This window comes from Paraburkholderia podalyriae (assembly GCF_014397785.1).
Lineage (GTDB): Bacteria > Pseudomonadota > Gammaproteobacteria > Burkholderiales > Burkholderiaceae > Paraburkholderia > Paraburkholderia podalyriae.
On the sequence record NZ_VZQQ01000004.1, the window covers coordinates 171,098 to 228,404 of the forward strand.

General features: G+C 63.5%; 50 protein-coding genes and 5 pseudogenes (1 of these 55 only partly in view). 17 read left to right on the plus strand and 38 right to left on the minus strand.

Features of this window, described 5'->3' with window-relative positions:
- Positions 1–423: 423 nt before the first annotated feature.
- Complete coding sequence (locus F6X42_RS06240; protein WP_187633363.1) at positions 424–1,527, minus strand: YVTN family beta-propeller repeat protein; 1,104 nt, start codon at positions 1,525–1,527, stop codon at positions 424–426.
- A gap of 180 nt (positions 1,528–1,707) precedes the next feature.
- On the opposite strand from F6X42_RS06240, the gene F6X42_RS06245 reads away from it, so the two are divergent.
- The 5 genes from F6X42_RS06245 (at position 1,708) to gph (ending at position 5,368) form a co-directional block, all read left to right on the plus strand.
- The gene (locus F6X42_RS06245) at positions 1,708–2,472 is read left to right on the plus strand and encodes a TonB family protein (RefSeq protein ID WP_246529979.1); all 765 of its coding nucleotides are present in this window, start codon (positions 1,708–1,710) and stop codon (positions 2,470–2,472) included.
- A gap of 45 nt (positions 2,473–2,517) precedes the next feature.
- Positions 2,518–3,297: a MotA/TolQ/ExbB proton channel family protein gene (locus tag F6X42_RS06250; protein ID WP_187633365.1), complete on the plus strand. Its 780-nt coding sequence runs from the start codon at positions 2,518–2,520 to the stop codon at positions 3,295–3,297.
- Positions 3,288–3,710 carry an ExbD/TolR family protein gene (locus tag F6X42_RS06255; protein ID WP_187633366.1) on the plus strand — a complete coding sequence of 141 codons (423 nt, stop codon included), beginning with the start codon at positions 3,288–3,290 and terminating at the stop codon, positions 3,708–3,710. Before F6X42_RS06250 ends, F6X42_RS06255 begins: the two co-directional genes overlap by 10 nt.
- A 147-nt stretch (positions 3,711–3,857) precedes the next feature.
- Positions 3,858–4,679, plus strand: coding sequence for an HAD family hydrolase (locus F6X42_RS06260; RefSeq protein ID WP_187633367.1), 822 nt, complete (start codon positions 3,858–3,860; stop codon positions 4,677–4,679).
- Positions 4,676–5,368: a phosphoglycolate phosphatase gene (gph, locus tag F6X42_RS06265; protein WP_187633368.1), complete on the plus strand. Its 693-nt coding sequence runs from the start codon at positions 4,676–4,678 to the stop codon at positions 5,366–5,368. The genes F6X42_RS06260 and gph overlap by 4 nt, the downstream gene beginning before the upstream one ends.
- 9 nt (positions 5,369–5,377) lie before the next feature.
- Here gph and F6X42_RS06270 read toward each other — a convergent pair whose 3' ends face one another.
- The 12 genes and pseudogenes from F6X42_RS06270 to F6X42_RS06325 all read right to left on the minus strand — a co-directional run bounded on the left by F6X42_RS06270 (position 5,378) and on the right by F6X42_RS06325 (position 16,848).
- Complete coding sequence (locus F6X42_RS06270; protein ID WP_187633369.1) at positions 5,378–6,052, minus strand: ankyrin repeat domain-containing protein; 675 nt, start codon at positions 6,050–6,052, stop codon at positions 5,378–5,380.
- Positions 6,053–6,068: 16 nt separating this feature from the next.
- Positions 6,069–6,689 (minus strand): c-type cytochrome, encoded by a 621-nt coding sequence (locus F6X42_RS06275; RefSeq protein WP_187633370.1) that lies wholly within the window; start codon positions 6,687–6,689, stop codon positions 6,069–6,071.
- Positions 6,686–8,419, minus strand: a complete 1,734-nt coding sequence (locus F6X42_RS06280; protein WP_187633371.1) for a pyrroloquinoline quinone-dependent dehydrogenase — start codon at positions 8,417–8,419, stop codon at positions 6,686–6,688. The genes F6X42_RS06275 and F6X42_RS06280 overlap by 4 nt, the downstream gene beginning before the upstream one ends.
- 302 nt (positions 8,420–8,721) lie before the next feature.
- Complete coding sequence (locus F6X42_RS06285; RefSeq protein WP_187633372.1) at positions 8,722–9,594, minus strand: glyoxalase/bleomycin resistance/dioxygenase family protein; 873 nt, start codon at positions 9,592–9,594, stop codon at positions 8,722–8,724.
- Complete coding sequence (locus F6X42_RS45555) at positions 9,555–10,025, minus strand: hypothetical protein (protein WP_312892504.1); 471 nt, start codon at positions 10,023–10,025, stop codon at positions 9,555–9,557. The genes F6X42_RS06285 and F6X42_RS45555 overlap by 40 nt, the downstream gene beginning before the upstream one ends.
- Before the next feature lie 123 nt (positions 10,026–10,148).
- On the minus strand, positions 10,149–10,439 hold the full coding sequence (locus tag F6X42_RS06295; protein ID WP_187633373.1) for a contact-dependent growth inhibition system immunity protein: 291 nt from the start codon (positions 10,437–10,439) through the stop codon (positions 10,149–10,151).
- Between the two features lie 78 nt (positions 10,440–10,517).
- A pseudogene (locus F6X42_RS06300) lies at positions 10,518–10,670 on the minus strand (RNase A-like domain-containing protein); the annotation flags it as partial.
- A 123-nt stretch (positions 10,671–10,793) separates the two neighbouring features.
- Positions 10,794–11,952, minus strand: a pseudogene (gene gad / locus F6X42_RS06305) (glutamate decarboxylase); the annotation flags it as partial.
- 210 nt (positions 11,953–12,162) lie between these two features.
- Positions 12,163–12,558, minus strand: a complete 396-nt coding sequence (locus tag F6X42_RS06310; RefSeq protein ID WP_187633374.1) for an RT0821/Lpp0805 family surface protein — start codon at positions 12,556–12,558, stop codon at positions 12,163–12,165.
- Between the two features lie 25 nt (positions 12,559–12,583).
- Entirely contained in the window at positions 12,584–14,335 is a 1,752-nt protein-coding gene (locus F6X42_RS06315; RefSeq protein WP_187633375.1) for a SulP family inorganic anion transporter, read from the minus strand.
- 83 nt (positions 14,336–14,418) lie between these two features.
- A complete protein-coding gene (locus F6X42_RS06320) occupies positions 14,419–15,378 on the minus strand; it encodes a DUF2950 domain-containing protein (RefSeq protein WP_187633376.1) in 960 nt (319 codons plus the stop codon).
- Positions 15,379–15,387: 9 nt separating this feature from the next.
- Complete coding sequence (locus F6X42_RS06325; protein WP_246529980.1) at positions 15,388–16,848, minus strand: DUF3300 domain-containing protein; 1,461 nt, start codon at positions 16,846–16,848, stop codon at positions 15,388–15,390.
- 349 nt (positions 16,849–17,197) lie between these two features.
- Here F6X42_RS06325 and F6X42_RS06330 point away from each other — a divergent pair, with 349 nt between their 5' ends.
- The 3 genes from F6X42_RS06330 to ydiK all read left to right on the plus strand — a co-directional run bounded on the left by F6X42_RS06330 (position 17,198) and on the right by ydiK (position 19,588).
- Positions 17,198–17,671 (plus strand): glycine zipper family protein, encoded by a 474-nt coding sequence (locus F6X42_RS06330; protein WP_187633377.1) that lies wholly within the window; start codon positions 17,198–17,200, stop codon positions 17,669–17,671.
- Positions 17,672–17,714: 43 nt separating this feature from the next.
- A complete protein-coding gene (locus F6X42_RS06335; RefSeq protein ID WP_187633378.1) occupies positions 17,715–18,302 on the plus strand; it encodes a hypothetical protein in 588 nt (195 codons plus the stop codon).
- 74 nt (positions 18,303–18,376) lie between these two features.
- Positions 18,377–19,588 carry an AI-2E family transporter YdiK gene (ydiK, locus tag F6X42_RS06340; RefSeq protein WP_187633379.1) on the plus strand — a complete coding sequence of 404 codons (1,212 nt, stop codon included), beginning with the start codon at positions 18,377–18,379 and terminating at the stop codon, positions 19,586–19,588.
- Positions 19,589–19,610: 22 nt separating this feature from the next.
- Here the strand turns inward: ydiK and F6X42_RS06345 are convergent, their stop codons facing one another.
- The 18 genes and pseudogenes from F6X42_RS06345 to F6X42_RS06430 all read right to left on the minus strand — a co-directional run bounded on the left by F6X42_RS06345 (position 19,611) and on the right by F6X42_RS06430 (position 41,691).
- Complete coding sequence (locus F6X42_RS06345; protein ID WP_187633380.1) at positions 19,611–20,630, minus strand: hypothetical protein; 1,020 nt, start codon at positions 20,628–20,630, stop codon at positions 19,611–19,613.
- A 19-nt stretch (positions 20,631–20,649) separates the two neighbouring features.
- Positions 20,650–20,907 carry an RNA-binding protein gene (locus tag F6X42_RS06350; protein WP_187633381.1) on the minus strand — a complete coding sequence of 86 codons (258 nt, stop codon included), beginning with the start codon at positions 20,905–20,907 and terminating at the stop codon, positions 20,650–20,652.
- Between the two features lie 32 nt (positions 20,908–20,939).
- Positions 20,940–21,722, minus strand: a complete 783-nt coding sequence (gene fabI / locus F6X42_RS06355; protein WP_187633382.1) for an enoyl-ACP reductase FabI — start codon at positions 21,720–21,722, stop codon at positions 20,940–20,942.
- Between the two features lie 12 nt (positions 21,723–21,734).
- Positions 21,735–22,910, minus strand: coding sequence for an acetate/propionate family kinase (locus F6X42_RS06360; protein WP_187633383.1), 1,176 nt, complete (start codon positions 22,908–22,910; stop codon positions 21,735–21,737).
- A 4-nt stretch (positions 22,911–22,914) separates the two neighbouring features.
- Positions 22,915–23,919, minus strand: a pseudogene (locus F6X42_RS06365) (phosphate acetyltransferase); the annotation flags it as partial.
- A 34-nt stretch (positions 23,920–23,953) separates the two neighbouring features.
- The gene (locus F6X42_RS06370; RefSeq protein WP_187633385.1) at positions 23,954–26,290 is read right to left on the minus strand and encodes a DUF3141 domain-containing protein; all 2,337 of its coding nucleotides are present in this window, start codon (positions 26,288–26,290) and stop codon (positions 23,954–23,956) included.
- A 131-nt stretch (positions 26,291–26,421) separates the two neighbouring features.
- Positions 26,422–27,021 (minus strand): PqiC family protein, encoded by a 600-nt coding sequence (locus tag F6X42_RS06375; RefSeq protein ID WP_246529981.1) that lies wholly within the window; start codon positions 27,019–27,021, stop codon positions 26,422–26,424.
- Positions 27,022–27,029: 8 nt separating this feature from the next.
- On the minus strand, positions 27,030–28,643 hold the full coding sequence (locus tag F6X42_RS06380; protein ID WP_187633386.1) for a PqiB family protein: 1,614 nt from the start codon (positions 28,641–28,643) through the stop codon (positions 27,030–27,032).
- Complete coding sequence (locus F6X42_RS06385) at positions 28,627–29,907, minus strand: paraquat-inducible protein A (RefSeq protein ID WP_187633387.1); 1,281 nt, start codon at positions 29,905–29,907, stop codon at positions 28,627–28,629. Before F6X42_RS06385 ends, F6X42_RS06380 begins: the two co-directional genes overlap by 17 nt.
- Complete coding sequence (locus tag F6X42_RS06390) at positions 29,904–31,418, minus strand: efflux transporter outer membrane subunit (protein WP_187633388.1); 1,515 nt, start codon at positions 31,416–31,418, stop codon at positions 29,904–29,906. The genes F6X42_RS06385 and F6X42_RS06390 overlap by 4 nt, the downstream gene beginning before the upstream one ends.
- Position 31,419: 1 nt before the next feature.
- The gene (locus tag F6X42_RS06395; protein ID WP_187633389.1) at positions 31,420–34,653 is read right to left on the minus strand and encodes an efflux RND transporter permease subunit; all 3,234 of its coding nucleotides are present in this window, start codon (positions 34,651–34,653) and stop codon (positions 31,420–31,422) included.
- Positions 34,654–34,666: 13 nt separating this feature from the next.
- The gene (locus tag F6X42_RS06400) at positions 34,667–35,914 is read right to left on the minus strand and encodes an efflux RND transporter periplasmic adaptor subunit (protein WP_187633390.1); all 1,248 of its coding nucleotides are present in this window, start codon (positions 35,912–35,914) and stop codon (positions 34,667–34,669) included.
- A gap of 16 nt (positions 35,915–35,930) precedes the next feature.
- The gene (locus tag F6X42_RS06405; protein ID WP_187633391.1) at positions 35,931–36,323 is read right to left on the minus strand and encodes a hypothetical protein; all 393 of its coding nucleotides are present in this window, start codon (positions 36,321–36,323) and stop codon (positions 35,931–35,933) included.
- 184 nt (positions 36,324–36,507) lie between these two features.
- Positions 36,508–36,894 (minus strand): response regulator transcription factor, encoded by a 387-nt coding sequence (locus F6X42_RS06410; RefSeq protein WP_187633392.1) that lies wholly within the window; start codon positions 36,892–36,894, stop codon positions 36,508–36,510.
- Positions 36,895–37,055: 161 nt separating this feature from the next.
- The gene (locus F6X42_RS06415) at positions 37,056–37,679 is read right to left on the minus strand and encodes a response regulator transcription factor (RefSeq protein ID WP_187633393.1); all 624 of its coding nucleotides are present in this window, start codon (positions 37,677–37,679) and stop codon (positions 37,056–37,058) included.
- A gap of 5 nt (positions 37,680–37,684) precedes the next feature.
- On the minus strand, positions 37,685–38,923 hold the full coding sequence (locus F6X42_RS06420; protein WP_246529982.1) for a PAS domain-containing sensor histidine kinase: 1,239 nt from the start codon (positions 38,921–38,923) through the stop codon (positions 37,685–37,687).
- 1,183 nt (positions 38,924–40,106) lie between these two features.
- Positions 40,107–40,694: a BPSL1445 family SYLF domain-containing lipoprotein gene (locus tag F6X42_RS06425; RefSeq protein WP_376776328.1), complete on the minus strand. Its 588-nt coding sequence runs from the start codon at positions 40,692–40,694 to the stop codon at positions 40,107–40,109.
- Between the two features lie 316 nt (positions 40,695–41,010).
- Positions 41,011–41,691, minus strand: a complete 681-nt coding sequence (locus F6X42_RS06430) for a hypothetical protein (protein ID WP_187633395.1) — start codon at positions 41,689–41,691, stop codon at positions 41,011–41,013.
- Between the two features lie 233 nt (positions 41,692–41,924).
- Here F6X42_RS06430 and ppk2 point away from each other — a divergent pair, with 233 nt between their 5' ends.
- Positions 41,925–42,740 carry a polyphosphate kinase 2 gene (ppk2, locus tag F6X42_RS06435; RefSeq protein WP_187633396.1) on the plus strand — a complete coding sequence of 272 codons (816 nt, stop codon included), beginning with the start codon at positions 41,925–41,927 and terminating at the stop codon, positions 42,738–42,740.
- Positions 42,741–42,870: 130 nt separating this feature from the next.
- On the opposite strand, the gene F6X42_RS06440 is transcribed toward ppk2, so the two are convergent.
- Positions 42,871–43,032, minus strand: coding sequence for a hypothetical protein (locus F6X42_RS06440; RefSeq protein ID WP_187633397.1), 162 nt, complete (start codon positions 43,030–43,032; stop codon positions 42,871–42,873).
- Positions 43,033–43,508: 476 nt separating this feature from the next.
- On the opposite strand from F6X42_RS06440, the pseudogene F6X42_RS06445 reads away from it, so the two are divergent.
- The 3 genes and pseudogenes from F6X42_RS06445 to F6X42_RS06455 all read left to right on the plus strand — a co-directional run.
- Positions 43,509–43,682: pseudogene (locus F6X42_RS06445) on the plus strand (3-(3-hydroxy-phenyl)propionate transporter MhpT); the annotation flags it as partial.
- 54 nt (positions 43,683–43,736) lie between these two features.
- Entirely contained in the window at positions 43,737–44,879 is a 1,143-nt protein-coding gene (locus F6X42_RS06450; protein WP_187633398.1) for a porin, read from the plus strand.
- An 11-nt stretch (positions 44,880–44,890) separates the two neighbouring features.
- A pseudogene (locus tag F6X42_RS06455) lies at positions 44,891–46,619 on the plus strand (tannase/feruloyl esterase family alpha/beta hydrolase).
- A gap of 222 nt (positions 46,620–46,841) precedes the next feature.
- On the opposite strand, the gene F6X42_RS06460 reads toward F6X42_RS06455, so the two are convergent.
- The 3 genes from F6X42_RS06460 to F6X42_RS06470 form a co-directional block, all read right to left on the minus strand.
- Positions 46,842–48,725, minus strand: coding sequence for a feruloyl-CoA synthase (locus F6X42_RS06460; protein WP_246529983.1), 1,884 nt, complete (start codon positions 48,723–48,725; stop codon positions 46,842–46,844).
- 107 nt (positions 48,726–48,832) lie between these two features.
- On the minus strand, positions 48,833–50,284 hold the full coding sequence (locus F6X42_RS06465) for an aldehyde dehydrogenase (RefSeq protein ID WP_187633400.1): 1,452 nt from the start codon (positions 50,282–50,284) through the stop codon (positions 48,833–48,835).
- A gap of 38 nt (positions 50,285–50,322) precedes the next feature.
- Positions 50,323–51,150, minus strand: coding sequence for a p-hydroxycinnamoyl CoA hydratase/lyase (locus F6X42_RS06470; protein WP_187633401.1), 828 nt, complete (start codon positions 51,148–51,150; stop codon positions 50,323–50,325).
- A gap of 169 nt (positions 51,151–51,319) precedes the next feature.
- Between F6X42_RS06470 and F6X42_RS06475 the strand changes: the two genes are divergently transcribed.
- The gene (locus tag F6X42_RS06475; RefSeq protein ID WP_187633402.1) at positions 51,320–52,201 is read left to right on the plus strand and encodes an amidohydrolase family protein; all 882 of its coding nucleotides are present in this window, start codon (positions 51,320–51,322) and stop codon (positions 52,199–52,201) included.
- 70 nt (positions 52,202–52,271) lie between these two features.
- On the opposite strand, the gene mhpT is transcribed toward F6X42_RS06475, so the two are convergent.
- Positions 52,272–53,501 (minus strand): 3-(3-hydroxy-phenyl)propionate transporter MhpT, encoded by a 1,230-nt coding sequence (gene mhpT, locus F6X42_RS06480; protein ID WP_187633403.1) that lies wholly within the window; start codon positions 53,499–53,501, stop codon positions 52,272–52,274.
- 228 nt (positions 53,502–53,729) lie between these two features.
- Here mhpT and F6X42_RS06485 point away from each other — a divergent pair, with 228 nt between their 5' ends.
- The 4 genes from F6X42_RS06485 to F6X42_RS06495 all read left to right on the plus strand — a co-directional run bounded on the left by F6X42_RS06485 (position 53,730) and on the right by F6X42_RS06495 (position 55,494).
- Positions 53,730–54,215, plus strand: coding sequence for a MarR family winged helix-turn-helix transcriptional regulator (locus F6X42_RS06485; protein WP_187633404.1), 486 nt, complete (start codon positions 53,730–53,732; stop codon positions 54,213–54,215).
- Positions 54,216–54,421: 206 nt separating this feature from the next.
- Positions 54,422–55,000: a DJ-1/PfpI family protein gene (locus tag F6X42_RS06490; RefSeq protein ID WP_187633405.1), complete on the plus strand. Its 579-nt coding sequence runs from the start codon at positions 54,422–54,424 to the stop codon at positions 54,998–55,000.
- Positions 55,001–55,010: 10 nt separating this feature from the next.
- Complete coding sequence (locus F6X42_RS45255) at positions 55,011–55,142, plus strand: hypothetical protein (protein ID WP_281393947.1); 132 nt, start codon at positions 55,011–55,013, stop codon at positions 55,140–55,142.
- A gap of 13 nt (positions 55,143–55,155) precedes the next feature.
- The gene (locus F6X42_RS06495; RefSeq protein WP_187633406.1) at positions 55,156–55,494 is read left to right on the plus strand and encodes a ribbon-helix-helix domain-containing protein; all 339 of its coding nucleotides are present in this window, start codon (positions 55,156–55,158) and stop codon (positions 55,492–55,494) included.
- Between the two features lie 14 nt (positions 55,495–55,508).
- On the opposite strand, the gene F6X42_RS06500 is transcribed toward F6X42_RS06495, so the two are convergent.
- Together F6X42_RS06500 and F6X42_RS06505 are read right to left on the minus strand one after the other, a co-directional pair.
- A complete protein-coding gene (locus F6X42_RS06500; protein WP_187633407.1) occupies positions 55,509–56,747 on the minus strand; it encodes an MFS transporter in 1,239 nt (412 codons plus the stop codon).
- Between the two features lie 192 nt (positions 56,748–56,939).
- On the minus strand, positions 56,940–57,307 hold the end of the coding sequence (locus F6X42_RS06505; RefSeq protein ID WP_187633408.1) for a class I SAM-dependent methyltransferase. Its footprint extends 517 nt past the window's final position; the window shows 368 of its 885 coding nt (coding positions 518–885); its start codon lies off the right edge, out of view — the gene reads right to left on this strand; the stop codon is at positions 56,940–56,942.

A 57,307-nucleotide genomic window follows, 5' to 3' on the forward strand; every position in this document is an offset into this window, starting at 1 on the left:
CTTTATGACGGGCTACCCAAGTGGACGCGCTACGGGTTCTTCCTGGCGAAAACAACTGTGCATGGCCGGCAGGCGCCCCCGCCACCGATAGACCACCAGGGCGGCCATTCTACTTGAAAGCCACCGCCGAGTTCGATTGTGGCGAAGGGCAGATCCGGATCGACTGCCGTCCGGAGACAGAATGGTCTCGCGAGTGTCGGTTTGTTCGGTCGCGTCCGAGGCAAGGAGAACGTGATGCAATCAGCCATAGACGCCAATGCTCAGCGCATGCGGCGGCGGCGCGCTGAGCATCATTCCCGAGGTCATCGACGCCTGGATGCAGACGCGCAATGACCCTCACCCGCGAACAACTCGCGGCGGCGGTGCCACGGGCGAACATACTGGTATGGCAGGACCCGATAACAGCTCATTCGCCCGCCCAGCTCAATGCGATTCGATCGAGCCGTCGCTGCGCGGATACGTGACGATGCCCCAAGCGAGCGGCAGCTCGCCGATCTGCTTGATCGGCTGATAACTGTTCGCGTCGAGCACATAGACCGCGTCGGAGCGCCCGCACGCGACCATCAGCTTCGAGCCGTCCGGCGTGAAGCTGAAATGCCAGCAGCGCTGGCCGACCGGCACATCGGCGACATGTTCGTACGTGTGACCGTCGAACACCTGCACCACCTTGTCGCGCGCGGCGGCCACGAAGAGCCGCTGACCGTTCGGACCGAACGCGACGCCATAGGGCCCGAGTTTGGTGTCGACGGTCTTGATGACGTCGAACGTGTGCGCGTCGATCACGACCAGCTTGCTGAGCGACTCCAGCGTGACCACATAGTGCTTGCCGTCGGGCGACAGCCGGATGCCGCGCGGCCGGCCGCCCGCCGCGAGCTTCACGGTTCGGATCGGCGCGCCGGTTCGTGCGTGATAGATCGACACCGTATCGTCGCCTTCGTTGGTGACGAGCATCGTCTGGCCGTCGCGCGAGAACTCAATGCCTTCGGTTTCGTGGCCGCTCGTGACCGAGCGGATCACACGCCAGTTTTTCATATCGATGATCGCGATTTCGGCGGGCGGCTTGTTCGCGTCGTCGTCGTCGGCGCCTGGCTTGCCGCCCGCGTTCGCGTCGGGTTTGCCTGCCGGTTTGGCTCCCGGTGGGCCGCTCTCCTCGCCGGGCTCGTAGGTCACGTACGCGTAACCGTTGCGCACGCGCACATATTCAGGGTTTTTGCCGATCTTCACGCGCTGCACGACCTTGCCCGTGGCGGTGTCGATCACCGCGAGATCGTTCGTGTTCTTGTTGGCGACCAGCAGGCGCGTGCCGTCGGCGTTCAGGCTCAGGCCGCGCGGGCCGTCCGCGCCGACCGGAAAGGTCTGCGCCAGCGTCATCTGGTCGATATCGATCACGCCGACGCCGGCCTTCTCGCTCGTCACGTAGGCGAGCGGCGCGGCCGCGGCATGCGCGGCGCTCGCGGCCAGCACGAACGCGCAGGTCAGCGCGACGGAACGGCGCGGCGGTCGGGGGAAAATCCGTGTCTCCAGCATCGTGGTACTCCGGGTTGAAATCGCGGCGCCGCGATGGTTCGCGTCATCGTTTCAAGGTAGCCCACCGGGCGATTGTTTGACAACGCGAATCGGACGGGAGATTTTCCCGAATTGCTTCGCGCCGGCCGTTGCGGGTTTGAAAAGCAGCGGCTGCGAGGGACAATGAGCGCGGAGGTGGCGATGATGTTGCAAGTTGCCATGGTGAACCCAGCAAGTCCTACGCATCGCGCGGCCGGTTACCGTGGCGTGGCCATCGTGCTGGGCGCCGTGATCGTCGCGCATCTGGTGCTGCTCGCCATCGCGTTGAGCGCGCGCAACAGCATCGTCGAGCGTCAGGTCGAGCCGCGCACGATCACCGCGTTGCTGCTAAGCCCCGAGCCCCCTGCTCCCGTCGTTTCGCCTGCGGCGCCGCCCACGCCCGCCGCTGTCGTTCCGCCGGCGACCACGCCGCCCGTCACGCGCCCCGCCGCGCGCGTCAAACCGGCGCCACAGCCGCGCACGCAGGTGCCGCGCAGTGTGGAAACGCCGCTGCCCAAGCCGTCCGCGTCGCGCGACAGCAGCGCGCAGCCAGCCCCGCAAGCCGCCGTGCCCGAGACGGCAGCGGCCGCCGCGCCGTCGGCGGCAGCGGCGCCCGCCGTCCATCCGGCGATGCCCGCGTCGAGCGAGCCGCGCAACGTGTCGCATGTCGACTGCTCGATTCCGAAGCCCGACTATCCCGACGTCTCGAAGCGGCGCGGCGAGCATGGCACCGCCATCGTGCGTTTCGTCGTCGGGTTGAGCGGGCATATCGAAACGGCGCAGCTGCAAACCAGCAGCGGCTCCGCGCGGCTCGACGACGCAGCGCTCGCCGCCGTGCATGCGGGCGCCTGTCAGCCGTACACCGAAAACGGCACGCCGGTGCGCGCCGCGTACTCGCAATCGTTCGTGTTCGGACTGACCGAGTGAGCGAACCGCGAATCGGACCAGGGACACCCAACGAAGGAACTCGCCATGCAACACTATGGACTCGCAAACGTCTGGGATTCAGGTGATATCGTCACGCGCGGCATCCTGAGCGTGCTCGTGATCATGTCGGTGCTGTCGTGGACGGTGATCATCGTGAAGCTGTGGCAACTCATCCGCCTCAGGCGCGTGACCCGCCACAGCGACGCGCGTTTCTGGAGCGCGGACCGCTTCGACGACGGACTGCGCAGCCTCGGCCACCCGGAATCGACCGCGCGCGACAACCCGCTGCTCGCGCTCGCGCTGGCGGGCCATGAAGCCGCGACGCACCATCGGCAGACGCAGCAGCATCTGCACGACCGGATCGACGTGTCCGACTGGATCACCCGGCGTCTGCAGGACACGATGGACGAGACGATCGCGCGCCTGCAAAGCGGCCTCGCGATCCTCGCGTCGATCGGCAGCACCGCGCCTTTCGTCGGGCTGTTCGGCACCGTATGGGGCATCTACCACGCGCTGATCGTGATCGGCGAGACCGGTCAGACGTCGATCGATCATGTCGCCGGTCCGGTCGGCGAGTCGCTGATCATGACGGCGTTCGGGCTCTTCGTCGCGATTCCCGCCGTGCTCGGCTACAACGGCCTGACGCGCGCGAACCGCTCGATCGTCGCGCGCCTGAAGCGTTTCGCGCACGGCTTGCATGCGTACTTCGTGACCGGCTCGCAATTGCCGTCGAGCGCCGGGCCGCAGATGCGCGTGGTGCCGCGCGGCACCAACGCGACGAACGCGACCAGCGCAAGCCGTGACGGAGACCTCGAATGGCAATGAGCCCTTTCTCCGACGACGACGATCAAGGTCTGATGAACGAGATCAACATGACGCCGCTCGTCGACGTGATGCTGGTGCTGCTGATCATTTTTCTCGTTACGATCCCGGCGCTGCAACACGCCGTCCGGGTTGATCTGCCGAACGCGAGCAGCCAGCCGGAAGCGGTCAAGCCCGCGCACGTGGACGTCGCGGTGCAGGCGGACGGCACCGTCATGTGGGATGGTCAGCCCGTGAGCGACGACGGCTTGCGCGCGCGCATCGCGCAGGCCGCGCTCGCGACGCCGCAGCCGGAGCTGCATTTGCGCGCCGATCGCAAGGTGCCGTATGAGCGGGTGGCGATCGTGATGTCGGCGGCGCAGCGCGGCGGGCTGACGAAGATGGGCTTCGTGACCGATCCGCGGTTGGGCAAATGACGCCGCGCGGTGCGCGAGTTCAGATGCGCGCGGGTACCTAAAGTCCGCCTTATCGTCGGCGAAAGAATCTCTGAATTTGAATCGGCGAGCGGCTCGGCTATCGTGGTGCGTGTCTGAACGGCACACCGCCCTCGGGAGGACCGCACGATGCAAGCCCTTATCTTCGACGTCGACGGTACGCTCGCCGACACCGAGACCGCTCATCTGCACGCATTCAACGCCGCGTTTGCGGAAGCGGGCCTCGACTGGTTCTGGGACGAGGCGCTCTATGCGGGTCTCCTGAAAGTGGCGGGCGGCAAGGAGCGTCTGCTCCATTACTGGCGCACGGTCGACTGCGAGGAAGCCGGTGGCGCGCGGGTGCGAGAGGCGGTCGACGCGCTGCACGCGCTGAAGACGCGCCACTACACCGAGCGGATGCGCGAGCGCGGCGTGCCGCTGCGACCCGGCATCGCGCGTCTGATCGACGAAGCGAACGAGGCCGGCTTGCGCGTGGCGATCGCGACGACCACGACGCCCGCCAACCTCGACGCGCTGCTGCATGCGCATTTCGGTGCGAGCTGGCGCCATCGCTTCGCGGCTATCGGCGACGCCGGCACCACGCCGGCGAAAAAGCCCGCTCCCGACGTCTATCGCCACGTGCTCGAACAGTTGGGCTTGCAGCCCGCTGCCTGCCTCGCCTTCGAAGACTCGCGCAACGGCCTGCTGGCGGCGCGCGCCGCGCGCGTGCCGGTCGTCGTCACGCCGAGCGCGTTTACCGCGCATGAGGACTTCGATGGCGCGCTGGCCGTGCTGCCTCATCTCGGCGATCCGCATGCACCGATTGTTTCGATGGTGTGCGGCGAATGGCCTCGCTGGGTGGATCTGGCGACACTGCGCCGCTGGCATCACGACGCCGCGCGCCGTCCCGATCCGGCCGCGCGCGGCGCACTGAACGGGGCCCAAGCGCGCGCGACCGGCAGCGCGCGATGACGATCAACCACGATTGCCGCGCCGTCCTGATCGATCTGGACGGCACGATGGTCGATACCGCGCCGGACATCGTCGCGGCCGCCGGTCTGATGCTGAGGGACTTCGGCGCCGCGCCGCTGCCGTATGACATGGTGACCGGCTTCATCTGTAACGGCGTGCGCCAACTCGTGCGACGCTCGCTGCACGCCGCGAGCCTCGGCGAGCACGTCGAGCTGGAGCACGCGCAGGCCGTGTTCGAGCGGCACTACGCGATGACCAACGCCGAGCTGGGTCGGGTCTTTCCTGGCGTGATGGCCGGCTTGCGCGGATTGCGGCGGCGCGGCTACCGCTGCGCGTGCGTGACCAACAAGCCACAGGCGCTGGCGGCAGCGCTACTCGATAAAACGGGGCTTGCCGCTTATCTCGACGTGCTGGTCGCGGGCGATACCGTGGCGAGCATGAAGCCGTCGCCCGAGCCGCTATGGCACGCGTGCCGGCTGCTCGACGTCGAGCCCGAACGTTGCGCGCTGGTCGGCGATTCATCGGTCGATGTCGCGGCGGCACGCGCGGCCGGTTTGCCGGTCTTTATCGTCAGCTATGGCTATGGCAGCGCGAGCGGCGCGGACATGCCGCGCTGCGACGCACTGATCGATTCGTTCGAAGCACTGCCGGCGATTCTGGCGCAAGCGCGGCCGGCATGGCGCGCGTGATTCGAGCCCCTAACCCGCCGACAACAACCCCGCGACCCGCTCCGACTTCGTCTGCACCGCGATATCTTTCGCCGTCATCCCCCGGTTGTCCTTCAACGACCGGCTCGCGCCGCGCGCCAGCAACAATTGGGCGGTTTCCGCGCGATCGTATCCCGCCGCCCACATCAGCGCGGTCAGATCGTTCTTGTAGGTCCGGTTCACGTCGATGCCGGCATCGAGCAGCTCACTCACGACCCTGGTGTGCCCCTGACCCGCCGCGTATTCCATCGCGGTCTTGCCGACGCGATCCGTCGCGAGCGGATCGGCGCCATGCGCGAGCAGCAGCGCGACGATCTCGTCGAAGCCGCCGTAGGCGGCGTCCATCAGCGGCGTATCGCCCGGCGCGTTCGCATGCTGCACGTTCGCGCCGCGCTCGATCAGCGTGCGCGCCATCGCGGTATCACCTTTCTTGCACGCGGTGACGAGCGCGGTGTCGCCGATCCGGTTCATCGCATCGACCGACGCGCCGCGCTGCAACGCCGCGACGACCGACTGCTGATCGTCGTCCCTGGCGGCCGACAGCAGTTGGCGGTTGATTTCCCCCTGGTCCTGCGCGAGCGCCGGCACATAACCGCCGAACGCGCCGCCGAACGCGGCGGCGAGCACGACGGCGGCCGCAAGCGGCCGGGTGAACAGCACTGTCATGATGTCGTCCCCCGTGCTACTGAAGATTGTTGATATAGGCGGCCAGATGCTGGATGTCGTCGTCGCTCAGATTGCGCGTGACGCTGGTCATGTTGCCCGCATCGTTGGTGCGCGTGCGCGAGCGAAAGTCCTGCAATTGCTTGACGATGTACTGATACTGCTGGCCCGCTACGCGCGGAATCTCGTTCTGCCCGGAAAAGCCGCCTAGGTGGCACACCGTGCACAGCACCTCGGCGGCCTTCTTGCGGCCCGCTTCGATGCTCGCGCCATCCGCGTTGAACGGCACCGGCACGAGCTTTTGCGCGGCGAAGTAGTCGGCGAGGTCCTGCATATCCTCGCTCGACAGGTTCGCCGCCATCGGCGACATGCGCGGATCGCTGCGCCGCCCCTGCTTGAAGTCCTTCAGCTGCAGATACAGGTAGCGCGCGGTTTGCCCGGCCAGAATCGGATAGTCCGGACTGGTCGAATTGCCCATCGGCCCGTGACAGGCCACGCACACCTGCGCTTTCGCCTTGCCCGCCTCGGCGTCGGCGCGCGCGCCCGACGGCAGCGACGCGGCGATCAACCCGCCGCACAGCAGCGCCACCCGCGCAGCGCGCGCTACACCCGGCGCTCCCCGCGGCGCCGGCCGCCTCATGGCACCGCGAACACGATGACGCTATTGCCGCGCTTGTAGTCGAGCTGCGTATTGCCGCCCGCCGCCACCGCGATGTACTGCTTGCCGTTGACCGTGTACGACACGGCTGGCGCGTTGACGCCCGCGCCGCACTGGAACTCCCACAGCTTCTTGCCGCTGGCGGCATCGAACGCGCGGAACAGGCCGTTGCCCTCGCCGTTGAACACGAGACCGCCCGCTGTCGCGAGCACGCCGCCGATCAGCGGCTGCTCGGTCTTGTAGTCCCATGCGATCTTGCCGGTGTCGACGTTGACGGCCGACAGCTTGCCCCATTGCTGCTCGCTCGGAATCACCTTGAATGCGCCGCCGAGCCACAGCTTGCTACCGCCGGGATAGGCGGCATCCTCGACCTGATACGTCATCGGCTGATGCAGGTTGGCCGCGTAGACGAGGCGCGTGTGCGGATCGAATGCGATCGGCGACCACTCGACGCCGCCGTTCGCGCCCGGCAGCATGCGCGCGCCGGCCGCGGTCGGCAAGGTCCACATGTTCTCCTGCGGAATCATCGCCTGCGAGAAGCGGATCAGACGGCCAGTCGCGCGATCATGCACGTACACGTGACCGGTCTTGCCCGCATGCACGATGCCGGGAATCATCTTGCCGTCGTTGTCGCGCACGTCGATCAGGATCGGCGGGCTCGCCGCGTCGAGGTCCCACACGTCGTGCGGCACGTACTGGTAGTGCCATTTGTACTTGCCGGTGTCGAGATCGATCGCGATGAGCGAATCCGTATAGAGGTTGTCTCCCGGCCGGATCGCACCATACAGGTCCGGCGACGGATTGCCGGCCACGAAGTACACCGTATGCGTCTGCCGGTCGATCGCCGGCGTCATCCAGACGCCGCCGCCGAGCGTCTTGTAGAAGTCGCCGCCCTTGTCGGCCAGCTGCTTCTTCTCCGCGTCGATATCGCGCTTCTCATCGCGGCCGGTCGCGTCTTTGGTGGCCCACACGCCTTCCTGGCCGGTTTCCGGAATCGTGTAGAAGGTCCACAGCAACTGGCCGGAATTCGCGTCGTAAGCCTTCACGAAGCCGCGAATGCCGTACTCGCCGCCGTTCGTGCCGATCAGCACCTTGCCGTCGACGACCGTCGGCGCCATCGTTTCCGAGTAGCCCTCGTCGGGATTGGCGATCTGGCTTTGCCACAGCACGTTGCCGGTTTTGGCGTCGAGCGCGACGAGCTTGGAGTCGAGCGTGCCCATATAGAGCCGGTCACCCGAAATCGCGACGCCACGATTGTTCGGCCCGCAACAGAACGTCGTGACCGGACCCATCTTGTGCTTGTAATGCCAGAACTCTTTGCCCGTCGTCGCATCGATCGCGTATACGTGATTGAACGACGTGGTCAGGAACATCACGCCGTCCTTCACGATCGGCGCCGTTTCCATCGACTCGCTGACGGCCGTCTGGAAGATGAACGCCGGCCTGAGCTTCGCGACGTTCGTCCGGTTGATCTGCGAGCCGGGGTAATAGCGCGTCTGCGCGTACGAGCCGTTCGAATGCAGCCAGACCGCCGTCATGCTGCCGGCGCGATCGAGCTGATCCTGGGTCACGGGCTGAAGCGTCGATGGCACCGGCGCGGCGGTGGTGGTCGAGCTGTTCTGTACTTCGTCCGCGGCATGGGCCGCAGGCAAGCCGAACGCGATGGCGAGCAGTGGCAGGCCGACAATTCCTTGAATGCGGTTGAATGACATGAGCGTCTCCTAGCTTTTTATTGTTCCTATTAATTGCAGCGCAGGAGTGCGACATGGAACCACGCGGACGACAGCGTGAAAGAGCACGATGGCGCAACCCCCCGCAGACAACAAATGCGTACGACGTCGAATCGTTGTTAGCTTTGTCAGGATGGGTCGGCTTCGCAGAGTGGGGAGAAGTGATGCACGGGTCCGCGGAAAACCGGCTCGATTAAGGGTAGGCCATGTGGTGTGGATTTTCTAGATTAAATCGTTAAGGAATGGGAATCGATCAGCGTGCACCAGCAGTGCGCCGGGCGACATCAGAAACGGCCGCCGCGCGAATCGGCACCCTTCAGATAGTTCTGGTTGGTCTGTTCCGGATTCCGGTTCACCAGCGCTCGCGCGTAGAGCGGATGATGCAGGCTCCGCACTTCGTGCTCGAGCCTGAAGCAACGCTCTCCGGACGACAGATCGACGAGGTCGGCAAATCGGTATTGGTGTGGCACTTCTCCATATACGAGGCCTTTTGCGTTGAGGCGCTTGAACGGCTCCGAAAAAGCAGCGGTGTAAATGGCGATGTGGTGTCCGTCGTATTCAGGAATGGGCTCGGTCGTTTCCGCATACAGCAGCAGCTGATGCGTGCCGATGTCGATCACCGCGCGGTGCAATCGATGCTTCTCTTCGATGTCGACGGTCGCATCGAACATATCGCGGTAGAAGCGCGCGATCGGCAACGCGCTGCCGACCGGTACATCGATCTTCACGAACGCGATGCCAAGATCGATTTCCGACCAGCGGTCCGACGCGGATCGGCTGGAGGGATTGAGACACTCGTAACGGTTGCCCCACGGACAGGTCACTTCGATGCTGCCGGCGCGCTCCGTCCATCCGAACGCAGTGCCGGCGAGCAGTGGCTCGACCGAGCGCAGACGCATCGCGAGCGCTTCGAGTTCGCCCACCACAAGACCGACACTGCCGCGCAGACGTTGCGCCGCCCCGTGCGGCAGGTGAATCTGCGACCGGCCGATGTTGATCCACATATTGTCGATACCGGTCATCACGAACGGATCGCGCGTGAGCCCGAGTCCGGTGACGTAGAAGGCGGTCGCAAGCACCTGGTTGGGAATCTTCAGGTTCACGTGCTCGAGCAGGATCAGATTGCCGGTATCGTCGTTAGCGTAAGAGTGTTCCATGTGTTTGCCTTGTGCATGAGCCGCGAAGCGCTGGACAAATTATGCATCAACATGGCAGGCATTTCGCGGACGGCGCGCAGTGCGCGCACTACAAGGCTTGACCATTCCATGTGCTCATCTCGCCTTCGATAGTATCGCCACAGCCTCATGATCGCCACATATGCCAAAGCAGCAACGATCAGATTCATAGTTACCGTCGCCACGAAAAATAAATCATCGGCATCGCGGATACGAAGCCGGTTGGCGACGTGTAGCCAGACAAGTTCCCGGGTTTCCGGCATCGGTATGGGATACGTGTGAACGTAGGGCAGGAAAAGACGGAACAGGCGCTTATCGCGCCGTCGCTCACGACTCACTAATGCGCCGGCCCGCGTTGGCCGATAGCAGCTGTGCATTTCCTTGCCCTGCTGCGCCAGCTCGAATACGAGCAACGCTCGGACAAGCTAATTGAGCTTGCTCTTGCATCGCACGTTGTGTTCCAGCTTTTCCGCGAACATCGCCGCGCGTGCATGCGCCGGGTGGCATCGAACCACCCTCGCGCGGCGACCAGTGGATTACTCGCTCAGAAGGCGCTTCAGCTCGTCAAGGAATGAGGCTGTAGTGTGGCCCCACAGATTAGGATCAAACCCTGAACCGTAATCTCTTTCGAACGCAGAATCCAGGTCGGACGGATGTTCATTTATGAACGAATTTATTTCATCAATTATTTCTTTTCGATATTCCAGTGGGATATCATTTTTATAGCATGAGACAATTTCAGGGATTGTGTTTCCCCACAAATCAAAATCCTCATTGAAATACGCGCCGAAAAGCTCGTACATTCTAGGGTAGCGCTCTGATAACATTGGTTATCCTTAGCCGACGTGGGCGGTTAATATGTAGTACGGCATATTGTTATATTCCTGAAACTTCAGAATTACGGTTACTTCCAGCACCCCGCCGACAACCTGCAGACCGCCCCATAGCCGGTTGGAAAGCATCTCGGTGGGGCTGATCGACTGGCGGGAGAGTACCGCGGCCAGTTGCGGCGCACTGAGCACGACGCGCACGCCGTCCGAATTCTGTTGATACGACATTCCGAACTCCTCTGTAGCTGTTGGGGCTGCCAAGCTAGCAGGCGACCACAGGGGTATGGAATGGGCGATGGATGATTTTAGGGTTTCGCTACGATCAGCGAAATGTCAACATTTGTCCGCGTGGGAATGCACATCGTGACGCGTGTGGAGCTTCGAGAGCACCCAGCCTTCTTCGCGCACCTTGTTCGAAACGTCGAACTCGTTGAAATTTTTGATCTTGCTGTCGAGCGTCACGGCCACGACCGGAATCCGGCTGCGTTCCGTTCATCATCGTGAAGTATCCGCTTTCGACGAGAACGCCCCGCAACGCGATCGCGTTATCGAGCGTGTGCTGCATGATCCTTCGATAGCCTTCGAACCCGTGCCTGAGGAACATGTAGTACTGCACGGCCACCTGCAACGCGTTACGGCTGAAGTTCAACGTCGCAGTCGGCATTTCGCCGCCCAGATAGTTCACGTAGAAAACCAACTCTTCACTGAACACTTTGCGTTCGCGAAACACGACCCAGCCGAGGCCCGGCGGCACGAGCCCGTATTTATGCCCCGATGCGTTGATGGACTGCACGCGCGGCAGCCGGAAATCCCATTTGTAGTCGGGATAAAGGAACGGATTGACGAATCATTCCGATGCGCCGTCGATATGCATCGGAGTCGAAATCCCGGTGCGTTTCTCGTAGTCGTCGAGCCAGTCGTGAATGCCCTGGATATCGTCGTCCTCGCCGGTGAAGGTTTGCCCCGCGATGGCCACGACGGCAATCGTGTTTTCATCCACGTACTTGTCCAGATGTTCGGCCGTCAACCGGTAGTTGCCTGGCGTCAACGGCACGATGCGCGGCTCGACGTCGAAATCGCGAAGGAATTTCTTCCATACGATCTGCACGTTGCCGTCCGTCACCATGTTCGGTTTGCTGCCGTCCTTGCCTTGCGCTTCCCGGTTCTTGCGCCAGTTCCATTTGTGCGCGAGACCGGCCAGCATGCAGGCCTCCGACGAACCCACCGTCGCGGTGCCATACGGCTCGACGCCTTTCGGTCCTTTCCATAAGTGATGCAGCCATTGGACCATCAGCGATTCCATCGCGAACGCCTGCGGGTACATGTCATGGTCGATATAGTTCTTGAAGATGTTGCGCTTCGCGGTCTCCGCCGCTTCGGGTTCGGCCCACGTCGTGACGAACGACGACATGTTCAGCATCGGATTGGCGTCGGTCCATTCCGAGCTGATCGATTTGACGTTCGGCGACACCGTGATGCGCATCTGTCCGATTGCAATGGCCACTAGCAGCGTCGCCGTGACTGCGGCGAGAGCGGTTCGCCCGTTGACACCGACGTGAGAGCGGGTGTGTCGTAAATGGATAGCGGCCGCCCGGTTTTCTCCAGAGGTCAGCCGAGCTCCGGAATCGGTCTTTTCCGGTGAATACAATGGTTCTTCCGGCGAGGCAAAACAATACGACCTTGGTCTGACGAAATTGATGCACTGCTTACGCGCGCGTCCTTATTTCCTGAGAACTTTCCACAGCCCATTGCCGGTTTTGCAGGCGACCGGCGTCCAGCTCTGGGTCTGCCCTTTCGCGACCGCGACGAGCGTCACGGTCCGGCAGGTTCGGTCGCCGTCCTGCGTCGTATCCCGCGGCGTCACCGTGCCCGTGATCGAAACGGGATTGCCGGTCCCCGCATTGCTCCACTCGATCGATTCGCCATCCTTTTTTGTGTCGAGTGCCTTTTGCGCCACATTGTTGAGCGCTTTACGGTCAGCGTCGCGCATGTACGTAATGGGCGTGTCCTTCAGAAAGTTCAGGTTCGATGCATGACACAAAACGGGGCCGGCCAGCAGCGCCGCCGCGAGCCACCGCGTGAGCGCGCGGGAGCCGGAACGAAATTGGCATGACATGGGTATCTCCTCGATTTCATCTGCGTCATCTGCGCTTCGCGTCGTCCGCGAGATCGCCGTTTTGCTGGAACGCGTCGACGGCGTCCGCCACCGAAGCGCGCCGGCCGATGTGGCCGACACGAACTTCGAGTCCCTCGGCGCGCAGCATGTCGCGCACCTCCGCGTGGGCGCCGACGACCTTCATCGCGGTGCCCGCGGCCTGAAGCGCGACGTGCAACGCTTCGAGCATGCGCGCGCCCGCCAGATCGACGACCGGCGACGCGGACAGATCGCAGATCACGAGCCGGACAGGCTCGGGCGCGGCGTGGATCAATCGCCAGATCGTCTCGCGCACGTGCTCGACGTTGAAGTACAGCAACGACGCTTCGACGCGCACCGCCAGCACATGTGCAATCGTTTCGTTTTCGGTATGACGTTCGAGATCCGAGAAATAGCGCGTGCCGGGAATACGCCCCAGCATCGCGACATGCGGATGCGCGGCGCGGCGGATGATCAGCAGCATCGACACGAGCACCGCGACGATCACGCCCTTCAGGATGCCCAACAACAACACCGCCGCGAACGCCACCATCGAAATCGCGAATTCGAAGCGGCTCACACGCCACATATGACGCAATTCACCGACATCGACGAGGCCCTTCACGGCCACGAGCACGATCGCCGCCAACACGACGTTGGGCAGATTCGCGAGCAGCCCGGTGAGGAACATCAGGCAGAATCCGATCGCGAGCGACGCGAATACCAGCGCAAGCGCACTTTTCGCGCCGGCCTTGTCATTCACTGACGATTGCGAAAGGCCGCCCGCGACCGGATAGGCCTGGAACAATCCCGCGGCCAGATTGGCCGCTCCGAGACCCAGCAATTCCTGGCGGGCGTCGATCTCGTCACCATGCGCCTGCGCAAGCGCGCGCGCGGCCGAAACGCTCTCGACATAGGCCAGCAGCAGACACGCGAACGCGAGCGGGACGATGCCGTCGACATCGCGCAACCGCAGCCCTGGCAGACGGAATTCAGGCAAGCCCCGCGGCAGCGCGCCCACCAGCGTGAATCCGCGGTCGGCCAGCGGCGTGACCGACAACACGACGATCGAGGCAGCGACGACGACGAGCGCCACCGGACGCCCCGGCAAAAATTTTTCGCCGAGCAGCAGCAACGCGATGCAAACGAGGCCGAACCCGAGCACGCTGACGTTGGTGAGCGGAAGCTGCCCCCACAGCACGGCGATCCGTTCGAAGAAAAACTCGCCGCCGCCTTTTACGCCGAACAGTTTCGGCAGTTGGGTCATCGCGATCGTCAGCGCGGCGCCCGCCTTGAAGCCGAGCAGGATTGTCTCGCTGATGAAGCTGACGAGCGAGCTCAACCGCAGCAGCCAGCCGATCACACACATGCAGGCGATCAACACGGCCGTGAGCGCCGAAATCGAAGCCCAGCGCGCCGGGTCGCCGCCGGCCATCGTCGCGACCGTCACGCCGACCAGCATCGAAATCGCCGAGGTCGGGCCGATCGCGAGCTGGCGCGACGAGCCGAACAGCGCGTAACAGACGCCGCCGGCCAGATAGCCGTAGATGCCGTATTGAGCCGGCAAGCCCGCGAGCGACGCATACGCGAGCGATACCGGAATGCCATAGGCCGCGAGCGTCACGCCGGCGACCGCGTCCTTCACGAGCCATCGAGGCCGATAGCTTCGCAGCCACTGCGCGGGAGGAAACGCGGCACGCCACCCACGCACGGGCGGCGCGGCCGTCGAGCGGCCGGTGACGCTGGAAGGGTTGTTCAACGTAGCGCCTCGAGTATGGAAGCTGACTTGACGGAAGCACCGGCGCGTTCTGCGGCCATGGCTTCAGCGCACCCCGAAGCCGCTCAGAGCGGTTCCTTGACACGCTGCCACGTGCGATCCGGATTGAACTCGGTCACGGGCGGCGCATGCGCGCCACGGTCCTTCTGATAGATCACGCCGTTGTTGTTGACCACGAAGGTCATCACACCGCTCGTGCCGTAGTGCGCCGGATAAGCGACCATCGCGAAGCCCGCGATCATGTGCCCGTTGATCACATAGCTGAACGCCCCGCCCGGCGCGCTCTTGCCCTGGCGCGTCAGAATGCGGAACTGGTAGCCTCGGTAGGGATCTCCCGCCGCGTGGCCTTTCAGATATTCGGAGCTGGCGGCCACGAGCGGGCCGAATGGACTCTCCTCCTCGTCGCTGTTTTGGTCGGTGTGCCAATAGAGGCCGTCGTGCCGGCCCGGCGTGCTGGCCAGTTTTTGCGCGTATTCGAGCAGGCCGTCGTGGTTTCGGTCTTGCGACGCGTATTGGCGCTGCGCGTCGATATAGGCCTGCAGCACCTTGATCGCTTCGCGCTCGTTGGAGCCGATCCGTCGATTGATCAGTTCTTCTTCGCCCTGCTCCGTGGCGAAGTGCCACGTGCTCCCCTCTTTCACGATCGGCACCGGCATGGGCCACGCCTCGTCGCCGACCAGCAGAATCCGCCGGTTCGGTCCCCTGTCGTCGAGCACATGATAGGCGTCGAGCTCCTTGCTCGCCTTGGCCCAGTTCGCCTCGTTCTCCGCCTGATCGGGCGAAACCACGAGGCTTTTGTGCGCTTCGCCGAAGATCGCGACGAGCGCCGCTTCGTCGTCGGTCTTCAGTGCGCTGGACAGCGCGGCGACCGCGTCTTCCGGTGTGGCGAACGTTCGCTGCCCTTCGGCGAACGCGGCCAACGGAACCGACAGCGCGAGCACCATCGCGCACAGTCGGCGCGATGACGCGACACGCCGCCGCAAATCGTCGCGTGCGCGCTTTCCGGGGATGCTCTGCCCGCTCATGGCTGCTCCTTATCGCCGTCCGCCGCCGCCGCGGCCGCCACCGCCACCGCCGGCCCGCGGCGAGAAACCACCACCGCCGCCGCGTCCGCCGCCACCGCCGGAAAATCCGCCGCCGCCTTGCGCCGATTGACGGCTCGCCGCGCCGCGCGCGCTGTTGGCCTGCGCGTCGCGCGCCGAGCCGTAGCCGCTGAACGCGTCGCCGCCGCGCGACTGCGCCGCGCGCGGATTCGCTTCCCGTGTGCCCGCCGACGTCGCCGGACGCTGGCTCGGCTGCGGCCGCCCTTGCGCGCCCGCGCCACCGCCAGCGCCCGCGAAGTTCGCGCCCCCACCACCGCCCGCGCCACCGCCACCGCCCGCGAAGTTTGCGCCCGCGCCGCCGCCCGCACCGCCACGATTTCCGCCTGCGAGACCGCCGCCTGCACCTGCACCTGCACCGCCGCCGCGAGAGGGCGGATCGCCGACCCGTTGCGTGCGCGCCGAGCGGTCCGCGACGCCGCTGACCTGCCCCGGCTTCTTGTCCGGGGTCCACGCTGACGAGCCCCCTCCCTGCGCGCGACCACCGCCGCGGTTGATGTCGCCCGTGTTGATATTGCCGCGCTCGACGTTTCTATCACCACGCTCGACATTTCTATCACCACGTTCGACGTTTCTTTCGCGGTTGATATTGATGTTGTTGTTGCCGCCGCCTCCGTAATTCGTTTCATAGTGTCCGCCGTTCCACGCAGCGGTAATCGCCGCGCCCCAGATCAGCCCCGTCGCGAGTGCGGCGCCGGGCGCGTACGGATAGTAGTAGGCCGGATACGGCGTGGGCGCGTAGGCGTAGGTCACGGGCGCACTTGCCACGACGACGGTCTGCGGGTTGTACTGCGGGACGTAGATCACCTGCGGATCGGCCGGCTGGATCTTGATCACTTCTTTCTCGACGACCACGACCTGTTTGTCGTCGGATTTCAGATGCCCCGCCGACTGCGTTTGCCGCCGGAAGCGCTGAATCGCCTGGAGCACCGAGCTCTGATCGGCAACGACGGCTTCGCCTAGATTGATGGTCCAGTCGAGATCGTTGCTCATGTTCTTGACGATGTCGGGGTAATTCAGCAGCGCCTTCACCGGATCGTGCCACGCGTCGTTGAGCTTCAACGACTTGTTGGTCTTGTACTGATCGAGAAAGCGGTCGGCCTGGACGATTTCGACGGGATAAGTGGAGGCGGGAAGGATGATCGCGACCAGGTCGTCCGGATATAGCGCGATCGGTCCGACGAGTTTGTCGAGCGTCGCCGCGGGAATGGGGGCGTTCGGGGCGGCGTTCGCAGGGGCGTTCGCGGCCGGCGCCTGCGCCAGCGACAACACAGCGCAGAACGCGCCGCAGCACGCGAGAAGCGCCGCGCCCAGCACATGGCTGACACGTCGCGCGCGACTGTCGACCGTTGCAAACGGAATAATGCGTGCAAGAGCACGCGGATCGCGGTCCATCGATGCTTCCCCTCGCGCTTCGTCAGCGCCCCCCGGCTTGCCATGCTGCCCGGCATTCCTGAGTCGCCATGTTTGACAGACAGTTCTCCGAAGCAATGGAAACGACATGCACCTGTTGCATGCATACAGTTTGGAAACCAGGGACGGGATTGCAAATACGACCTTGGTCCCATTGCGCGCGACAGGCCTGCGACGCCATGATGAAAGCGAACCTGCCATTGCTGCGCGACCACCGCGCGGCAACCGGTCCCAGCAGAGTTTCCATTCACGGGTGCCGGTTGCGCCCTCACGCCTGAGTGAACAGGCAGCCGGCGACTTGCACCCGCGCGTGCTCACGCAAGGAGCTGTCGTGAATAAATCGACGAAATACTTCATTGTCGCCGCGTTGACCGCGTCGCTGTCGTTGGAAGGCCTGGCGCAATCGCGGCCGATTGCCTATCCGGCCAAAGGTCAAAGCCAGCAGCAACAGCAGCAGGACGAAGGCGCGTGCTATTCGTGGGCGCGCAGTAATACCGGCGTCGACCCGACCGCGGTCGCCAATGCCCCGCCCCCGCCTTCCGGGCCCGCGGTGGGAGGCGGCGAGCGCGTGCAGGGCGCCGCGCGCGGCGCGGCCGGCGGCGCGGTCATCGGCGCGATTGCGGGCGATGCCGGCAAGGGCGCCGCCATCGGCGCCGCGACCGGCACGATGGTCGGCGGATCGCGCGCGCGGCAGAACCGGCGCGCGGCCGCGGCACAGTCGCAGACGCAAACGCAGGGCTCGATGGACACGTTCAATCGCGCATTCGCCGCGTGCATGTCCGGGCGGGGCTACACGGTCCAATGAGCGCGCAAGCGCGCGTCCATTCGCGGCGTTCAAGGAGAGCAGCATGACAAACGGCAAACTCATCATCGCGGCGGCGCTCGTGTGTCTCGCGAATACGGGGTTCGCTCAGACGGAAGCACCGGTCGTGGTCAAGAGCGAGCCCGGCAAAGTGAGCATGTCGGGCACGGTCAAAACGACGTCGACTGTCGTCGGCATCGAGCCGGAAACCCGCACCGTCTGGCTCAAGGATCCGAAGGGCAAGGTCGTGCAGGTCGTGGTCGGCGAGGAAGCCCGCAACTTCGATCAGATCAGGGTCGGCGACGTGGTCAAAGCCGAGTATTCGCAGGCTCTGACCATCACGCTGAAAAAAGGCAACGCGCCGCTGACCGCCAACGAAACGCAAATGCTCAATCGCACGCCCGCGGGCGCGAAACCCGGCGGCTCGGCCTCGCGCGAAGTCACCATCATGGCGAGCGTGGTCGCCGTCGATCACCAGAGCGGCGCGGTCAGGCTGAAAGGCCCGCAAGGCAATACGGTGGACCTGATCGTGCAGGATCCCGAACAGCTCAAGCGGATCAAAAAAGGCGACCAGATGCAAGCGGTCTATACGGAGGCGGTGGCCATCTCCGTTGAGCCGCTCGCCAGCAAATAGCGGGCGTGCCCTGGCCCGCGCGCGTGAGCTTGCCGATCAGCTCAGCGAGCCACTCGGGAGGAACCGCAAACACAATGGCGGACACGGCCCAACGCCCCCCGCAGCCGGAGCCGCAGCCGCGGCCTGAAGCGCCGCGTCAATTGCTGCGGCCCACGATCGATCTCGCGCAGATCCTGCTGGCCATCGGCGCGCTGCTGTTGCTGATCGGCGGCAGCCTTTACATCGTGCATCCGTTCGTGCCCGCGTTGATATGGGGCACGACGATCGTCGTCACTACCTGGCCGCTGATGCTCAAGCTCCAGCAGCACCTCGGCGGCCGGCGCTGGCTCGCCGTGATGATCATGCTGCTGGCCGAAGTCGTGGTGATCTGCATTCCGACCTACGGCGCGGTGTCCACGCTTGCCGATCATGCCGACGACATCATGGACTTCGTCAAAGGCCTGCCTGACTACTCGCTTCCGTCGCCCCCGCGCTGGCTGACCGGCATACCGTTGACCGAGCACTTCACGCGCGAATGGCAACGACTGTCCGAAGCGGGACCGGGCGGCATGCTGGCGAGGATCGAGCCCTATGCCGCCGTGCTCGCCAAATGGCTGCTGGTTCAGATGGGGCTCGTCGGCGCATTCGCGTTGCATCTGCTTCTGATGATCATCCTGTGCGGCCTGTTGTACGCCAAGGGCGAGGCCGCGGTCGAGTTGGTGACCGCCCTGGCGTTGCGGGTTGCACCGAACAACGGCAAGGGCATCGTGCATCTGACCGGACAGTCGATCCGCGCAATCGCACTCGGCGTCGTCGTGACCGCACTGGTGCAGGCGTCACTCGGCGCGGCCGGCATCTGGCTCGCGGGTATTCCGTTCGCGGCGGTGTTGAGCGCGCTGGTATTCGTCTTGTGTCTCGTGCAGCTGGGCCCGCTGTTGCCAATGCTCGGCTGCGTGATCTGGCTCTTCATGCACGACTCGCAGCTGACGGCGATCGTGCTGCTCGTCTGGGCCCTCTGCGTGTCAGCGCTCGACAACGTTCTGCGGCCGATACTGATTCGCCGCGCCGTCGCGCTGCCGCTGGTGCTGATTCTCGCGGGCGTGCTCGGCGGCCTGATCGCGGTGGGGCCGGTCGGCCTCTTCATCGGCCCGGTCATTCTCGCCGTCACCTACCATCTGCTGCTTGCATGGATCGCGCTACCGAACCGCGTATCGGCGCCGGACGATCCGGCCGGTCTGGCGGAAGCCGCGCATGCCGCAAGCCTCGCTTCGGGGCCGGACGATCGGAGCGGAAAGGCTCTTTCATGAGCGAACCAAAGCACGGCTCGCGTCAGATCAGACGATGCGCATGCTGCAACGTGCTGCGGGGCGGCGCGAAATCGCCGCGCCGAAAGCGCACCGTCGAGAAGACCCGTATCGCGTTGGCACTCGCCGGCAGACGCGCAAGGCGAAACTCGATTTCGTGCGCGGGCCGCGTATCCCCCTCTGCCACGACGACGTTCATCCGGTCGAGCCGGAACGTGCTCTTCAGCACATAGAAATGTGCATCCGGCGCCGCCAGCACGCCGCAAACCAGATCGAGATGCCGCTCCAGCGCTTCGGTCTTCAGGCCCAACTGCGCCAGAGCGCGATCGTTCTCCTCGATCTGCACCTGCAGCCGCGCCACTTCCGCGAAATTCGACGGCGCGTCGCTGCCGAGCAACGAGCGCACGCCCGCCCCCTGCCGTTCGAGAATCGTCAGGCGGGTTTTCAGAAGCGCCTTTTCGCGTTGCAGTTCGTCCTGTCGCGAGGTATCGGCCTCGATCTTGGCGATGCCTTCGAGCACGAGCTGATCGACGATCCGCAGCACGATTTCCCGTCGCAATGCGGCTTCGGATTCGCCGCACACGCGCACCTGGTGATCGCTGAAGTTGATCGTCGTCTGCGCGATGTCGGTATGCGTCGCCTCGCCGTATTGCCCGACACCGAAAATATGTCGCTCGTCGATGGCCATGCCGAGCACCGCGAAGGCTTCGTCGGCAGCGGGACGATCGTTGAAAAATACGTTGAGTTCGTGCGAGCGGTTAAAGGGCGGACACACGTCGTCGGGCGTGGCGAAAAAGGCGTGGATGTATGGGTCCGACGCCCAGGCCGCCGCGTTCGCTTCGCGCGCGGGCGGCACTTCGTCGACGAGCCGGACCAGATAGGCGGTTGTGTGTTGCACGGCGGGCAGCAGGCGCGACGCGTAATTGCGCGCGAGCCGCAACGACGGACAGAGTCCAACGATTCGCTCGACGATTGCCCTCGCCTGCGGATCGTCGCTCGCTTCGGACCCGGCGCGCTTCGTCAGCCACCGCGACAGCAGACCCATGCCCGGCTCCCGTCGCCCGTCACGATTCGTCGCGCTCCGGCAGCAGCTGCGCGACGATCGTGTGGTTTTTCCAGAACAGGTTATGGACGCGGTTTTGCAGCACGCGCAGTCCGTCCCTGCTCACGGCGTCGAACACGACCACCGCGCCGGGCCTCGAGCCCGTGCCGTGCACCCGCTGGATCGAGCTGAAGCGCGGGAACCCGTACCGGATCAGGAACTCGCCGATCTCTTCGTCCGAGACGCTTTCCTCGACGTTTCCAAGAAACAATTCAGCCATGATGCTTACTCCCTAGGGTCTGTTTACATACCCTATGCCACGATGTTCAGTCCGCCGTCGATATACAACGTGGAACCGGAAAGCCGCCGCGCATACGGCGTGGCCAGAAACGCGCAGCTATAACCGACGTCCATGATGTCGGCCAGTTCGCCGATCGGCGCGCGCTGCACCGCTTCGTTGAGCAGCAGCTCGAAATCCTTCAAGCCCGAAGCGGCGCGGGTCTTCAGCGGCCCGGGAGATATCGCGTGCACGCGGATGCCGTTCGGCCCCAGCTCGAACGCGAGATAGCGTGCGCAGGCTTCGAGCGCCGCCTTGACGGGGCCCATCAAGTTGTAGTTCGGCACGACCTTGTTCGCGCCGTAATAGCTCATCGTCAGCATGGTGCCGCCGTCTTTCATCAGCGGCGCGGCAAGGCGCGCCATCCGCACGAACGAATGACAGGAGATGTCCATCGCGCTCAGGAAGCCTTCGCGCGACGATCGCAGCAGTCCGCCATGCAGATCCGCTTTCGGCGCCCAGGCAATCGCGTGAACGAGAATATCGAGGCGCCCCCAGGTCTTCTCGATCCGATCGAAAACGGCCTCCATCGCGTCCTCGCCCGTTACGTCGAGCGGCATGAAGATCTCGGCATCGAGTGCTTTCGCAATCGGTTCCACATGCGGCAGCGCCTTGTCGTTCGCATAGGTGAGCGCAACGCTCGCGCCGAGTTCGTGAAACGCCTTCGCACAACCATAGGCAATCGAAGCTTCGTTGGCGACGCCGGTCACGAGAGCCTTTGTTCCTTCCAGAATCAAACGCGATTGCTCGACAGACATGGTGAAACTCCTCTATGCGACGAAAGCGAGCGTATGGCGGGCGATCATCAGTTCCTCGTTGGTGGGCACGACCCAGACCGGCAGCTTGCTCGAAGCGCGGCTGATCAGCGGGCCGCCCGCCCGATTGGCCGCGTCGTCGAGTTCGGCCCCGAGCCACGCCGCATCGCGCACGATGCGCTCGCGGATCGCGACGGCGTGTTCGCCGATGCCAGCCGTCAGCACCAGTGCGTCGAGACCTTGCATCGCCGCGGCGAGACTGCCGAGTTCGCGCCCGATACGGTAGGTGTACACGTCGATGGCAAAGCGCGCGCGCGGGTCGGCGCTGTCGAGCAGTGCGCGCATGTCGCCCGAGAGGCCCGACATACCGAGCAATCCCGAGCCTTTGTAGAGCAGGTCCGCGATCGCCCGCGAATCCATCTGCAACTCGTCGAGCAGATACAGAATCACGCCGGGGTCGAGGGTGCCGCAACGCGTGCCCATCGGCAGGCCTTCCACCGCCGTGAAGCCCATCGTGCTGGCCACACTCTTGCCCGCGACCATCGCGCACATACTCGCGCCGTTGCCCAGATGCGCGACGACGGTGCGTCCGCCCGCCGCGGCCGGCGCGATCTGCGGCAGCACGCTCGCGATGTATTCGTACGACAGCCCGTGAAAGCCGTAGCGCCGCACGCCGCGCCCAGTAATCGACGCGGGCAGCGCATAGGCCTGCGCGGTCTCGGTCTGCGTGCGATGAAACGTGGTGTCGAAGCACGCGACCTGGGCAAGCTCGGGACGCAACTGCGCGAGGATGCGAATCGGTTTCAGGTTATGCGGCTGATGGAGCGGCGCGAGTGGGCTCAGGCTCTCCAGCTCATCGAGCACGTCGGAGGTCACGACGACCGGCCCGGCAAAGTGCTGCCCGCCGTGCACGACGCGATGCCCGACCGCCTTGAGCTGCTCGCCGCCGCCGTGGTCGCGTAAAAAACCGCCCAGATATTCGATCGCGCCCTGATGACCGAGCTGGTAGCCATCGCCCCATTCGTGCGAGCTGGCCTCGCCGTCGCGATCGGTCGCGCGAAACCGCGGGCTCGTGTAGAGCGCTTCGATCTGGCCGCGCAGAATCAGTTCGAGTTGCGCGTGTTGCGCGTCGAAGGCGCTGAACTTGAGGCTCGACGACCCGGCGTTCAATACGAGGATCACATCCGCCATGACGTCACCCCAGCACCTTGCCGGCCTCGCGCCGCGCCTTCGCCACCAGCGCGGCGACCGCGCACGACGCGAGACGCGTCGTCAGCGAATCCGCGCGGCTCGTCAGAATGATCGGCACGCGCGCGCCGAGCACGATACCCGCCGCGTCCGCGCCGGCGAGAAACGACAGGCTCTTCGCGAGCATGTTGCCCGCTTCAAGGTCCGGCACCATCAATACATTGGCGCGTCCGGCAACCCGCGACTCGATGCGCTTGATGCGCATGGCTTCGAGGCTGATCGCGTTGTCGAGCGCGAGCGGACCGTCGACGAGCGCGCCGGTAATCTGGCCGCGATCCACCATCTTGCACAGCGCAGCCGCTTCCACCGTCGATGGAATCTTCGGATTGACGCTCTCGGTCGCCGACAGGATCGCCACGCGCACTTCGTCCAGCTTCAGCGCGTGCCCGAGGTCGATCGCGTTCTGCAGGATGTCGACCTTCTCTTCGAGCGTCGGCGCGATGTTGATCGCGGCGTCGGTGATGATCAGCGCGTTCTCGTAGGCGGGCACGTCCATCACGAAGCAATGGCTGACGCGCCGCTCGGTGCGCAGGCCCCCCTCGCGGCGAATCACTTCGGCCATCAGCTCGTCCGTATGCAGGCTGCCTTTCATCAGGGCCTCCGCCTTGCCTTCGCGCACCAGTTGCACGGCCATGGCGGCAGCGGCATGGCTATGCGGCGCATCGACGATCGTGAAGTCCGATATGTCGATCTCGTGCTCCGCGGCAATCGCTTCGATGCGCGCGCGCGGCCCGACCAGCAGCGGCGCGATCAGTCGCATCCCGGCCGCTTCGACCGCGCCGTTGAGCGAACTCGGGTCGCATGGATGCGCGACCGCTGTCGGCAATGCCGGCAGTGTCTGGCTGAATTCGATCAGCCGCTGATACTTCGCGTGCTTTTCCATCGACGTATTCCTCTTGTGTACGGCGGGTTGGGTTCGCGCCGCGCGGCGCGCCGTGCTTACGCTTGTGGCGCGTTCACGTCCGGCCGCGCATCGCGCCGGTCGCTCACGCGCGAGTGCGGTCGGGCAAACGCGCGTCGCGCTTGCGGCTCACGCGCGGACCCAGCACCGCGCGGATGCGTTCGTATGCGTCCTTTTGCGCGGCGTCGGGCGCGGAGTTCAGCACGCGCTCGTCGCTCACCAGCTTGTCGAGCAGTTGCAGAAAGCGCTCGCGGTCCTCGCTGTGGGAAAGCAGCTTCGGCAGCGTGGCAATCGCCTCATCCGGTTCGAAGCTGACGATGATTTCCTGCTCGCCCCGGATGCGCCGCCAGTGATCGGGGCTGATGTCCGGCAGGTACTCCGCGTAACTTTCGGCGATCTCCTTGCGCAGCTCGAAGCGCGCGAGCGGCAACGACGCGCCCTTCTGCGACAACAGGAACGCCGCGCGCGCCAGCGCCTCCGTGTAGCCGCCGTCGCCGATCGCCTTGAGCGCCGTACGCACGAACGGCAGCTCGCGCGGATCGATCGCGCCGGCTTGCGCGGGCGTGCTGTCCGCGGACGGCTTGCTGAGATACGTCGCATACAGATTCGCGTACACGCTGAAGAAGCTGGCCTCGGTCGCCGCGTCGCGCATCGCGCGGTAATAGTCGAGGGACGCGCTGATCATTTGCGAGCCGTTGTGTTCGAGCTTGCTCCACGGATTATCGGCGGCGGTCCGCTGGCGATTGTCACGAACGGCTTGTGCGGCCGCCGGCAGCCAGCCAAGCCACGGGTTCATCGCGGACACGGCCCAGCGCTGCCAGCGCAGCGGATGAAACTGGCGCAGCATGCGGGCGCTCGTTTCGTTCGACATCGCCTGCACGAACGGCTGCGCGAGCAGTTCATACATGCGCTGATTCAGATTGGACACCGCCGCGACTGCTTCGAACGGCTTTTCGTCGATGCGGCCGAAGCGGTTCAGATGCGCGGCTATTTCCTCGAGCCGCCGCTCATGAAATTCGACTGCGTATTCGATCTCCCCGGCCGCGTTCCTGGCCTCGCTGATGGTCATGCCGTAAAGGCCCGGCGGAAACGTTTCGATGGTCTCGAGTACGGAGACAATCTGCTTGTGCTCCTTCTTCGCGACTTTCCCGGACACGAAGATGCCCAGATGCCCGATGTTTTCGTGCGTCAGACCGACGATCACCTGGCCGCGCGACTTGATCTCCTCGGTGCTGCCATACAGGTCCGCCACCCAGTTGAACGCCTGTTGAGGCGGCGTGATGTTGTCGCCCATCGACGCGAACAGGATGATCGGCGAGCGGATCTCACGCAGATCGAAAGTCTGGCCGCTGCTATCCGCTACTCCGCCCGACCACAGCTTGTTGCCGACGAACAGGTTGCGCGTGATCCATTCGATCTCCTCGCGATTCATCAGGTAGTAGCTGCCCCACCAGCGCTCGAATTCCAGAAAGCGGGGCGGCTCGGTGTCGATGTTCGAGAACAGGTGGTAGTACTTGTCCCAGAACGTGTTGGCGGGGTTAAGGTTTTCGAAGTTCTCCACCAGATACGCGCCGTCGAACTTGCCGTTGCCGAGATCCGCCGCGTACGACGCGAGCCACGCGCCGCCCATCATGCCGCCCGCGTAGCGCATCGGGTTGTCGCCCTCGCCTTCGCTCCAGGCCGCGCTCCAGTACGACATCGGTGCGCCGTTGATGACGATCGGGCCGGTCTCTTCGGGATCGGAACTGGCGAGCATCATCGCCGCCCAGCCGCCCTGGCAATTGCCGATGATCGCGGGCTTCGGACTGTCGGGATGCAGCGCGCGTACCTTGCGCACGAATAGCTGCTCGGCGCTGCACACGTCGAGCAGAGTCTGACCGGGCTCGGGATCACGAAAGAACACCACGAAGTAGACGGGGTAGCCCGCGCGCAGCGCGACGCCCGCCTGCGAATCGTCCTTGAAGCCGCCGATGCCGGGGCCGTGCCCGGCGCGCGGATCGATGATCAGATACGGACGTTTGCGCACGTCGACGCCCACGCCTTCGAGCGGACGAAGTTGCAGCAGCGCATAGTTGACCGGCCGCTCGAACGTGCGGCCATCGAGCAGCATGTCGTAGTCGAAATGCAGTACCGGCTTGGGACCGCTGACGCTGCGTTCGACGAACTCGTTGCCGCGCCGGTACAGCGTGTCCCAGAAGAGCAGCGAGCGCTGCGCGGCGTCCACGGTGTATTGCCATGCGTTGAACGGGTCGAACAGCGTGGCCGCGACGCTTGCCGGGACGCTGTCATTGTGATCGAACCCCAGCGTGTCGGTGACCCGCTCGTTCAGATGCCGCTGGGCGATTTGCGTGCGCTTTTGCAGCACGTGGGTGATTTTCGCGGCAATGTCCTGGCTATGTGACAACAACGTTTCAGCGTCCATCGGGCGACTCCTGAAAGGTGCGCTACACGATCGTCGCTCGGGAGCGCGCCGTGCATCGATTGAATCGTGGAGTCGGCCCCGGCCTCTGGCAATCGGACCAAAGTCGTATGCCCGCGACCCGGTCCGACGCGTCAATGAGCCGGGTTCGCTTGCACCGCGGCGGCGATGTCTCGACTCACCGAGGCGAGCGCGCGATCGTGAGCGGCGATGATCGGCTCGAAACCCGGACCGGACACGGTCTCGCGCGCGACCGACCGGCCGGTGACGGCGCGGCCGTTGCCCGGCGGGCGCACGGCCCATAGCACGTCGACGGTGACGTCGCGCCCCGGCACGGACTCGAAGCGCATCACGTCGACCCGCACGTGCCAGACCGCGGAAGGATCGCGTACCGCATCGAACACCGAAATCTGCTGCGAGTTCAGCAGCGCGCCGAGGTCGGCCGCGATCGCGCGGCCAATGCCGCCGTTCAGCGGCTGCGCCCAGCGGTCGAATTCGTTGACCTCGACCTCGTTGTTGCCGATCCGCGTGACGATCTGCGGCCGGTCCACCACGTCGGGTATCGTGACCGGACCGATCACCGCCGCGATGGGCGGGCTCGCGCCGGTGCTGGTCAGCGACTCGTCGGGGCTGAGCGTGTAGAAGTTGGTCGTTGGCGACTTGCAGGCGCCCAGCAAAGCGCCGACGAGCGCGAGAATCAGGCCGGCCGTCAGGCGGCCCATAAAGCGGGCCATCGCATATCTCATGGCTTCTGGTCCTCCGACTTGCCGCGCACGAGCGATTCCGGATGCCGCGACAGATAATCGGCCAGCGTGCGCAGCGAGGCCGCGGTGCGCGTCAATTCGCGCATCGCGTCTTCCGTCGATTGCTGCAGCGACGAGTCCGGCTGCAGCGCGGCATTCGCGGAATCGAGCGTGGACTGCGCGGACAGCAGCGTGTCGCGCGCTTTCGGCACGACTTGCGTGTTGAGCTCCGCGAGCATCGCGTTGGTCGTGCGCAGCGTCGAGCGCGCGTCCTTGCCGATGTCCCCGAACGGTATGTCGTTGACCTTGGCGAGCAGACGCGTGACCGAGTCCTGCAGCGATTGCAGCGTGCGCGGAGTCGCGGGCATTTCGGGCGGCGTCTTGCTCCAGTCGATCGACGCCTTCGGCACGTCGGCGAAATAGTCCAGCGCGAGATAGAGCTGGCCGGTCAGCGGATTGCCGCTTCTCAACTGGAAGCGGAAGCCGTGCTCGACGAGGTAGTTGGCGAGACTGCGCGGGTTGTCGGTGATCCGTCCGCCGGCGCCGTCGTTCTGATAGCGCGACGTGAAGCGCTCCGGATAGATATTGATCTCGACGGGAATGCTGAACCGGCGGGTGACCGGATCGAAGCGCGTATAGATCGCCGTCACTTCGCCGATCACGACGCCGCGAAAATCGACCGGTGCGCCGACCGTCAAGCCGCGTACCGAATCCGTGAAATTCACCGCGTATTTGTCGACGATGCGATCGTGCACCTTCATTGCGTCGGCGCGCGTGGTGTACAGGTCGAACGGGGTGGCGGCATCGGCGGCCGTCACGACCTGCGAATCCGGCGGCGATTCGAACGCGATGCCGCCGATGATGATCGACACGATCGACTGCGATTCGACGCGCAAGCCATTGCTGTCGAACGCCACGTCGATACCGCTCGCGTGCCAGAAGCGCGTATCGGTTCTCACGAACCGGTCGTACGGCGCATTGACGAAAACCTTCACCGTGACGCCGCGGCCGTCGGGGTCCAACTGGTACGACGCCACCTGGCCCACCTGGAGCCGGCGGAAGAACACGGGCGTACCCACGTCGAGCGAGCCGAGTCCGACTCCATGCAACGTGTACTCGTGCCCCGGCACGTCGCTCGCGATCACGGGCGGCTCCTCGAGGCCGACGAAACTGCGGCGCGCTTTGTCCGAATTGCCGACGTCGACGTCGATATACGAGCCCGACAGCAGCGTGCTGAGCCCCGACACCGTGCCGCCCGAAATGCGCGGACGCACGACCCAGAAGTGGGTGTTGTCGACGAGTAGGTCCGACACGTCGCGCGTCACCTCGGCCTTGGCCACCACGCGCTTGTGGTCCGGCGACAGCGAGACCGCTTCGACCACGCCGATATCGACGTCCTTGAACTTGAGCTTCGTCTTGCCCGCTTCGAGACCGTCGCCCGTCTTGAAGCTGATGCTGATCTGCTCGCCGCGCTCCATTACCGCCTTCACTGCCAGCCAACCGCCGATCAGTATCGCGACGATCGGCACGAGCCAGACCAGTTGCATCCGCAAGCGCGAGCGCGGCACCGGCTCCGCCGCAGGCAGATCGGGATCTTCATTCGGAGTGGACACGGTTTGTCTCCAATGCGTCCCACATCAGGCGCGGATCGAACGACATCGCGGCGAGCAGCGTCAGCACCACGACCGCGCCGAACGCGATCGCCGCCGGCCCGGCCGTGATCGTCGCCAGCGCCTGGAACTGCACCAGCGCGACCAGCATCGTGATCACGTAGATATCGAGCATCGACCATCGCCCGATCAGCTCGATCATGCGATAGATCCGCGTGCGCTGACCCGGCAGCCATTGCGAATGAAGCTGCGTCGACAACACGAGATACGCGAGGCCGAGAATCTTCAGCATCGGCACGACGATGCTCGCGATGAACACGAGCAGCGCAAGCAGCCACGAGCCGGACACCCACAGATAGACCACGCCGCTCATGATCGTGTCCTTCTGCGAGCCGAACAGCGAGCTCGTGTGCATCACGGGCAGCACGTTCGCCGGAATGTAGAGCACCATCGCGGCGATCAGATACGCCCAGGTCCGCGACAGGCTGGCGGGCTTGCGCTGATGCAACGGCGCCTTGCAGCGCGGACAGACATGCTTGCCAGCGCCGCCGGGCTGCCTGGCCAGCAGGCCGCATTCTTCGCACAGCACCAGTTCGTAGGCGGAGGCCGTAATGGCGTTGCGGCGCAAGCGCAGCGGCGGCAATTTAAATGCTCGGGCGCCGCCCCTCTCGGTGATGCGCCCCCACACCTCGCGCGGATCGAACGTCGCCGACGCGGCCGCGAGCAGCAGCATCAGCGCGATGAACGACCACAGCGCGGTGCCCGGCACCACCCTCGCGATATGCGCGAGCTTGACGAGCGCGACCAGCAGACCGAGGATCAGCACCTCGGTCATGCCCCACGGCCGCGCGAACTGAAATAGACGAAAGCCGTTGGCCGCGCTCCACGGCAAGCGCCCGAAGCGCAGCGGCAGCAGCAGCCAGAGCATCGCCACGGTCTGCAGCACCGGCGTGACGATCGTCGTCACGCCGACCAGGATGGCGAGCGGCCACGTGCCGTAGATGTACAGCATGCGCACCGAGCCCGCGAGCGTGGTCTGCACGATATGGCCGTTCAGCGACAGACCGACGATCGGAAACAGGTTCGAGATCACGAGCAGCACCGCGCACGCGCACGTGAAGGCGAGCGCATACTCGGGCCCGTTCGAGCGTCCTCGTCTGAGCTCCGCGCGGCAACGCTGGCAGCGTAACGCATTGCCGGCGGCGGGCGGCGCGCCGAGCTGAAGCAGGTCGCACTCTTCGCAGGCGATGAGTTCGTTGTGCGTCATCTCGCCTCCACTGCGGCCGAAAGTCCTGCCGGCGCGGGCGCGTTCTGCGAGACCGGTGCCATCGCCGTCGGCGTTTGCTCTGCGGGCGGCGGCACCGTCAGTTTTTCCGCCTCGAGCACCCAGCCTCCGCCCATCGCCTTGTAGAGCGTGACGAACGCGGTCAGCACCGCGCCCTGGGTTTGCGTATAGGTGAGTTGCGCGTTGAAGAGACTCCGCTCCGCATCGAGCACTTCGATGTAGCTCGTATAACCGCCTTCGTAACGCTGCCGCGCGAGGTGCGCGTAGGTGTGCAGCGCCTCGACCTGGAGGTTTTGCGCATCGAGTGCCTGATGCGTCTTCTGCACGGACACGAGCGCGTCCTCGACCTCCTGGAACGCCACCTGGATCGACTTTTCGTACGAGTACAGCGCTTCCTGCTGGCGCGCTTCGGCCTGGTGCACCTGGCCGGTGATGTTGCCGGCCGTGAAGATCGGCTGCGCGACGCTGCCGGCAAATGACCACACCCGTGCGGGCCCGGTGAACAGATTCGAGAACTGCGTGCTGACGGAACCGAAAAGCCCCGTCAGCGAGATGGACGGGAAGTACAGCGCACGCGCCGCGCCGATCAGCGCGTTTTGCGCGACCAACGCCTGCTCGGCCTCCAGCAGGTCGGGACGGCGTTCGAGCAGATCGGACGGCAGCCCCTCGGGAATCTGAGGCGTGCCCATCTGCGCCAGTTCACGGCCGCGCAGAATCGCGCCGGGATTCTTGCCGATCAATACCGACAGCGCGTCTTCCTGCTGGGCGATCTGCGCTTCGATCTGCGGCACCGTGACCCGGGCGGCTTGATACTCCGACTGGCTCTGCGCGAGCTCCATCTGCGAGACCTCGCCGCCGTGGAAGCGAGCCTCGAAAACGCGCACCGATTCCGCGCGGCTTTCCACGGTCTCCTTCGCGATGTCGAGCTGCCGGTCCAGACTGCGCAGATTGATGTAGGCCGAAGCAACCGAGCCGACCAGTGTCAGAATCGTGGCGCGGCGGCCCTCTTCGCTCGCGAGCAGATTCGCGCGCGCCGCCTCGGTTTCCCGGCGCACCTTGCCGAACAGATCGATTTCCCAAGCCACCGACAGCGACGCGTTGAACTGGTTGTAGATGGGGCTCACGCCGTTGGGCAGCGGCACGCCTTGCTCCTGCGAGACGCGTTGACGCGACGCGTCGGCGCCTGCCGACAGTTGTGGGAACAGCGCGGAACGCGTGGTCACGAACTGCCCCCTAAACTCGTCGACCCGCGCGGCCGCGACCTTCACGTCGCGATTGTCCTGCAGCGCGGTGGCGATCAGCTGATCGAGCACCGGGTCCTGAAACTGCTCCCACCACGCGGTGTTGGCGATGCCCGCAGCCTCGCCCTGGGCGAAGCGATAGGTGGCCGGCACGTCCACCGCGGGGCGCACGTAGTTGGGGCCGAGCAGGCACCCGCCGAGCCCGAGCAGCATGACGGATGCGAGCAATCGCGCCGGAGCCGTCCCGAGCATGTCATTCCCCTTCCCGCGCCGCGGACGGCGCCTCGCTCGACGCGCCGGGCCCGGCTACCGTGGTGGGGCCGGGTCCTACGCCGCCGCTGGCCTGCACGTCCGCTTTCGGCTTTTTGCCGCCGCTCGAACGCGAGGACATCGACTCGAGCAGGTAATAGAACATCGGGATGAAGAATACGGCGATCGCCGTCGCGCCCAGCATCCCGCCGATCACACCGGTGCCGATCGAATGGCGGCTGTTGGCCGACGCGCCCGTCGCGATCGCGAGCGGCACGCAGCCAAGAATGAACGCGAGCGAGGTCATCACGATCGGCCGCAGCCGCTCTTCGGCCGCGGTCATCGTCGCGTCGAATACCGATGCGCCCGTCTCGCGATTGAGCACCGCGAACTCGAAGATCAGGATCGCGTTCTTTGCGGCGAGCGCGACCAGCATCGTCAAACCGATCTGGAAGTAGACGTCGTTGGACAGGCCGCGCAGCATGATCGCGAGCAGCGCGCCGAACAACGCGAACGGCACGGCCATCAGCACGCCGAACGGCAGCGTCCACTTCTCGTACTGCGCGGCGAGGATCAGGAACACCATCACGAGACCGAACACGAAGACGAGCCCGGACGTGCCGCCCGACTGCCGTTCTTCGAATGCCTCGCCGCTCCACGCGACGTCGTAGCCTTCCGGCATCTGCGCGGCGATCTGTTCCAGCGTCGAGATCACCTGTCCGGAGCTGTAGCCCGGCGCGGCATTCGCAGTGACCTTGATGGCCGGGAAATTATTGAATCGCGTGACGAGGTCCGGGCCCGTCACAAAGCGGTAGCTCGCCACCGACCTGATCGGCACCATCGTGCCGTTCCTGCTGCGCACGAAGATCTGATCGAGATCGGTGGGCTTCAGCCGATACGACGGCTCCGCCTGCAGAATCACCTGCCACAGCCGGCTCGAACGATTGAACTGCGATACGTACAGCGAACCGAACATCGTCTGCATCGCGCTATAGACGTCTTCGACCGGCACGCCGAGCGTCTCCGACTTGTCGCGATCCACGTCGACCAGCAGTTGCCGCGACGCCGCATTGAACGTCATCGTGACGCCGGTCAGCTCCTTGCGCGCCCGCGCTTTCTGCACGAACTGGTCGGCCACGCCCGCGAGCTGTGCGATGGAAGCATCCCCCTTGCTCTGAAGCCACACCTCCGTGCCGCCTGTCGTGCCGAGCCCCGGAATCGACGGCGGGTTGACCGGCACAATAATGCCCTCCTGCACGTTCGCGAAGTGGCGATACGCGTCGAGCAGCACCTGGCGCGCGTTCTGCGTCGCGCGGTTGGCGCGCGTATAGCGTTCGTCGAAGCTCTTCAGACCGACGAAGAAGGTGCCGGCATTGTTCTTGTTCTGGCTGTCGAGCAGGCTGAAACCATCGACCGTGGTGATGCTGCCAACCGCCTCCTGTTTCATGAAATAGTCAGTGATGACTTGCGACACCTGGCCGGTGCGGTCGAGGCTAGCCGCGTCCGGCATGATGACCGCGCCGAGCAGATAACCCTGGTCTTCAGGCGGCAGGAACGCCGACGGAATCGAGCGCATCATCAGCACCGCGAGCACGATCATCGCCGCGAAGAACACGAGCCCCATGACAAAGCGCTTGATGATGAGCTTGACCGCGCGTGAATAGCCCGACGTCATGCGGGCGAACTGATTGTCGAACCAGCGGAAAAAGCCCTTCTTCTCGTGGTGCGCGCTTTTCAGCAGCAACGCGGCGAGCGCCGGTGACAAGGTCAGTGCGACGATGCCGGACAGCACCACCGAAATCGCAATCGTGATCGCGAACTGCTTGTACATCTGGCCGGTGATGCCGCCGAGAAACGCGACCGGCACGAACACCGCGCACAACACCAGCACGATCGCCACGACTGGCCCGGCGACTTCGTCCATCGCCCGTTTCGAGGCCTCTTTTGGCGAGAGCTTGTGCACCGTTATGTTGCGTTCAACGTTCTCGATCACGACGATCGCATCGTCGACGACGATACCGATCGCGAGCACCATGCCGAACAAGGTCAGCATGTTGATCGAAAAGCCCAGCGGCAGCATGAACATGCAGGTGCCGACGATCGACACCGGCACCGCGATGATCGGAATCAGCGTCGCGCGAAGGCTTTGCAGGAATACGAACACGACGATCACGACTAGCACCAGCGCTTCGAAGAACGTATGGATCACGTCCGAGATCGACGCTCGCGTGAACTCGGTCGTGTCCATCGCGATTTCGTAGCTCATGCCTTCCGGAAACGACTTCTTCAGCTCCGCGAGTGTCGCGCGCACCTGCTTTGCCACGTCGAGCGCATTGGCTCCCGGCTGCTGATACACGGCGAGCACGGTGGCCGGCTTGCCCTGGAAGCGGCTGCGAATCGAGTAGTCTTTCTGGCCGAGCTCGGCGCGGCCGATGTCCTTGAGCCGCACGATCGCCGCGCCGCCGCTCGCGGCGCGCACGATGATGTTGTCGAACTGCGAAGGCTCGGCGAGGCGCCCCGTGGTCGTGACCGCGAACGATTGCTGGACCGCTCCGCTGGTCGGCGACTGTCCGATACTGCCCACCGCGAACTGCTGGTTCTGGTTCGCGACGACCCGTTGCACGTCGGCGGCCGTCACGCCCAGCTGGGCCATCCGGTCGGGCTTCAGCCAGATCCGCATCGCGTAGTCTGGCGTGCCGAAGATACTCGACTGGTTCGCGCCCGGAATCCGCTTGATCGCGTCAAGCACGTAGATGTTCGTAAAGTTCGCGATATACGTCGAATCGTAGCGGTTGGTGGGCGAATAGATCGCGATCACCATCATGAACGCCTGCGACTTTTTCTGTACCTGAATGCCCTGCGCCTGTACCGATTGCGGCAGTTGCGGCAGCGCGAGATTCACGCGGTTCTGCACGTCGACCTGGGCCAGTTCGGGGTTCGTGCCGATCTGGAAGTACACGTTGAGCGTCATACTGCCGGTCGACGAACTCGACGAGTTCATGTAGATCATGTTGTCCGCGCCATTGACCTGCTGCTCGATCGGTGCGGCGACGTTGTTCGCGACGACCTCGGCGCTGGCGCCCGGATAGGTGGCGGACACCGTGATCTGCGGGGGGGTGATGTCGGGGTATTGCGCGATCGGCAGCGAGAACATCGCCAACGCGCCGCCGAGCGTGATGACGATCGAAATGACTGACGCGAAAATCGGCCGATCGATGCAGTAGCGCGAAATGTTCATGGCGGCTGCCCCGTCACTCGGCGGCTGGCGCTGCCGCGGCGCCTTGCGATGCAGCCGTCGCCACCGCCGCCGGGCTTTTCCCGCCGGCCGCCACGGTTTTGACGATTTTCAGCTGCGAATCCGCGGTAACGCGCTGCGCGCCGTCCACGACGATGCGCTCGCCCGCCTTGAGTCCGTCGGAAACAAACCAGTTATCGCCCTGCCAGTCGCCGACTTCGACGACGCGCTGATGCGCCTTCGAGTCGCTACCGACGACCCACACGAAGTGGCTCTTCGCGCCCTGCAACACCGCGCGCTGCGGCACGAGCGTCGCATTGGGCCGGATCGCGCCGGAAACGCGGGCCCGCACGAACTGGCCGGGGCGCAACGTGCCCTTCGGGTTTTCGAAGGTCGCGCGCACGAGGAAGGTTCCCGTTTCGGTGTTGAACGCCGGGTTCGCGAAGTCGATCTGGCCTTGCTCGGCATAGGACGAGCCATCGGCGAGAATCAGATGCACGGAGAAATCGTTGTGCGCGGGAAATCGCAGATAGCCTGCCGCAATGTCATCCCGGTACTTCAGCATCTCGTTCTCCGAGATGCTGAAGTTCACCCATATCGGATCGAGCTGGTACACGTAGGTCAGCAAACCGTTCGAGGTCGCCGTCACGTAGCTGCCATCCTGCTGACGCGCGAAACTCGACAGGCCGTTCAGCGGCGACTTGATCGTCGTGTAGCCGAGGTTCAGCAGCGCGGTGTCGACTTCCCCCTGGGCGGCGATCACGGCGGCGGCGCTTTGCTTCTCGTTGCCGACCGCGTCGTCGAGATCCTTCTTGCTCAATGCGTTCTGCGCCGCCAACGGCTCCACACGGGCGAGATTGGCTTTGGCGACTTCGAGACGCGCCTGCTGCTGCGCCAGCTGACCTTTCGCGGTCTGCAGCGCGGCCTCGAACGGCTTGCGGTCCATCTGGAACATCGTTTGTCCCGCCTTGACCAACGCGCCTTCGGTGTACATGCGCTTGTCGAGAAAGCCGTCCACCCGCGAGCGGATCTCGACTTCACGCGAACTCTGCGTTTGCGCGGTGAATTCGAAGTCGACCGGCGTGTCCTGCTGCGTGATCGTCATCACGGTCACTTCCGGTGCGGCGGCGACCGGCGGCGGAGCAGGTTTCTTGCACGACGCGAGCAGCGTGAGGAGCGCCAGCGCCGCGACGACGGCGGGCAACGTGAGAGCGCCGCGAGAATCCGGCCGCGGCGAGACCAAGGACACGGGGACGGTTTTCATCGCGCACTCCACATGCTCACAAGGGCGTGCAATTGCCGAACAGTACGAAGGCGTCGTTTCTGTTCGCGATCGTCAGCGTCATTTCGCCGTCCGCCGAATCGACGACCAGCGTCCAGCCAAAGCCCATCTCATTCCCAAGGATGAGGACCTGATCCGCGTCCTTGTTGACCGAGAGCATCGGCGTCGTGCGCGCGGGACCGACGACGACGCGTTTGTCGAAGTCGAGAGTCAGGAATTTCGGCAGGCCGAGATCCGCGGGCAACGAGCGCGTGCAGGCGATACCCGGATCGCAGGCGTGGGCGTCGATCGTCGCGCAGACCAGCCGCTTGCTGCCGTCGAAGTCCGCCGCGCCCACCTGCAACGCAACGGTACTGAGAAGAATCGCGAGACAAACCGAGCTTGATTTCATCACGTGCGCTCCCGCTTTTTTCATTGAACGTCGCCGCGCTGCGCGCCGCGCACTGTTCGGTCCCGCGTGCAGTGCGGCGCAGCCAGCGTTCGGTTCGACGCCCTGGCTGAGTTCAGTTTCGTGGCCCGAAGAAGCGGCGACAATCGGACCTTGGTCTCATATCATCCGGCGCGATGACGCGCCCTCAGGGCGTCGGCGGACCGCCGATGGCCATCTCGACCGCCTTGAACAGGATCGCGCTGGTGAAAGGCTTGCGCAGATACGCGGCCGCGCCCGCCGCAAGCGCGGTCTGGCGGACTGAGAGATCGTCGTAGGCGGTGATCACGATGACGGGCACGCCCATTTGCGCGAGCTGACGCTGGACTTCCAGACCGTTGGTTCCAGGCATCTGGACATCCAGAATCACGCAGGCAGGCCGATACGACGGGATAGCCGTTAGCGCATTCAAGAACTCGTCGCCGCTGTAAAACGTCTCCGCCCTGATACCCTCGGAATGCAGCAAACGCTTGATGGCTCGGCACACCGACTCGTCATCGTCGACCACCGCAACGAATTGGTTAGGGTTGACCATATGACGCCGCGAGCGGACAGTCGCTCCACAAAGTAGACCACTGATGCTTTAGCGTAATGGGTGAAAGTCCAATGAGATATAAGACTTTGGTCCACTAGCGGTATCGACCAACACCGGCCAGAGTGGTAGGCAACGCGGAAGTGGGCGCCCGATTCGGGCGATTATTGTTCGTCGGCCGTACAAACGCCGGCCTTTTGCACCAGCCGCACGAGTTCGACGATCGATCGGGCCTTCATCTTCTCCATCACTCGGGCCCGATGAATCTTGATGGTCTTTTCGGCCGCGCCCAGATCGCTCGCAACCTGTTTGTTCATGCGGCCGGTCACGACGAGTTCCATGACTTCACGCTCACGGCGAGTCAGATGCCGCATCCGCTCTTCGATTTCCTCGCGTTCGTGGCGCCGCCTGCTTTCGATGCACGCGCGCGCGAGCGCGCGATCCACCGCGGCGAGCAACAGCGAGTCGCGCACGGGCTTGGGCAGGAAGTCGACCGCTCCGCCCTTCATCGCGTCGACGCTCGAGCTGATATCGCCGTGCCCGGTCAGAAATACGATCGGCAGAAGCTGATCGAGCTTGCACTGCACTTCGAGTCCGGTCATGCCCGGCATCTGCAGGTCGAGAACGAGGCAGGCCGGCATGCTCGTCAAATCGGCTCGTTCGAGAAAGGCTTCGGGACTCTCGAAGCATTCGACCTGGTAGCCCGAGGCGCGCAGCAATCGGGCGAGCGCGCAGCGCACGCTGCCGTCGTCGTCGACGACGAATACGCGAGTGGCGGTCTGGTCCATGATGATCAGAGCACCCGTCCCTGTCGCATATCGGTCGCCACGGGAAGCGTGACGTGAAACGACGCCCCTTTGCCCTCGTTGTTTTCCGCCCACAGCCGGCCGCGGTGCGCGGTGATGATCGTGCGGCTGATGGAAAGGCCCAGGCCGAGCCCTTGGGGCTTGGTGGTGAAAAACGGCCGGAAAATCCGCTCCATGCTGTCGACGCCGAGGCCTTGCCCGCGATCCTTCACCGTTAACCGTATCAGTCCTCCCGGTTCCTCACGCACCGTCGTATCGACGATCCGTTCCGTGGCAGGACAATCTTTGACCGCGTCGAAAGCGTTGAGCAGCAGGTTCAGGATCACCTGCTGAAGCTGAACCTTGTCGCCGCAAATCAGCGTCAGATTCTCGGGAATGTCGAAGCTCGTGCGCACGCCGCGCGTCGACGCATCGCTGTGCACGAGCATCGCGATGTCGCGCACGACGTTGCCGAGGTCCAGCAACTGCAATTCGACATCGCCTTTGCGCACCAATGCGCGGATCTTCTGCAGCACGTCGTTCGCGCGGCAATTGTCGGCGACGATATCGTCGAGCGCTGCGCGAAGCTCCACCGCGTTGGACGACCCCGAGTCCATGAATTTGCGCGCGGCTTGCGCGTTGAACAGAATCGCGGTAAGCGGCTGCTTCAACTCGTGCGCGAGAGATCCGGCCAGTTCGCCCAATGAAGACACGCGCGACAGATGCGCGAGTTCCCTGGTATTTCCATCGACTTCGCCGCAGACACTGCAATCCGATAGCGCGGTAATCCGCAATTCCTGGTTGTGCACGCGGCAGCGCGTGGTTTCAGCCTCCGCGTGAAAGCCGCCGCCGTCGCGGCGCCGCGCGATCAGGATCTGCGTGGTCGCGACAGCGGGGATTTTTATTTTCGTGCCATGATCGCCGAGGTCCGAACGGTCGGCGTTGATGCCATCGATCGGAAACAGCCTGGAGGCTGGCGCACCGATCAGCTCTTCCCTCGTATAGCCGAACAGTTGCGCCGCGCGCGCGTTCGCGAAAATGATCTGGTCCCATTGATCGATCGCGACGATCGGGACCGGCAGCATTTCGAGCGTCTCGCGCAGCGGCGTTCTCGCGTCGAGCATGCGTTGCGCACTGCGATCGCCGTCGCCGTGCAGCCACGATGCGCACGCGACCACACAACGTTGCCAAGCCGGCAACGATTGCAGCGGCTCGTGGGGATCGCGGGTACTCTGTCGGCTCGACATGCCAGGGATGCTGCGAAGGCGTTGAAACCGGTGATGCCTGGGTGAAGACTGTCTGGAAGCGTCGTGCCCGGACAGTGGCGGACCGTCGGTGCGCCCAGTGTCGACTTGTGAAGTGTGGCTTCGGACCACGTGGCGCGGTTGCGCGTACAAGGACATGAACATTCCCGCTACTCCGATCGCCAGGTGTCTGCCGTGCACGATCAGATTAATCATGGGCGCCTCCGAGTCCAGTGCGAACGGATTCCGTACAACTGCGACGTCTTTATGCTGGGCTTCGAACTACGTAATTGACTTCACAATCGGTACTTCGCACGTCTGGTGGCTGGAACTCAGTATAGGCTATCCAGAACCAGTTACCGTCCGATGATCCAATTTTTGCCGCTCCTTCGGGAAACTCCTCAATCGTTCCCTGCTTTGTCCGCCATCGCTCGTCGATCGCCGACAGTATTTGTTAGGCAATTAATTATTCCCGCGCGAGGCGCGCCTGAGGCCTTCCTATTCGCGCGCGCAAAATCGTTAGCAAACGTATTTGCACAGATCGAGCCGCATGTGCTCTTTTTCGTGGCGGATTCGTACTAGTGCGGTTATGCCTGACCTGACACTGCTTTCAAATGAAAACGCCGGGCCGCAAAGTTTTCGCGCACTGCGAATAACAAAACCATCGAGTATGGCAACGCTAAATCGCTGACCGAATTTATTCCTCGTCGGACAACTTTATCTTTGCTCAGCCGACGTATTTACCGAATTATTCCGGTGCGAATCAAAATAGTTTTTATGCCAGACAGATGGGTAAACGCAGGGGCCCGGCAAGAGAGCGCGTTTCGTTATGCCTTTTACACCGGTATTGAACACACACGACGACGAGGGCAAATCACACGCGGCGTCGCCGCGAGTCGCGCCCAACATAGAACTAGCAGCGGTTCGTGAGGACAGTCAATGGGAAGGATGATACGAGGCCACGCGTCGCGAATCCGCCAGAAAATATCCGCTGCGCGTCGCCTTGCGCGTGCGAAGCGTGTCGCGCGGCATCGCTGCAACGAAGCCGCGATAACACGCGATGGAAGAATCGCGCCCAGTACGAACGTGTGGAAAGCCATCAGGAGCGACGACGCGCCGCGTCGTGCCGCCGCACGGCAGCACGACAGCACGATGACGACCGAATGCCGCCGCTTGCCCCGGGTCGCTACAGGTTCATCCGCGTGACCTTGGCGCCTGCCAGCGACACGTCGGCCATCAAGCCCGTGTTGGTCAAGACGATCGCGATGACCTCAGCGGTTGCCGACGTGGTATCGATCGCACCGTTAGCCCCGACTTTCAGCAGCGAAACCGAAACACCGCCGCCGACCGACCAGCCCGCCGAATTGCGGAAGTTCGTGAGCGAATCCTGCGTCATGAACAGGAAGAACACGGCGGTCGATTGCGCGCCGGCCTGCAATCCGAACGAAGCCGCGGCGGTACTGTAATAGCCGACCGTCGCTCCCCCGACGCGCAATGCGCCTTCACCGTACTCGCCGCCGACGATGAATGCCGCCTTCTTCACCGAAGGAAACACCAGCACGCCCTGCGCCTTCGATAGGAGCTCGTGCGAGCCTTGCACCGTATCGAACAGTTTCGACATCGCGCCGTTCACGCCCGCGTCGATCTGCTGCCGTTTGGCGGCATCGGTCGCGGCACTCTCGCCGCCCCCGCCGGTCGTCGTGCAACCCGCCAAAGCCAGACTCGCAGCCATGGTTGAAAGCGCGAGCGTGTGCACAAAGTTCCGTCTGTTCACTATCGACCTCCGTTCTGGTTACGATGCGATTCGCCAGTCCTGATGTCTGGAAGCCTCGATCTTTTTTCTCTGCCGTGAAGCGGCATGGCCGCCCAAGGAACCGTCAACGCCCTCGCCGCGCGTCGATCTTCCAGGCGCACGTCGCGAGCATTGGAAGCGTCGCCTCTTCGATAACCGGAGCGACGACTGCAACGCTTGCAGATACATGATGTCACGCTGCAACGGATGCGGAATCGGACCTTAGTCTTACAGGCTAGCGGGACGTCGATATGCGAAACGCGAAGTCAGCGATGGGACCCGGGCCCGCCGGCATCGATCATCCGCCGAGCGCAATGATCGCCACGGTGAGCAGGACGCCGAGGGCCGCCATCGCCAGGCCGGCTTGCCAGCCGTGAAATCCCGCGTAACGGCCCAGCGCCATGCCGCTGCCGAATAACATCGCAATGGTCAATCCACGGGACACGATCAGCGCAGTCGGGACGTTCGCCAACAGCAGGAAGGGCAACGCGACCGGGAATGTCGCACAGACCACGAGCAGAAAGATGCCCATCGCGCCGATGAAGTCGTCGCGCACAAACACGGCGCGCTGCGGCAGATCGGGCCGCGCGGCAACACGCCCGCGGATGGACTCGAGCTCCGTATCGCCGATCAACGGTTTGAGCCATTCCGCCATCGCGTCGCGAAGCGTCTGAACGCCCGCGGCCGGATCCGGCTCGCTTCGCACGGCGTGCGCAAGGGTCACACGCCTGCCGCGCGCCACCAGCGTACGCACGAGGTACATCACCGCGTCCGCGAGGCCCCAAGCGAGATTGCAGCCGAGCGCGGTGTAGAACATCTTGTGCCCCGCGTTGGCACCCGCGCCCACGGCCGATACGGTGCCGACGAACGTCAGCGCCATGAAGAGGCCGAAACACAGCTCACACACGCGATCGACGACATCGAGAACCGGCTTCCTATCGCCGACGTTTTCCTGCTCCGTCAGACCGGTGGCGTCCATGATGCCTCCCGTGGCGATGGCGTCGATCGAACCCGCGCGCTTCGCTGGCATTCGGACGAGATGCGGCGACGACAGTCGGATCGGGCACGCGCGAGCAGACGCCCACAGCATACAGCGCGCTCTACGCCGACGATATTGGACCAAGGTCGTATGGCCCCGCTTCGCGCCGCGCACTACCTTGTGAATGGATCATTGCGTAATACCCTGGAACAGTCCGCGCTGGGGAGAAGAGTATGGCCAGAACAAAGTCGGAAAACGCGCAGCCCGTGGAAGACAGAACGCTGTCTTACAAGGACTATCGCAAGGCGCTGTTCGATCTGCATGTCGAACTCGTCAAGCTGCAGGAGTGGGTCGTGCAAACGGGAAGCAAAGTGTGCATCGTCTTCGAGGGACGCGACGGCGCCGGCAAAGGCGGCACGATCAAGGCGATGACCGAGCGCGTCAGTCCGCGCATCTTCCGCGTGGTCGCACTGCCTGCGCCGAGCGAACGCGAAAAAAGCCAGATGTATGTGCAGCGCTACTTGCCGCACTTGCCGGCCGCGGGCGAAGTCGTGATTTTCGACCGCAGCTGGTATAACCGTGCGGGCGTGGAGCGCGTGATGGGCTTCTGCTCCGAGGAAGAAGTGCAGAGCTTCTTCAAGGCCGTGCCGCTCGTCGAGCGGGCGATCGTCGAGTCAGGAATTATCCTGCTCAAATACTGGCTCGAGGTTAGCCCCGAGGAACAGACTCGCCGGCTCGAGGCACGCATCAACGACGGTCGCAAGGTCTGGAAACTGACCGAGATGGACCTGAAATCCTATAGCCGCTGGTATGACTACTCGCGCGCCCGCGATGCGATGCTCGCGGCGTCGGACACTGAATACGCTTCATGGTACATAGCGAATTCAAACGACAAGCGTCGCGCGCGACTGAACATCATCAGCGACATGCTTCAGCGAATTCCGTATAAGCAGCCGGCTCGCAAGAAGGTCACGCTTCCGAAACGGCAAAAGCCGGACGGGTATAAGGAACCAGACTATCCGTTTAAATATGTGGCCGAGAGGTATTGATCAGGGCGGTGTTCGAAGAGGCGCGTGCTCACGCGCCTAACGCAATTTGCCAAACAGAAGCAGGCTCACCGTGCGGATCAGTTCTTCGGCCAGGCCAAAGCGACGCGATGAGATGTAAACAAGCCCTGGTTCAAACGTACGGCAGCGTCGCTTCGCAGCCGGCTTCAACGAGGCTTCGGCGATAAGAAAAGGCCGCGAGCGGATAGTCGAAGAAGAAGCGGCCCGTCTCCTGCTTTTGCACATAGAGTCCGCCCTGCATTGCGGCGTCGCAATTCGCAGCGTGCGCGTCCACGCGAACCTTTCGGCGGCAATTCTCTTTTCACGTGTTCTCTGCCATACGTCTGCAAGCATGCGGTCGCGCCATGCGCGAGCCCGGGCGACATCAACCACGCATGGTTGGCGCCCGCGAGCATTTCCTGCAGCGCGACTTCGAGAAGCTACGGCAGGCCCTGTCCGCCGTGCTCAGTGTCGAGCGACAAGGTCCATCACGAATCGCACCGCAGGACGCGAGACACCACCAACTAGGGTATTTACCCAATATTTCGTGCTTGCAACGTCAGGATACCTGACATCAGAATACAAGCCTGTCACAGCAAATAGGCGCGTCATTCAGAACGCGCTTTATTTTGCCCACTATATCAAGCTACCTGATATATCAGGCAATGATTCGCAGTGACTTTCGAAATCAAACAGACCTTTAGGCGACGGATATGAGATCGACCGGAACGGCACTATCGGGAGACGACGTGACGACGCAACGAAACACGGGGCGCGGCCGCGGCCGTTGGACGCCTCGGCTCCGTGGTGGGTCCGCTCGCCGCCGGACAACCGCTAACGATGGGACGCAGCGCCTCCACGGTGATCGGCGCCAGCATCCCCGTCACGCTCATCGCGGCAATCGCCGCGCTGATGCTGTTGCGCCGCCCCCGCGCGACAGACTGAACCCGCCGTAGTCTCAATTCGCAAAAAACACACAACAGGTCTGGAGATACCAACATGCAATTGAAGTCGACTCACGTCCTCATGTTCGGCGCGATGTGCGCGCTGAGCACTGGAGCCTTGGCGCAATCGAGCATAACGTTGTACGGCATCGTGGACACAGGCATCGAGTACGTTTCGCACGCCAACGCGAACGGCGACAGAGTCTTTCGGATGCCAGCCGTTACCGGAGAGTTTCCGTCACGCTGGGGGCTCCGCGGCAATGAAGATCTAGGCGGCGGCTACAGCGCCGTTTTCACACTTGAAAGCGGCTTCAACGTGCGTGACGGTAGTTCGGGACAAGGCGGCAGGCTGTTTGGACGCCAGGCCTTCGTGGGTATCAAGAGCCCTTATGGAACGCTCGCGTTCGGCCGCCAGTACACGATGACCTATCTCGCCGTTCTGGGCGCGGACATCATCGGTCCAGACATCTACGGCATGGGCTCGCTGGATGCCTATGTGCCCAATGCACGCGCCGACAACTCGGTCACCTACATTGGTTCGTACAAAGGCTTCACGCTTGGCGCGGGCTATTCATTTGGTCGGGATGCGGCGGGAACCGGCAACTCACCAGGACAAGGTACCTGTACGGGCTCGGTTCCGGGCCATGGCACGGAATGCCGCGACTGGTCGGCAATGATCAAGTACGACTCGCAATATTTCGGCGCTGCGGCGTCGTACGAAGAGCAACGCGGCGGGTCGACTGCAGCCGCCAACTTCTTCGACGGTCTTGCGACGACTCCGCTGATCAACGCGGCGGACAAGGACGCGCGTACGCAACTGAGCGCCTATGCACAGTACGCGGGCGCGAAGATCGGCGCAGGTTGGTTGGGTCGCCGCGTGGTCACGCAATCGCCGACGGTGCCGAATATTCGCTCGGACCTGTTTTTCCTGGGCGCTTCGTACACGGTCACGCCTGCAGTCCTCGTCGACGCAGAGGTGTATCGCATCATCAATAGCGACCACGATACCCGCGCCACGATGGGGACGTTGCGCACCACGTACTTGTTGAGCAAACGTTCATCAGTCTATGCGCAGGCTGCGTATCTTGCGAACAGCACCAAGGCGCGTTATTCGGTCAGTGGCGGCGGTGGCGGCACCACGCCGGGCGCGGGCATGGGGCAAACGGGCGTGATGGTCGGCATTAAACACATGTTCTAACAGAGGTCAAAATGAAAAAAACCACAATTGCGATGTGCGTATCGGCGGCATCTTCGATGCTGGCAGCCTGCGGCGGCAGCTCCGATTCTCTTTCCACCAGTGCTACGCAGTTACCCCGGCTCTCCGCGGCGCAACCCGCCACGCTGTCAGGGAACTGCGCCGCGCTTGCAGCCAGACTGACGTTTGCCAACACGACTTTCACCTCCGTCGCCGACGTGCCGGCCGGAACGCTCAAGGTGGCGGGAAAATCCGTCCCCGAACATTGCGTGATCCAGGGGAAAATGAATCAACGCACGAGCACGGTCGACGGTCAGGCTTATGCGATTGGTTTTGAAATGCGGCTGCCTATCGCATGGAATGGTCGCTTTTTTTATCAGGCGAATGGCGGCCTCGACGGCAACGTGACGCCGGCAACGGGAGTGCTCAGTGGCGGTGGCTCGCTGAACAACGCTCTAAACATGGGTTTCGCCGTGATCAGTTCGGATGCGGGCCATTCGGCGTCGCAAAACCCCTTGTTCGGTCTCGACCCCCCAGGCGCGTCTCGACTACGGTTATAACGCCGTTGCTACCCTCACGCCAATGGCCAAGCAGGTAATCAAGCTGGCCTACGGCAAGGGGCCCGACCGCAGCTACTTCGAAGGATGCTCTAACGGTGGCCGTCATGCGATGGTGGCGGCCGCCAGGTCGTTCGCGGATTACGACGGGATCGTCGCGGGTGACCCGGGCTTTCATTTGCCAAAGGCAGCCATCGGGCAGATGTGGAGCGCACAGCAACTGGCTACCGTTGCTACCGCGAAAACCTCGGCGGGAATCGCCGATATCACTACCGGCTTGACGACTACTGAGCGGCAGCTCATCGCATCGAAGATCATTGCGAAGTGCGATTCGCTGGACGGTGTGGCGGACGGCATGGTGCAAGACATTAAAGCGTGCCAGGCGAACTTCAACCTGGCGACTGACGTGCCGACGTGTTCGAGCAATGGGCGCGATGGCACTTGCCTCACCCCGGCGCAAAAGCAAGCCGTCGGAAATGTTTTCTCCGGGGCGAAAAGTAGCAACGGCAGCGCGCTCTATGCGAGCTTTCCGTATGACGTCGGCGTCAACGGGTCCGGGTGGGCTCAGTGGAAGCAAAGCAACTCCATCAGCCTTGACCCGGGCGCGACAGCCTTCGTGTTCACTTCGCCGCCACAGAGCGCTTCGATTCTCAGCTCGATCGGGGCGTACGCGCTGAACTTCAACATGGACACCGACGCGCCGAAAATCTTTGCAGCAAGCGGTGCCTATTCCGAGTCTTCGTGGTCGTTTATGACGCCGCCAAACGAGACAGATTTGAGCGGCTTAAGGGGCCGGGGCGCGAAGTTGATCGTGTATCACGGAACGAGCGATCCGGTGTTTTCGTCGAACGATACGACCGACTGGTATCAGCGTTTGTCCACGGCCAGTGGTGGAGATGCGAGCAATTTTGCGCGCCTCTATACAGTGGCAGGGATGAATCACTGCAGCGGCGGCCCGACGGCGGATCAATTCGACATGCTGACGCCTATGGTCACATGGGTCGAACAAGGGCAAGCGCCGGATCGTGTCATCGCAACGGCACGTGACACTACCAACGCGATTCCGAATAGCGAAGTGCCGACTGACTGGGGTGTCGGACGCACACGTCCTCTCTGCGCCTACCCAAAGGTCGCCCGCTATACGGGCGCAGACGTGAACTCGGCGAGCAGTTTCACCTGCAGCTAAGCCACTGACTGTGTGAGAGGAATTGTCGCAATCGGGCCGTCCGACTGGATGACTCCTCTCGCACGTTAGGTGAAAAACTGCTCGCGCACTGTTTCGATCAATCGAAGTAACGCCTTCAATGCGGCGCGCTTGCAGGGACCGAAGTCCGACCGTATGGCGAAGTCCTTCCGGCGCCTGGTGCCTTGGCAAGAAGTTCGATCACCAACGCATCTCGCGACAAACTCATCGCGTCGTCTCCTTGTTCGCATATATCACGTCTGGGTCTCCCTCATCATTCGTATGCAGCCTCTCAACTAGTGCCGCACGATGCTGCAGAACCGCGCGCTGGTTGATCGAGCCTTTGTCGGTAATCTCGCCGCGATCGAGCGACGGTGGCAGCTCGAGCAGTTGCATGCGTGCGATGAAGCTGGCGCTCCCCGTCGCGCTCGCGTTCAAACGCAGAAGCAGGTCGGCGAAGAAGGCTCGCACGGGCAAAGCATTCAATACGTCGCGCACGCTGGCCGCATCTTCGAGGCACGCCAGCTTGCGGCACGCATCCACGCGCGGGAAGATCATCGCACCGACGTCATCACGATTGATGCCAGTAATTACGGCGTCCTGCACGTACGGCGCGCCTTCGCTGATGATGCGCGCGCGCATCGGCCCGACGCTCACGAAGGTCCCTGAACCGAGCTTGAAATCCTCGGCGATACGACCATCGAAGGCCAGTCCCACTTCTAGCCGCTGCGGATCCACAAAGCGCACCGCATCCCCAGTGCGATAGTAGCCTTCCTCGTCGAATACGTCGTGCGCCTGCTCTGGCGAAGCGCGCCAGTACCCCTTCATGACGTTTGGCCCGCGAAAACGCACCTCGAGCTTCCCGTCGACCGGCGCGACTTTCGCACGGCATCCCGGTGCAGGCAAGCCGATGTAGCCCGCGCCCGAAAATGGGCCGGTCGTGAAGAGGCACGAGGGTGCCGTCTCGGTCATACCCAAGCCCGCCATAATGCGGATGCGCTCACCGCAATACTTGAGCGTCACACGCTCGAGCCGCTCCCATGCGGCTTTGGAAAGGCCCGCACCCGCAAAGAAATACATTTTGACTCGCGAGAAGAAGCGCTCGCGCAATGCAATGTCAGTTTCGAGAGCGACTGTCAGTTCTTCCCAGCCCTTTGGCACGTTGAAATAGATCGTGGGCGCAATCTCGCGCAGATTGCGCAACGTCTCATCGAACTTGCCCGCGATCGGCTTGCCATCGTCGATATACAGCGTGCCGCCGTTATAAAGCGCGATGCCCACGTTATGGCTACCACCGAACGTATGGTTCCACGGTAGCCAGTCCACCAGCACGGGAGGGTCGATGCCGAACTCAGGGAAAGTCTCCAGCAGCATCTGCTGGTTTGCACAAAGCATCCGATGCGTGGTCGGTACGGCTTTGGGCAAACGGGTCGAGCCCGATGTGAAGAGGAACTTGGCGATGGTATCGCCGCTAACCGACGCATGTGCGCTATCCACGTTGGTCGGGACCGTATTCAACAAGGTCTGAAATGATGTAACGCCTGGAGCCGCGCAGGGCGCGACGCTCACCCGTTCGACATCGGCGGCCAGTGCCGAATCTAGCGCAGACGTGTAGGCGCTGATGTCGTCGGCGAACACGAGGCCGGGCGTGAGCAGATCAAGCACGTGGCGTAGCTTGCCGTAGTCGCCCGACAGCAGTGAGTACGCTGGCGAGACAGGCGCGTATGGGACACCGGCCCACATCGCGCCCAACGCCATCTGCATGTGTTCGATGCCGTTGCCCGAAAGAATGACAAGCGGCCTCTCGGCGCTCAGTCCACGCTGCAGCAATGCTTCGCCGATCGCGCGAGCTTGCTCGAGCATCTGCGCGTAGCTCACGCCCTGCCACTCTCCGGCCGAATCGCGCCTCGCGACCAGCCACCGATCGGGATGCTGACGCGCACCGCTAGCAAGCCGGTCAGTGAAGCGCTCCGGGTAAGCGCCGAGTGCTTCCTGCGTGTCGATATACCAGCATTCGCCCCGTCGCTCGATACGCGGCGAGACAGAACCGATAGCGACGCGCCGGTATCCCGCTGCGCCGTCACTTGCGTGGCCCTGGTTTGATTCCAACACCTGTCTCCTTGTTTGCGCCGCCTGTTCGCGCCTGCGTAGGGCGGGCTTCATTTCATCGGTACGCGGCCCAGCATGACCGCTACGTGCGCCTTACACCGCGATATTTAGATCGGGTAATGCCGTGGACCTGTCTGCACCGTGATCCAGCGCAACTCGGTGAACTCGGGAATCGACGCCTTGCTGCCGAAGCGTCCGTACCCGCTCGCTTTCACGCCACCGAACGGCATCTGTGCTTCGTCGTGCACGGTCGGGCCGTTGATGTGGCAGATGCCCGACTCGATGCGCTTCGCGACGTTCATCGCGCGTGCGACATCGCGGCTGAACACGGCGGCCGACAAACCGTACTCGCTATCGTTGGCGACCGCCAGCGCCTCTTCGTCACCGTCCACGCGCTGCACCGTCACCACGGGGCCGAACGATTCGTCGGCGTAAAGCTTCATTTCGCGCGTGACGTTCTCGACGATAGCGGGCTGCATGATCGCGCCGTTCACCTCGCAACCGAGCGGCAGCTTCGCACCCTTTTCGCGGGCGTCTTCGACGAGCGCGCGAATGCGGCGCGCCGCCGCCTCGCTTTCCAGCGTGCCGAGAATCGAGCCCGGCTGGGTCGGATCGCCTGCCTTCAGCGTGCGCGCTTTCGCCACGAGCTTCTCGACGAACGCATCGGCAACCTTTCGATCGACGATCACGCGTTCCGTCGACATGCAGATCTGCCCTTGATTGAAGAACGCGCCGAACGCAACGCCTTCCACGGCAGCGTCGAGGTCCGCGTCGTCGAGCACGAGCACCGGCGCCTTGCCGCCCAGTTCGAGCAGCGCCGGTTTCAGATGACGCGCCGAAAGCTCGGCGACGATGCGCCCGACACGCGTCGAGCCGGTGAAATTCACGCGCTTCACGGCAGGATTCGCGATCAGACGCTCGACGATCGCGGGCGCGTCTTCCGGCGCATGCGTGAGCACATTGACGACGCCTTCGCCAAGACCCGCGTCGTTCAGCGCCTCGCCAATCAGCACATGCACGCCAGGACAACCTTCCGACGCCTTCAGCACGACCGTGTTGCCGCACGCGAGCGGCATCGCCAGCGCCCGCGTGGCGAGAATCACGGGCGCGTTCCACGGCGCGATGCCAAGCACCACGCCGCACGGCTGGCGCACGGCCATCGCGAGGCTGCCCGGCACGTCGGATGGAATCACCGCGCCGTCGATCTGCGTCGTCATCGCGGCGGCTTCGCGCAGCATGTTGGCCGCGAGCATCACATTAAAGCCGTACCAGTTCGCCATCGCGCCCGTTTCCGCCGCGCCGATCGCGATGAACTCGGCCGTGCGCGCGTCCATGCGGTCAGCGGCGGCGAGCAGGCGTTTGCGGCGTTCCGTCGGCGTGAGCGCCGCCCATGCCGGGAACGCGCTCGCCGCGACAGCGACGGCCGCATCGGCATCCTCGACGGTGGCCGCCGCGGCGCGGGTGGCAACCGCGCCCGTCGCGGGGTTGATGCGCTCGAAAGTCTTACCGTTCGACGCGGCACGTTTCGCGCCGCCAATCAACAGGTTCGTTTGATGCATTCTTCATCTCCTCGGTGCGTGCCGCTGAAGTGCGCCGCTTAGCGCTTGTAGGCCTGCAGGCCCGGCTTGATGGTCTTGTCGTCGAGGAACTGCTTCAAGCCCTGCTCGCGGCCGCCTTCCCGATCGCGATAGTTCGCCTGGTCGAGTTTCGCGTACAGGTAGTCTTCGTTCTGCTCCCACGTGAGTTCGCGCGAACGCTTGAAGCCATGCTTGGCGTTGCGCAGCACGACCGGGTTCTTGTTCAGCAGTTTCGCCGCGAGAGCGATCGTTTCGTCGCGCAGTTGCGCGAGCGGCACGCTTTTGTTCACGAGACCCATCTTCGCGGCTTGCGGACCGGTGAAGGTGTCGCCCGTCATGACGTAATACAGCGCTTCGCGATGACCGACGGTGTCGGCCATCGCCTTGCTCACGAGGTTGCCCGGCGGAATGCCCCAGTTGATTTCGGACAGCCCGAACACGGCTTCATCCGCGGCGATCGCGAGATCGCACGCGACGAGCGGAGAAAAGCCGCCGCCGAAGCACCAGCCATTGACCATCGCGATGGTCGGCTTCGAATACATGCGCAGCAATTGCCATTGCCAGCGGCTCGCGTCGCGGCGAATCCGCTCCTGCAGTACGTCCGGACCCGCATCCACTTCGCGGAAATACTCCTTCAGGTCCATGCCGGCCGTCCACGCGCTGCCTTCACCGGTCAGCACGAGAACCTGGGCTTCGGCGTCGAGTTCGAGCGTTTCGAGAACGTCGATCATTTCCTTGTTCAGCGTCGGGCTCATCGCGTTGCGCTTGTCCGGACGATTGAACGCCACCCAGGCGATTCCGCCTTCCACCGTGACCTTGACCGTTTTCCAGCGTCCTTCGTAACTCATCTGCATCTCCATATCAATGCCGCCCTCGCGGCTCGACTACAATTTAATATCAGGCACCCTGATACGTAAAGTACAATATAGATGTCTTGGTACAAACCCCTAACCGCATGGCCGATCCGTTCAATCGCCGCATCGCGCTGTCAGCTTTGATTACAGATAGGAGACACCATTGAACATCGATCAACTCAAGGCCATCGACACCCACGTGCACGCCGAGGTGTCGTGCTGCCAACCGCCCGATCTGTTTGCAAAAGAATTCGATGAAGCCGCCGACAAATACTTCGGCACCGTGCTCAAACAAGGGCGCCGCCCGACCATTCCGGAAACGATCCAGCACTATCGTGAGCGCAATATCGGCTTCGTGATGTTTACCGTCGACTGCGAAGCGAACATCGGGCGCCGTCGCATTTCGAACGAAGAGGTCGCGCAGTTCGCGCGGGATAACCCGGACATCATGATCGCGTTCGCCAGCATCGATCCGCACAAAGGCAAGTTCGGCGCGCGCGAAGCGCGGCGGCTCATCGACGAGCACGGCGTGCGCGGTTTCAAGTTTCACCCCACGATGCAAGGCTTTTTCGCCAACGATCGCCTCGCATACCCGCTATACGAAGTGATTGCCGAGTACGGGCTGCCGGCGGTTTTTCACAGTGGACACTCGGGCATGGGCTCGGGCATGCGCGGCGGCGGCTTGCGCCTGAAGTATTCGGAGCCGATCTACCTCGACGATGTCGCCGCCGACTTTCCCGACATGAAGATCGTGATCGCGCATCCATCCTGGCCGTGGCAGGAGCAGGCGTTGTCGATCGCGCTGCACAAGCCGAACGTGTATATCGACCTGTCGGGCTGGTCACCGAAGTACTTTTCGCCCGAGCTGGTCAAGTATGCGAACACGCTGTTGCGCAACAAGGTGCTGTTCGCGTCCGACTTCCCGCTGATCCGCCCGGACCGCTGGCTCGAAGACTTCGACACGCTCGACATCAAGCCCGAGGTGAAGCCGCTCGTTCTGAAAGAGAACGCTGTCAGGTTGCTTGGCTTGCGGGCCGAGGCATGACGCAAGCGCGTCACGCATCAACGATGGCCCGGCGCCAGAACGCCGGGCCAACCGGTCCATCAACAGCGACTTATCGTTTCGCGGCGTTCGAGCGGATCACGAGCAATGCGGTAATCGCCGCGATGATCGTCACCGGCACGCTCGCGCCGATAACGAGGGCGGAACTCTTTCCCATCGAAAGCAATTGCCCGGCGGCAACGGGGCCAACAATGGAACCGACGCGCCCCACCGCCACCGCGGCGCCGACACCCGTACCGCGTACGCTGGTCGGATAACTGGCGGCGGACAACGCATACAGCATCGACTGCGCCCCGACGACGCCCATGCCAGCAAACAGCACGGCAACCGATAGCGTCTCGATGCTAGCGACCTGAGATAGCGCAACCAATGCACCGACGATGCACGCATAGATTGCCGTGACAGACAGCCCTTGCCTGAACCGGTCCATCAGCAGACCGATGCCCAGCACGCCGATCACACTGCCGACGTTGAAAAAGATCTGCGCGATTCCGGCCTGCGAACGGCTCATGCCGCGCCCCACGGTCAACGAAGGCAACCAGTTCAGCAGGAAGTAAAGAACGATCAGCGTGCAGAAGAAACTGATCCAGATACCGATCGTCGCCGCGGCGCGACCCTCGCCGAACAGGACTTCGCGCGTCGAAAGGAGCGGCTTGTCCAACGTAGCCGATTCCCGCGACCCGGTGGCGAATTCGCGGGACTCGGGCAGCAGCATCATCAGCAGCGGAATGACGATCAGCGGTCCGGCGCCGCCCACGTAGAAGATATGACGCCACGCGGCGGCGCCCGCGCTCAGCACGGCGATCAACGCGGCCAGCGCGCCGCCGAGCGGCATACCGCAATACATGACGCTGACCGCTGTATTGCGGTGACGCGGATCGACCGCCTCGGAAGACAACGCGATCAGGTTCGGCATCGCGCCGCCGAGCCCGATGCCCGTCAGCACTCGCGCAATGAGCAGACTTTCGAAGCTCCAGACTTGCGCGGTCGCAATCGAGAAGATGCCGAATATCGCCATCGAGATCATCAGAACGCGCTTGCGGCCGATCCTGTCGGCAAGTCTGCCGCCGATCATGGCGCCCGGCAGAAGCCCGAACATGCCGGCGCTGAAAGCGAGCCCCAACTGGCTGACCGACAAGCCGAACTCGTGTGCCATGCGAGGCGCCGCAACGCCAGTGGACTGCAGATCGACACCCTCCAGTACCGCGACGAGAAAGCACAGTGCCAACGTTAATGCGGTACTCGAGCTTGCGGCACTCGACCGGTTCGCAATGCTTGACATGACGTCTCCTTCACCATTTTGATTGAATCGCCAGCGGCGGCCTGCGCTTCGTTCTTCGACGAAGCGGTCCCGGGAAGGAGAAGATTTCTGACAGTGGTGATCTTGCGTCACTTATCAGAGTCCTTCCCAAAGCGTCCCTCGGAATCCACGATGAGTCTAGTCTCAGGGTTCCTGATATTGAAAGTAGAATATGATATGCCTGGTAGAAACACCTAAGGCAACCTGATAATGATCAAGACAATGGAGAAGCGGCGAACGCCCCCTGCCAAACAGGCCGGTTCAACGAGAACCGGTGCGCCACCTGCCCGCGTTTCCTATCTGGTCGGCCAGTTGGACCGATTGCTCAAACGTAGTCTTATCGATGTGCTCGGCGAATTCGGGCTGACCTTGCCTCAATTCACTGCGCTGTCCGTGATCAGCGCCAGCGGCGCGATGACTAACGCGAAGCTTGCCGAACGCTCGTTCATCACACCGCAGTCGGCCAACGAGGTAGTCAAGACAATGGAAGCAAACGGTTGGGTCGGACGCGTTGGGCATCCTACCCACGGTCGACTGATTCATCTGTTTCTGACCGACGAGGGGCGTCGGGTACTGCGGGAATGCGATTCGGCAATCGACGCGCTCGAGGCGTCCATGCTGGACGGATTGACGGAAATCCCGGTCGATACGCTGCGCAAGGTGCTGCAGCGATGTGTGTCGAATCTGCGCGCTTGACAGACCTTCCCAATGGCAGAAGAGTCGCGCTCGAATAGAACGTGACGCTTGTTTGCTCAGTGAAATCCCTGGTCGGCATTTAGCCGCGTATTACCTGTCCCACTGCGTCGATCGCTATATTGCTTCATGACGGCCGCCGCCTTGCGCACACCGCGACAGCGCGGCCGCCTCGCCATTTCCCCACCCGATTCGACAGGAAACGAAGCATGTCAAAGCGCATTCTTATCATCGCCGGCGATTTCGTCGAAGACTATGAGCTGATGGTGCCGTTTCAGGCGCTCGCGGCAGTCGGACATACGGTGCACGTCGTCGCGCCCGACAAGCGCGCGGGCGACGCGATTCGCACCGCGATCCACGACTTCGAAGGCGATCAGACCTATACGGAGAAACGCGGCCATAACTTCACGTTGAACGCCGATTTCGCTTCGGTGAATCCCGCGGCCTACGACGCGCTGCTCGTGCCCGGCGGGCGCGCCCCTGAATATCTGCGGCTCAACGACAAGGTGATCGACTGGGTGCGCCAATTCGCCGAAGCGAAGAAGCCGATTGCCGCCGTCTGCCACGGCGCGCAATTGCTGGCCGCGGCGGGTGTGATCGAAGGCCGGCGCATCTCGGCGTATCCGGCCTGCGCGCCCGAAGTCAAGCTCGCGGGCGCGCAATACGTGGCGCTCGACTGGCCTGACGCCATCACCGACGAGAACTTCGTCACCGCGCCCGCGTGGACATCGCACGTGAACTGGCTCGCGCAGTTCCTCGCGCTGCTCGGCACGCGCATCGAGCATTGACGAGCGATGGATGCCTGCCGGTGCACGGCAGGCATCCATCGCCGGCGAGGACGTGCCCGCGACCAACCGTGTTACGCTCGATCACGACAGCATCGGCGCCCGCACGGCGCGCTTCGCGTCCCGCGACGTCACCATTTGCTAGAAGGGCAGACCGTATGTGCAACGTCTATGTCAACGCTGATCCGATCCTCTACGAGTCGCGTACGCGCGCTCTGCGCATTCATGGCGTCGTGACTACGGTGAGGCTCGAAAATCTGTTCTGGGACGTGCTTCGGGAAATCGCCAACCGCGAGAGCATGACGACGACCCAGTTCGTCGTGAAGCTCCACGACGAACTGGTCGCCTCGCGCGGCGAAGAGCCGTTGAATTTCGCGTCGTTTTTGCGCGTTTGCTGTTTGCGCTATCTGTCGACGAGCGCCGCGCGCGACGAGGCCGCCGGCGACGTGCCGCGCAACGCCCCGTTTCAACCCAGAGTCGTGAAGACGGCTGTTTGACGGATTGCGTTGCGTCAGTCAGCCGACGCGTCGCAGGCGCAATCAACAGAAGATGCCGTGGCGGGTCGTTCCAACACAGCAAGCCGTTGCAGTGTCACGAGGCCCAGTAGCGCGAGTCCGAGTCCCAGCGTGAAATCAGCGTGAACTCCCGCACGGTCGACGATGGTGCCCCCCACTGCCGAGCCCACGGCGATCGCCACCTGGATGATGCTGACGAACATGGCCGACCCCGCTTCGGGCAAGTCTGTCGTGCCGCGTTGAATCCACACGCTAAAGCAAAGCGGAAGCGCTCCGAACGCGACTCCCCAAAGCAGCATCCCCACCGTCTCGCCGATCGGCGAATGTTCAAGCAGCAACATCGAAGACATCGCACCCAATAGCAGCAGAACCATCGCGGCAACGGATTTCTTCAGATGGTCCGAAATCGTCACCGACGTCAACGCATTGGAGAAGAACCCAATCAGACCGAATCCGAACAGCAACAGCGTGATGGCACTCAACGAGAAGTCGTGCTCGAGCAACGGAGCAATGTACGTGTAGGTCGAGAAATGCGCGCCGAAGACGAGCGCGACCATCACCATGCTCAACCTCGTGTGAGGCCGGCCAAGCAAGGTTTTGAAATCGGCGATCCGTAACGCCGATGCCGACGGCAACGAAGGCACGAGGAACGCCTGCGCCAGTAACGCGAGCGACACGAGCCCCGCGGTGGCGGCGAACGCCATACGCCACGATGCAAACGACGCGATGAACGTGCCGAGCGGCACGCCGATCACGGTTGCGCAGGTCACGCCGGTCAGAATGGTCGCGGTCGCTTTGGCAGCGTCCTTTGCCTGCACGAGTCGCGGAGCGGCGGCCGTCGCCAGAGTCCAGAAGCCCCCTAACGCGCCACCGAGCAACGCCCGTCCTACCAGCATGACCGCCAGGCTCGGTGCGATTGCGCACACCACGTTCGCGATCAGCAGTACCGCGGTGAGCAGCAGAAAAACGTAGCGCCGGTCCATGCGGCCCGCGCCGACTATCAGCGTCGGCGCCAGGATGGCCGCCATCACGCCCGGCGTGGTGACCATCAGACCGGCGACACCGGTCGACACGCCAAGGTCCTGTGCGATTTGCGGCAACAGCCCGACAGGCAAAAACTCGGCCGTGACGAATGCGAATGCGCTCACCGCTACAGCGATGACGGATAGCCACTGGGCGGCCGATGTTGAATTTTCTTGCAGGGATGCTGGAGTCGTAGGTGTATCGATGTGCATGATGCCCCAGATGTCAGGTTGAAGTCTGACACTTTAGGCGGGGTCTCACGTCGGAAAAAGAGTCGTCCGCTGAAAAGACTAGCTAACGTGGCTGAACAATGCGCGTTGTTCACGGCCGCGTCGTATCGCAGCGTTGGCGCGGCATGCGTGCCGCGCCATGAGCCTGGAGCGAAGCGCCAATGCGCGCGTGCATCATTCGAGGCGCTGCACCGCGAACACGAGCCCGTGCTCCTCGTTGACGATGTGCCGTCGATAGCGATCGGGAAGCAACGCGCTGACGGCTTGCCACACGGGCAGCGCAAGATGCCCGATGTCTTCCACCACGACCCAGCCGCCTCGCCTGACCTTTTTCAGCCCGAAGATCAGCGTCTGGATGTTGGCATTCGGAGAATGCAGACCGTCGTCGATGATCACGTCGCATTCGCCGTCCACCGATCGCGCGAGCTGCTCGAAAGTGACGGGCTCGGTCTGGTCGACGAAGAACGTCTCGATGCGCTCCTCCTGGAAGAGGACCCGGCGGTCGATGTCCGCGCCATAGATCCGCGCGAAAGGCAGAAAGT

What these genes read in the sequence shown, in the direction of transcription:
- F6X42_RS06275 (WP_187633370.1), bottom strand. Translation starts at nt 6,689, where the DNA reads ATGAGGCGGCCGGCGCCGCGGGGAGCGCCGGGTGTAGCGCGCGCTGCG.
- F6X42_RS06320 (WP_187633376.1), bottom strand. Translation starts at nt 15,378, where the DNA reads ATGAGCGGGCAGAGCATCCCCGGAAAGCGCGCACGCGACGATTTGCGG.
- F6X42_RS06280 (WP_187633371.1), bottom strand. Translation starts at nt 8,419, where the DNA reads ATGTCATTCAACCGCATTCAAGGAATTGTCGGCCTGCCACTGCTCGCC.
- F6X42_RS06360 (WP_187633383.1), bottom strand. Translation starts at nt 22,910, where the DNA reads ATGGCGGATGTGATCCTCGTATTGAACGCCGGGTCGTCGAGCCTCAAG.
- F6X42_RS06400 (WP_187633390.1), bottom strand. Translation starts at nt 35,914, where the DNA reads ATGAAAACCGTCCCCGTGTCCTTGGTCTCGCCGCGGCCGGATTCTCGC.
- ppk2 (WP_187633396.1), top strand. Translation starts at nt 41,925, where the DNA reads ATGGCCAGAACAAAGTCGGAAAACGCGCAGCCCGTGGAAGACAGAACG.
- F6X42_RS06465 (WP_187633400.1), bottom strand. Translation starts at nt 50,284, where the DNA reads ATGCATCAAACGAACCTGTTGATTGGCGGCGCGAAACGTGCCGCGTCG.
- F6X42_RS06450 (WP_187633398.1), top strand. Translation starts at nt 43,737, where the DNA reads ATGCAATTGAAGTCGACTCACGTCCTCATGTTCGGCGCGATGTGCGCG.
- F6X42_RS06485 (WP_187633404.1), top strand. Translation starts at nt 53,730, where the DNA reads ATGATCAAGACAATGGAGAAGCGGCGAACGCCCCCTGCCAAACAGGCC.
- F6X42_RS06410 (WP_187633392.1), bottom strand. Translation starts at nt 36,894, where the DNA reads ATGGTCAACCCTAACCAATTCGTTGCGGTGGTCGACGATGACGAGTCG.
- F6X42_RS06345 (WP_187633380.1), bottom strand. Translation starts at nt 20,630, where the DNA reads ATGGGTCTGCTGTCGCGGTGGCTGACGAAGCGCGCCGGGTCCGAAGCG.
- F6X42_RS06335 (WP_187633378.1), top strand. Translation starts at nt 17,715, where the DNA reads ATGACAAACGGCAAACTCATCATCGCGGCGGCGCTCGTGTGTCTCGCG.
- F6X42_RS06370 (WP_187633385.1), bottom strand. Translation starts at nt 26,290, where the DNA reads ATGGACGCTGAAACGTTGTTGTCACATAGCCAGGACATTGCCGCGAAA.
- ydiK (WP_187633379.1), top strand. Translation starts at nt 18,377, where the DNA reads ATGGCGGACACGGCCCAACGCCCCCCGCAGCCGGAGCCGCAGCCGCGG.
- gph (WP_187633368.1), top strand. Translation starts at nt 4,676, where the DNA reads ATGACGATCAACCACGATTGCCGCGCCGTCCTGATCGATCTGGACGGC.
- mhpT (WP_187633403.1), bottom strand. Translation starts at nt 53,501, where the DNA reads ATGTCAAGCATTGCGAACCGGTCGAGTGCCGCAAGCTCGAGTACCGCA.
- F6X42_RS06295 (WP_187633373.1), bottom strand. Translation starts at nt 10,439, where the DNA reads ATGTTATCAGAGCGCTACCCTAGAATGTACGAGCTTTTCGGCGCGTAT.
- F6X42_RS06430 (WP_187633395.1), bottom strand. Translation starts at nt 41,691, where the DNA reads ATGGACGCCACCGGTCTGACGGAGCAGGAAAACGTCGGCGATAGGAAG.
- F6X42_RS06350 (WP_187633381.1), bottom strand. Translation starts at nt 20,907, where the DNA reads ATGGCTGAATTGTTTCTTGGAAACGTCGAGGAAAGCGTCTCGGACGAA.
- F6X42_RS06310 (WP_187633374.1), bottom strand. Translation starts at nt 12,558, where the DNA reads ATGTCATGCCAATTTCGTTCCGGCTCCCGCGCGCTCACGCGGTGGCTC.
- F6X42_RS06255 (WP_187633366.1), top strand. Translation starts at nt 3,288, where the DNA reads ATGGCAATGAGCCCTTTCTCCGACGACGACGATCAAGGTCTGATGAAC.
- F6X42_RS06470 (WP_187633401.1), bottom strand. Translation starts at nt 51,150, where the DNA reads ATGAGTTACGAAGGACGCTGGAAAACGGTCAAGGTCACGGTGGAAGGC.
- F6X42_RS06285 (WP_187633372.1), bottom strand. Translation starts at nt 9,594, where the DNA reads ATGGAACACTCTTACGCTAACGACGATACCGGCAATCTGATCCTGCTC.
- F6X42_RS06500 (WP_187633407.1), bottom strand. Translation starts at nt 56,747, where the DNA reads ATGCACATCGATACACCTACGACTCCAGCATCCCTGCAAGAAAATTCA.
- F6X42_RS06415 (WP_187633393.1), bottom strand. Translation starts at nt 37,679, where the DNA reads ATGGACCAGACCGCCACTCGCGTATTCGTCGTCGACGACGACGGCAGC.
- F6X42_RS06420 (WP_246529982.1), bottom strand. Translation starts at nt 38,923, where the DNA reads ATGTCGAGCCGACAGAGTACCCGCGATCCCCACGAGCCGCTGCAATCG.
- F6X42_RS06260 (WP_187633367.1), top strand. Translation starts at nt 3,858, where the DNA reads ATGCAAGCCCTTATCTTCGACGTCGACGGTACGCTCGCCGACACCGAG.
- F6X42_RS06375 (WP_246529981.1), bottom strand. Translation starts at nt 27,021, where the DNA reads ATGGCCCGCTTTATGGGCCGCCTGACGGCCGGCCTGATTCTCGCGCTC.
- F6X42_RS06395 (WP_187633389.1), bottom strand. Translation starts at nt 34,653, where the DNA reads ATGAACATTTCGCGCTACTGCATCGATCGGCCGATTTTCGCGTCAGTC.
- F6X42_RS06325 (WP_246529980.1), bottom strand. Translation starts at nt 16,848, where the DNA reads ATGGACCGCGATCCGCGTGCTCTTGCACGCATTATTCCGTTTGCAACG.
- F6X42_RS06390 (WP_187633388.1), bottom strand. Translation starts at nt 31,418, where the DNA reads ATGCTCGGGACGGCTCCGGCGCGATTGCTCGCATCCGTCATGCTGCTC.
- F6X42_RS06240 (WP_187633363.1), bottom strand. Translation starts at nt 1,527, where the DNA reads ATGCTGGAGACACGGATTTTCCCCCGACCGCCGCGCCGTTCCGTCGCG.
- F6X42_RS06385 (WP_187633387.1), bottom strand. Translation starts at nt 29,907, where the DNA reads ATGACGCACAACGAACTCATCGCCTGCGAAGAGTGCGACCTGCTTCAG.
- F6X42_RS06405 (WP_187633391.1), bottom strand. Translation starts at nt 36,323, where the DNA reads ATGAAATCAAGCTCGGTTTGTCTCGCGATTCTTCTCAGTACCGTTGCG.
- F6X42_RS06490 (WP_187633405.1), top strand. Translation starts at nt 54,422, where the DNA reads ATGTCAAAGCGCATTCTTATCATCGCCGGCGATTTCGTCGAAGACTAT.
- fabI (WP_187633382.1), bottom strand. Translation starts at nt 21,722, where the DNA reads ATGTCTGTCGAGCAATCGCGTTTGATTCTGGAAGGAACAAAGGCTCTC.
- F6X42_RS45255 (WP_281393947.1), top strand. Translation starts at nt 55,011, where the DNA reads ATGCCTGCCGGTGCACGGCAGGCATCCATCGCCGGCGAGGACGTGCCC.
- F6X42_RS06495 (WP_187633406.1), top strand. Translation starts at nt 55,156, where the DNA reads ATGTGCAACGTCTATGTCAACGCTGATCCGATCCTCTACGAGTCGCGT.
- F6X42_RS06270 (WP_187633369.1), bottom strand. Translation starts at nt 6,052, where the DNA reads ATGACAGTGCTGTTCACCCGGCCGCTTGCGGCCGCCGTCGTGCTCGCC.
- F6X42_RS06250 (WP_187633365.1), top strand. Translation starts at nt 2,518, where the DNA reads ATGCAACACTATGGACTCGCAAACGTCTGGGATTCAGGTGATATCGTC.
- F6X42_RS06245 (WP_246529979.1), top strand. Translation starts at nt 1,708, where the DNA reads ATGATGTTGCAAGTTGCCATGGTGAACCCAGCAAGTCCTACGCATCGC.